The sequence below is a fragment of the Methanothermobacter sp. genome (assembly GCF_049720995.1).
Lineage (GTDB): Archaea > Methanobacteriota > Methanobacteria > Methanobacteriales > Methanothermobacteraceae > Methanothermobacter.
The window spans coordinates 1-55,685 of record NZ_JBNASF010000005.1 but is presented as its reverse complement, the minus strand read 5'-3'; the positions used below and the strand labels follow the sequence as shown (position 1 = coordinate 55,685).

Below are 55,685 nucleotides of genomic sequence, written 5' to 3'. Positions count from 1 at the left end.
GCATTTTTCAGGAAGAAGTCCTCCAGTGATGTGTAGGGTTCCTCCTTTGGCAGGGCCACTATAAGTCTTGTCTGACCGTAATCAAGGTCCCCTATCTTTTTTATGGACTCATCGCCACTGTTTATGGATTCTTCACGCACCCAGTCCTCGCCGATTATTGCAACATCGAGCATTCCACGGTTGAGTTCCACAGGTGCACTCTGGGGCCTTGTGAGATAGGCCTTTATCTCAGGATCGTTGGTGATCTCTATTTCGTTCTCCTCACGTCCGGGTTCATAGCCCTTAACCTCATAACCGGCATCCTTGAAGAGCCTGTAGGTATTTCCGCGGTTAACATTGTTTAAACTACCCTTGGGTAATCCCAGAACTATCTTCATAGTTTCACCTGTCAGTATCTTAACTGCCCCTCTTTAATGTCCAGGGCATCAATTTTTACCATTTCTCAATATGTATCCTTTCAGGGTCAAAAAGATCCCTTGTCCCTGGGTCCTCTGCAGGGTAACCTATGGGTATCACTGAGAAGGGTATAACATGGTCTGGAATCTGGAAAAGCCTCCTTATACCCTCAACACGGTCTTCAAGTGGGTATACACCTGTCCAGACCGCACCAAGACCAAGGGAGTGGGCTGCAAGTAGTATATTCTGTGACGCAATGGAGCAGTCCTGCACCCAGAATCCCGGGAATTTTTCAAGGCGGGTGTCACAGCATACTATGATTGCAACGGGGGCATCCTTTACCATTGCCCCGTAGGGATGCACCTCCGGTATTTTCTCAAGCATATCCCTGTTTTTCACGACTATGAAGTGCCAGGGTCTCTGGTCAACGGCTGATGGTCCGCACATGGCTGCTTCCAGTATCCTGTGGATCAGTTCATCTGGCACATCCCTCTTGGTGTATTTCCTTATGCTTCGTCTTGTTTTAATTGCTTCGAGGACTTCCATTTTCCTCACCTTAAAACATATATGGATGGTGACCTTTATATGTTGGAAGGTTCATAATAGTTCCATAGAATACGAACGAGTGATAAGATGAGGGTTGAGGATTTAAAAAAGCCATGTCCCGAGTGTGGTGAAGTGGATAAGGACGTTTCAACGGTTAAATACCCCCAGAATAAGGAAAAACTGAAAGAGGCAGGCATACCTGAAGACCAGGAGATAGTTGGAGCCATAAAATGCAGTAAATGTGGATATGTATTTGAGTACTGTGAAGGAGGAAAGTGCAGCATAGAGGTTAAGAGGGTTCCGCTTGATTAGGGTTCAATTGTACAGATGTTTAATAACCCTTCAGATTCAGTGCCTTTTTATGAAATCCGAGAATATCCCTGAAACCTGACCCTTCACTCTTCTTTTAACCCTGATATCCTTCACAAAGTCTGCGAGCCAGTCTGCAAGTCTATATTTCGAAAGACCAGCCGGCTCAACCCATGCAAAGCCCTCATGTTCGTGGCTCAGCTTCACATTACCCGAGGCCCTGCACCTGATTATTATATGAACAGCGTTTATTATCGGGAACTTCTGTTCAACAACCCCCATAACATCTCCGGGGGTTATTTCAAGCCCGGTTTCCTCCCTGACCTCCCTTTTAAGTGCTTCCTCAAGGGACTCCCCGGTACCCACCTTTCCACCGGGAAGCTCCCATGTGGAGGGGTTGGTCTTGGAATCAGCTGATCTTTTGATTATCAGAACCCTTCCGTTATCATCCTAATGAATGCCCTCACAGCCAGTATATAAACACTTCCCACCATAAAAATCCCTGTTTATGATTGGGGCTCTAAATATATAAACCGGGTATCGCTTCTTGATTGGTATGGTTACTGACTAATTCCAGTCCCTGAACTCAACCAGGAAGCGGGTCCCGCCATCTGATTCAACTTTGAGTTTACCATTTATCTGGTCAGTAAGGCTTCTTACAAGCTGCATACCCATACCTGACGTGTTTTGGAGGTCAAAGTCCTCTGGAAGACCCACACCATCATCTTCCACCTCAAGAATGTAATTATCATCCATTCTTTTAAATGAAACCCTTATTTTACCTTTCCTTCCCTCAGGAAATGCGTGTTTGATTGCATTTGTGAAGAGCTCATTTACAATGAGTGCCAGGGGGACAACTGTGTTTATATCGAGTTCAGCTTCATCTATATCTGTCTCAAGGGCTATGCGGCCGGGATCTGACAGGAATGTCTGGTAGAGGTCCCTCACAAGTCCCATTAGATATTCACCAAAGTCGACCCTCCTGTGTTTACCTGAGGTGTAAAGCCGCTCATGAAGCATGGCCATCGCCCTGGCCTTTGACTGGGCCTCCCTGAAGAGCATGAGATCGTCCCTATCCTTCACATACCTTGACTGAATATTGAGGATGCTTGAGATTATCATGAGGTTGTTCTTGACCCTATGGTTTATCTCCCGGAGGAGCATCTCCTTCTCCTTGAGGGCTCTCTCCAGTTCCATGTTCTTCTTTAGAAGTTCTCTTCTGGCTGCAGAAAGCTGGTTGTTGAGCCTTGTGAGTTCATCAAAAAGTTCTTCTCCCACATCCCCACCGGCAGATGGACCCGGCACTGGTGTTTCAGGCAGCTCAGTATCAGCAAGGCGGTAGATCTTTATTATATCCTCCCTTCTGGCTGCTCCAACAGCATAGATTCTTTCATCAGCGATGAAACCTGAAAAGTGGTAGGTCTTAAGGTTCTTTAAATTCAGTTCCCAGTTATATGCAGCCCCCTTATCATTTATTTCCTGGATGAAAAGGGAGGCCTTTCCCTGGCTACCCAGGTCCATGAGATCAACGAAGGATTCCATGGTGAGGGGTATGTCAGATCCATGGTCTATTATCTTCTCAATGGATCCATCCTTCCTCAGGATAAGGAAAACACCCTCAGGGCCTTTATTGTCCATATTATAACCTTCAATAGCTCAAAGTATAAAAATGTCTTATTCTGTTTTCAGAAATTCTTCAGCCACCCTCACGGCAGTGGAGGCACTGGCGGCGTGCAGATCGGCTCCGACCTTCCTCCAGAGTTCAGTGTCCACCTTGAATGGGTAGCCACCCACCATTACAGGGGGGGAATCATCCAGTTCCCCAAGGGTTTCTATAAGCCTCCTAACATGTCCAACGTTGAAGGTCATGGTGGCTGATACAGCGACAAGGTCAGGTTTCAGTTCATCCACGATTTTACTGAAATCCTCTGGCGGGGTGCTGGCCCCCAGGTAAACGGAATCCCAGCCATTTATTTCAAAAAAATCGCTGACCATCCTTATTCCTATTTCATGCAGCTCATTGTTAACGCATGCGGCAACAAGCCTGAGGTTTTTTCGCTCTGATGCCCGGTATATGTATGGGTAGAGTTCTGACATTATCATCTGTGTCACTGATGTTGCATAGTGCTCATGGGCAACCGATATCCGATTGGTCTGCCATAGCCTGCCGATTTCATGCTGGACCGGCTCAAAAACATGGAGGTATATATCCTCAACATTCACACCGGACTCCAGGGATGAGATTATGAGGTCCCGGGCCTTCCTGGCCTCTGTATTCAGAACGAGTTCAAGGTACTTCTCTGCAAGGTCCCTCAGGGGCTGATCCCTGATGTAGCTTGGAGGTTCATGTTCCATTTCAAGTTTCCTGAGGGAACCTGAGATGTAACTGGAAGCAAGGGAAGCGGTTTCATCGTCTGGAATTTCCAGCATAACCTTTTCAATACTTTTAAGCGAACCCCTGAGACACTCTTCAGGGAGCCCAAGGTTCCTCAGAAGCACATCTGCCCAGAGGACGTAATCATCAAATAGCTCTGGACTTGAATTACTGATCGCCTCCTCAAGGTAGTCCAGATGGTAATTTATGTCCTGTATGCACAGCTCCCTATCTCCAGGGCTTACAAGCCCCTTACCCTTAAGATCATCATATACCGCTGATACAAGGGAGTCCCTTGAAACGTTGATCCCCAATAAGTCACCCCAACCTATTTAAGTTGGAACCTCAATAAGAAATTTATCATTTTTTGCAGTGTTAAATATGAAGTCAGCTGAAGGTTTCAGAATAATTTCGACCACGGGAGAATGTCCGGAATGCGTCTACAGATGTGAGGTTGTCCTTGAGGATCTTGGAGAGATTAAGCTTTACTGCAGGCACCCCATGGGACCTGGTAGCCCCGCACACTGCATATACTTTAAGAGGGATGGGAAAATCAGCAGATGATCAGCTTTTAAGATTTATTAATTGATACAGCATAAAAAAACATATTAATTAAAAATAATTATAATTATTATTCATAATAGATCATCAGGTGTTAAGATGCTTACCTCTGTTCAGAAGGAAATACTCCAGACACTCATCAACCTCTACAGGAATTCAAACGGCAAATCCATTAAGGGTGAGGAGATAGCAGCCATAATGAACCGCAATCCGGGCACAATAAGAAATCAGATGCAGTCCCTTAGAAGCCTGGGACTTGTAAAGGGTGTCCCTGGACCGCGCGGGGGATACAAGCCAACCATAAAGGCATACCATCAGCTGAACATATCATCAAGCGGGAGGGAAACCGCTGTCCCCATCTACCGGGACGGTGAAAGAATCGATGACCTTTCTGTTGCAAAGATAGAGTTCACAAGCATCCCTGATCCAGGGGAATGTGAGGCCGCAATAAAACTGGTTGGAAGCATAAGGAAACTTGACCTGGGCGATAGGGTTCGCATAGGCCCAACACCGGTCAACAAGCTCATTGTTGATGGGGTTGTTGTGGGAAGGGATGATATGGATAACATAATCCTCCTGGACACAACCGCCATAAGAAGCATACCCAAGAGGACGGTTGGGGAGGTTGCAACCCATGAACTTGTGACACTCCCCCCTGATGTTAGTGTTAAGGATGCCGCGGTTAAACTATCATCACTGGGAATCGAGGGCGCCCCGATAGTGGAGGACGATGAGGTGCGGGGCATAGTGACCCTCAGCGACATAACAGCATCCATAGCAGAGGGTACCGAGAACCTGCCTGTTTCAGAGATCATGTCAAGGAATATAATAACGGTTAAACCTGAAATGATGATCTCTGATGCAATAGAGATCATGAACAAACACAATATAGGGAGACTGATTGTTACAGACTCTGAGGGTAAACTTTCGGGTATAATAACCCGTACAGATATCCTTGACAGTATAGCGGGTCTAGATTGAGACCAGGCACCTGGTTTTTCACTCGGGGAGCATCATATGGGGATCATATAAATAGAAATAGGGATATAGCTAAGCTGCAACCATCTTTATTCCTGAGTGCCTCGGCACAGAATTTATAAATACCCTTTCATTTATCGTGGAGGAAGTGTTACTTTTGAATGTAAATCATATGAATATAAAACCTGGTATGAAGGCAGGGGACCTGGTAGAGGAGATGGGTCGTTCAGGGGTCCTTGGAGCAGGCAGGGTCCACAGGGCAGCGGGACTGCTCCATGAGATGATTAATGACAGTGAAATGGGATTATTCATGAGTGTGGCAGGACCGCTGGTACCCGGAGGGATGAGAAGGATAATAAGGGATCTCATAGATCAGGAAATTGTAGCAGCCCTCATAACAAGCGGCGCCAACCTTACACATGACCTCCTTGAGGCCTTTGGAGGGGCCCATTACAGGGAATATGGCTTCGATGATGAAAGGCTTCATGAGCAGGGGATAGGCCGTATAGGTGACATATATACCAGGTCAGAGGACTTTGAGGTCTTTGAAGCCAGGATGCAGGACATTTTTTCATCCATATTCAGATCAAAACCCCATATTTCAATTCAGGAGCTCATTGACGAGATAGGGGGGCATCTGAAGGATGAAATGTCCATAATAAGAACGGCCCACCTTAGGGGTGTTCCCATCTATGCCCCTGGGATCATTGACAGCATGCTTGGCCTCCAGCTCTGGATGTACACACAGGACAACAGGATATGCCTCGATGCTGTGAGAGATATGAACAGCCTCTCTGACCTTGTATTCAGCCATGAGAGAATAGGGGCTGTTATACTTGGAGGGGGACTTCCGAAGCATTACACACTTGCATCCACCCTCCTAAGGGGGGGTGTGGATGCTGCGATCCAGATAACCATGGATCGGAGCGAAACGGGAAGTCTCAGTGGCGCCCCACTTGAGGAGGCCAAGTCATGGGCCAAGGCACAGGCGGGTTCGAATCTTGTAACGGTGGTTGGTGATGCTACAGCCCTGTTTCCACTTATACTTTCAGCTGCACTCTCTGACAGGGATTGATTGGGTTGAGGTCCTTTCATGATTGAACTTCTTTTTCCTGTTTCAGGTTTCCTAATGAAGGTTGCGGATGAGGCCGAGGATGAGTGGGGAAGACCCCTCACGGGTATGGTTGCAGGTGCCCTCTGTGGGCTTTCATCAGGTGTTCTCTCCACTGCTGATACGGCGGCTGCATGTATATTCCTCGGGATATTCGCAGGTAACCTCATATCATGCAAGATAGACTGCCCCAGCCATGTGCTTGCTGCAGCGGTATTCCTTCTGGTTCTTTTTTTTGGTGGATTGCCCTCACTGAGCATCCCTGCTCTTGTTGCATGTACAGCCGGGGCATATGTTGATGAATATGGTAATGATAACCCCAGGGTATACGAAAAGGGCCGTTTTTTCAGGTTTTTCTTTGATTACAGGTTCTCCTTGAAGGCTGTGATAGTTCTCCTTGCTGTTATCTCACTGGCTGGAGTTTCAGATACAGGTTTTGGCCCAGCAACGGTCCTTTTTTTCATACTCTTTGAGGTCGCCTACGAAATTGCAGGAAGAATCAGGAGTTTAGGGGGTTCGCATGGACCCCTGTGCATGTAACTGTTATGGTGGATGGATAGTTTATTATGGACCCGATGGGACATATAAGTTAATTATCTGCCCCTCATTGAATCCAGAATTTCAGCTGCAGCAACAGCGGGATCCTCTGCAAGGTAGATTGACCTTCCAACGATCACAGCATCTGCAAATTTCAGTGTTTCAGAGGGATCTCCTCCCTGGGCACCCACCCCGGGGGATATGAGGAATGCTTCCGGCCCGATGATCTTCCTGAGTCTTGAAAGTCTCTCTATCCTTGTTGATGGGCCCACATAGTTTTTAACACCGAGTTCAACGCCCATCTCTGCTATTCTATCTGCAGATTCCTGTATAAACATCTCTGCACCTGGATGTGACATCTCGGTCAGCAGGAAGATTTCTCTTTTCATTTCATCTGCAACCTCTAGGCATGCCCTTACACTATCCGCACCTGTGAATCCATGGACTATCACCGCATCAGCCCCCGCCATGAATGTGGCCCTGCATATTTTCTCATTGGTTTCAGGTATATCGGCCACCTTGAAATCGGCTATCACCCTGCACCCAAAGTTCTCCCTGAAATCACCTATAACCTCAATACCGGCTGAGAGTACCAGGGGGTACCCTATTTTAACCGTGTCAATGTATTCAGCGACCTCTCCTGTGACCCTGATGGCTTCACCGGGGTCCATGAGGTCCATTGCAAGGATGAGTCTGTTTTTGATTTTCATGTTAACCACTCTGTTGGAGTTATTTTATCTATTTTTCTGGGACATGATGTGTTTGATGGTGTGGGCGGGGCTGTCAATTCTGGTTATCATACTCTGGGCAAGCATGCCTCTCAAGAAAACTTTAATTTAAATCAGAAATTATAGAAAATATTATATACTAATATCTTAAAGTTTACTTTAGAAAGATTCAAGAAGGTGATAAATTGCATATCATGGAAGGATTCCTGCCACCGGAGTGGTGTCTCTTCTGGTATCTCCTATCGGCACCTGTAATAATTTATGGTTTGATAAGGATAATAAGGATTTCAGATGAGAGGCCCGAGGCAAAACCGCTTCTTGCAGTTAGCGGGGCATTCATGTTTGTTCTATCATCCCTTAAACTTCCATCTGTAACTGGTAGCTGTTCACATCCCACAGGTAATGGGCTCGGGGCGGTGCTCTTCGGCCCTGCGGTCACATCCGTCATGGCACTTATTGTTCTCATATTCCAGGCGCTGCTACTTGCCCATGGTGGCATAACAACCCTGGGGGCAAACGTGTTCTCCATGGGTATCATTGGCCCGGTCTGTGCCTGGGGGATCTACAGGATCACAAGGTCAGCCATACCCTCATCTGCTGCAGTCTTCCTTGCAGCGTTTCTGGGTGACCTGATGACATATGTGACAACATCAGTCCAGCTTGCGGTTGCATACCCTAAACCAGGGTTCATGGAAGCACTCATAAAGTTCATGGTGATATTTGCCTACACCCAGCTCCCACTGGCAGTTGCGGAGGGCCTTCTCACCGTGGTGATATTTGAGAACATCCTCAAGCTCAAGCCAGATATAATGGAAAAACTTCAGGTTATAGGAAAACCTGCTGCGGAGGGTTAAAATGAATAAAAGACACGTCATAATGCTCATTGCAGTTGCGGTGATTGCCATAAGTCCCCTTGTAATCTACAGTGGCCTTGGAGAGGATCAGGGATACTTTGGGGGGGCTGATGACAGTGCAGCCGAGGCAATATCTGAAACAGGGTATAAACCCTGGTTCCAGCCCATATGGGAGCCCCCAAGCGGTGAGATAGAGAGTCTGCTATTCGCGCTCCAGGCCGCCATAGGGGCCCTAATAATAGGATACTTCTTCGGCTACTACAGGGGAAGGGGAGAGTCCCCAGAATAGGATTTTTTCATGGTGAGGGCGATGAACATATCTGTTGACCACTATGCACATACCAATGGCCTCAGAAACACCAGCCCCGGCTTTAAGATTGCCCTGGCCATTATCACAATGCTGATTTCAGTCCTGTCACCAAACCCGGTCATACCCCTCATCATAGCATTTCTAATGACACTCCTGATTCTCTTTGCAGCGGATATACCCGCCTCATACTACCTGCGGTTTGCAGCTATTCCTCTGGGATTCTCTGTTCTGACGCTCTTGCTCATGGCGTTCTTCTTTGGTGTGAAACCACTTGTAACATTCATGGGTCTCATTGTCTACAGTGACGGCTTGCAGACAGGTATTCTGGTCTTCTCAAGGATACTCGGCGGGTTTTCTTGCCTCGCCTTTCTTGCACTCACGACACCCCTCAATGAGGTCTTCCATGAACTTGGAAGGCTGGGTCTTCCAGCGGCTTTCATTGAGATAGCCCTCCTCATGTACAGGTCCATATTTGTTTTCATCGAGGAGGCATCGGTGATGTATAATGCCCAGGATTCAAGGCTCGGCTACAGCGGTATTAAAAATTCCTACAGGTCCCTGGGGCTCCTTGCAGGTAACCTCTTTATAAGGTCCTGGCTGAGGGGTGAGACAGTGTACCGTTCCATGGAGGCGAGGTGCTATCAGGGGACAATGCCATCCATCAGAAGACAGTCCATCGGAACCCGTGAAGCGGTTATGCTGGTATTATTTGATGGTCTTCTTTTAATGGGGCTTCTTTTCACATCAGCCGGCAGGATATTCTGATTTCTCATTCTGCCTCCAGGGGGATCCCGCCGGGGTACAGTTAAATATTGAATAAACACTATTCATCATATGGTCAGTTTCCGTGGTGTGAACATGAAGATTATTGAGGCAGTAAATATCAGGTACACCTACCCGGATGGCACCGAGGCACTGAAGGGTATAGATTTCCATGCAAGAAGGGGTGAGGTGGTGGCTCTTCTTGGCCCCAACGGCGCAGGAAAGTCCACACTTTTTCTTCACTTCAATGGCATACTGCAGCCAACCAGCGGGAAGGTGATGATAGATGGCAAGGAAATCGACTACAGCAAATCAGGGCTCATAGAAGTCAGGCAAAAGGTTGGAATCGTATTCCAGAACCCTGATGACCAGCTGTTCGCACCAAGGGTTGACGAGGACGTTGCATTCGGACCCCTCAACATGGGTCTTTCGGAGGATGAGGTTGAAGAGAGGGTTAAGGACGCCCTGCGGAAGGTGGGGATGTCTGGCTACGAGAACAGGCCCCCACACCATCTGAGTGGAGGTGAAAAGAAGAGGGTTGCAATAGCGGGTATACTCGCCATGAAACCTGATATAATGATACTTGATGAGCCAACATCTGGTCTTGACCCCCGTGGGGCATCGCAGATACTCAGACTCCTCCATGAGCTGAATGAGGAGGGCATGACCATAATCATATCCACCCATGATGTTGACCTGGCACCCCTCTACTCGGACAGGATATACATAATAAGCGGGGGGGAAATAATAAGTGAGGGAACACCTGGAGATGTTTTCTCAGATATAGACACCATAAGGGGCGCCAACCTCCGTCTTCCCAGGATAGCGCACCTTGTGGAGATACTTCAGAAGGAGGATGATCTCCCATTTGGAGAACCATACCCCCTCACAATAGGGGAGGCAAGGAGAAAACTCCGTGACCAGCTGAAATAGGGTGATACCATGATAAAGGTGGGGATCTGTGACACAACCTTTGCTAGGTATGATATGGGTGGCGCAGCCATCGATGAGCTTAAAAAACATGCCACGGGTATAAAGATCATAAGGAGAACTGTCCCGGGGATAAAGGATCTTCCGGTGGCCTGCAAGAAACTGATCGAGGAGGAGGGCTGTGAAATGGTCATGGCCCTTGGAATGCCCGGTCCAGAGGAGAAGGATAAGGTCTGTGCTCATGAGGCATCCACTGGCCTCATACAGGCTCAGCTTATGACAAACACCCATATACTTGAGGTATTTGTCCATGAGGATGAGGAGGATGACCCTGAGGATCTAAAGGTCCTTGCAGATAACAGGGCAAGGGAACATGCCCAGAACCTCATCATGATGCTTTTCAGACCAGAGAGGCTAACACGTGATGCGGGTATGGGCATGCGTGAGGGCAAACCCGATGTGGGGCCCCTCTAGATGGATAGGAGGTGAATCTGATGGTTAAGGTTATTGGAATCTGTGGAAGTCCAAGAAAGAATGGTAACACTGAGATTCTGCTCAGGGAGGCCCTTGAGGCCGCTGCCAGTGAGGGTGCTGAAACCGAGCTTGTGAGGCTCGCAGGTAGGGATATAAACCCCTGCAGGGCCTGTGACTCATGTAAGAGTAAGGGGAAATGCGAGATTGACGATGACCTCAATGAGGTGATTGAGCTTGCAGCAGAAGCTGATGGGATAATAATCGGAAGCCCGGTGTACTTTGGCTCTGTAACAGCCCAGACCAAGATGTTCATGGACAGGACAAGGCCCCTCAGGAGCAATTTCAGATTATCAGATAAGGTTGGGGGGGCCATAACTGTTGGGGGCTCAAGGAACGGTGGCCAGGAGACAGCATGTGGCGATATACACAACTTCTTCCTGATACACGAGGCTGTTGTTGTGGGTGATGCGGCACCAACAGCCCACTATGGAGGTACCGGTGTCGGTGGTGCAAAGGGAGACTCTGCAGAGGATGCTGCAGGTATTGAAACGGCCAGGAACACCGGAAGAAGGGTGGCGTCCCTTGCAATGAAGATTCATGGTTAATCGATATATGAGTGAATGACAATGGAATCGATACCAGGGAATGTCACTGTGGTTGTACCGGCCTACAATGAGGAGAAGACCATAGAGGATGTCCTGAAATCCCTCCTTGAAAGGGGTTACAGGGTTCTGGTGGTTGACGATGGCTCAAGGGACTCAACCCCAGAGATACTCAAAAGGGTGTCCTCAAGGAATTCCAGGGTGTCTGTTTATACCCACGTCATAAACAGGGGTCTCGGGGCTGCCCTCAGGACGGGTCTCAGGGCTGCGCTGAAGGAGGGGGCAGACTACATGGTGACCTTCGATGCCGATGGGCAGCATGACCCCGACGACATTGAAAGGGTCTTGAAACCCCTCCTGGAGGGTTCTGCAGATGTGGTTATTGGAAGGAGAGACTTCGCGGATATGCCCATTTCAAGGAACCTGGGGAACACCATAATGAACCTTCTCACCCTCATTTTCTATGGGTGCAGAGTATCGGATTCCCAGTCTGGTCTCAGGGCATTCACAGCCAGGGCAGCATCACTCATTGATATAAAAAGCAGGGGATACGGTGTTTCATCAGAGATAATTGGGGAGATCCGCAGGAATGACCTCAGAATGCGTGAGGTTACAATAAGGACCATATACACGCCTGAAACAATTGCCAAGGGAACAAGCACGTCGGTGGGTATAAGGATACTCCTGAGGCTTCTGCTCAATATATTCCGGAAGATTTAGTTTTTACCCATGAATACTTAAAAAGGCGGTGGGTTCATGATATACCAGGTTCTGGGAATTTTAATTGGAATTACAGGGATGCTGATATCCATTATGAGGTTCAGGGATTCGAGGACATCCCCAGGCGGCCTCATGCTGTGGCTGATCCTCTGGGTTTCTGTCATATTCTTCTCGCTGAAACCATCATTTTCAACTGAAATCGCAAAAGCCCTTGGAATAGGAAGGGGACTTGATTTTCTCCTCATAATAGGCATCCTAGGGGCTTACTACCTGCTCTTCAGGATATACCTGATTTTGGACAGGCTACAGCAGGAGATAACAGACCTTGTACATGAGATTGCACTTAGAGGGGATGATGAGTAGATCCAACCCCACACTTCAGTGATTGATATGAGAATATGTATCGTGACAGAGTACTTTCCAGCAGGCGAGAAACTTGACATAAGGGGTGGCGCAGAGGCCTGCGCATTCAATGAGGCCATTAAATTATCAGAGAAACATGATGTGACGGTTCTAACATCAAGGACGGCTGAAAATCCTGATGGATACACCAGAGGAAATATGAACGTTATCTGCTGCGGTCCGGGGAGGTCCTATGTTCAGGCAGGCTCCATGGGCAAGAGGCTGTCATTCATGCTTTCGGCCTACAGGGAGGGCCTGAAACTTGAAGCTGACGCTGTTATAGGGTACAACTTCATAACACATCCTGTGGCCTGGATGATAGCAAGAAAAACCAATGCGAAAGCCCTGGCACGTTACCATGATGTCTGGATCGGTGAATGGCTCAGAAACATTGGTTTTTCAGGAATACTCGGCGAGATACTTGAAAGATACACCCTCTCAAGGAGGTTCGACAGAATAATAGCGGTATCAGAGTACACCGCCAGCAAGATACTTGAGAGGTACCCCTGGCAGAGGGTCTCGGTCGTCCACAACATGGTGGACTTCAGGCCGCCCCTGACTGAGAAAACCACCAGCCCATCCATTGCATGCGTTTCAAGGCTCGTTGAATACAAGAGAATAGGGGACCTCATAAGGGCGGTTTCAGTTCTCGCAGACGAGTTTCCTGACCTGAACTGCAGAATAATAGGTACGGGTCCACTTGAGGCGGAGCTCCGGGACCTTGCAGCTGAACTGGGAGTGGAGGATAGGGTTGAATTTCTGGGATTCGTGGAGAAACATGAGGATGTCCTGAGGGTTATAGCAGAGTCCTGGGTCTTCTGCCTTCCAAGTGTGGTTGAGGGTTTTGGTATAGTTGTTGTGGAGGCAATGGGCTGCGGAACACCCTTCGTGGCTTCACGGATACCGCCTGTAATGGAGGCAAGCAGGGAGATGGGAGGACTCTTCTTTGAACCCTGCAACTGGATGGACCTGGCAGATAAGCTCAGAAACCTTTTATATGACAGGGAACTCCATGGAAGACTCACAAAGGAGGCATCAGATGTTTTCAGGGATTACAGTGCAGATGCAATCGGGAAAAAGCTGGAGGAAATCCTGAGAGAGGTTACAGGTTGCATTTGATCCTTTCTTTGAGATGGTAGCACCTCTTCCAGCAACCGGAATAAATTTCACTTTTTCCTTAAAACTCCAACATATCCTTAAAACTCCAACATATCCTTAAAACTCCAACATATCCTTAAAACTCCAACATATTAATAGAGCCGTTGGCATAACTGATACCATGGTTATCTACTTCAGAGGATGTCTTGCAAGGGAAAGACTCACAGCAATAGAGGAGGCCACAGAGAAAATCCTCCAGGCAGCAGGGCTTGAATACAGGGTTATGGATGATGAAACGTGCTGTGGCTCGGTACTCCTTAGAACTGGATTTCTGGAGGACGCTGAAAGGCAGATTCACATGACAGGGAAAATGCTCCAGGGAAATGAAGTTATCGTATCATGCGCTGGATGCTACCGGACACTCAACGATGACTACAGGAGGATGGGCTACAGCATAGAGGCCAAGCACATCTCACAGGTTATCCTTGACCTTGCAGATGCAGGGGACATTGAATTTGATAAAAGCGCACTGAGGGTGACATACCATGATCCATGTCACCTATCAAGGCATACAGACGAGAAGGACGCCACCAGAGAGATTCTAAAGGTGTTTACAGACTTCAGGGAAATGGAACACCATGGGAGGGACTCAAGGTGCTGCGGTGCAGGGGGTGGCCTGAGGTCAGCCCACGGGGACGTATCAGCCAGGGTTGCTTCATCACGCATAGCTGAGGCTGAGAGGACAGGGGCGGATATACTCTGCACATCCTGCCCATTCTGCCGCCTGAACCTTGAATCCACATCCATGATGGTAATGGATATAACAGAGCTTCTATCTGAAATCATCAGGGAGGATAAAGGTTGAACGATGATGAAATCCGCCAGATGAGGATTTCCTTCAGCAAACTTGACGAGAGGCGCACAGGGCTCCTGGAAACCCCTGAAATTGATGAACTGAGAGACAGGGTGGCGGAGATACGTGAACTGGCAGTTGAGAAAATGGATGATCTCATATCCAGGGCATCCAGGCGTTTCATGGAAAACGGCATTGAATTCCATCTTGCTGAGGATGCAGATGAGGCCTGCAAGATAATTCATGAGTCACTTGATGGCGATCCTGTTGCAAAGTCCAAATCCAACACCCTCTCAGAGATAGGCCTTTCTGATTATCTTCGAAGAAAAGGGGTGCGGGTCATTGAAACAGATCTGGGTGACAGGATACTTCAGCTTGCAGGAATTAAGAAACCCGCACATCCCGTTGGACCTGCACTTCACCTTGGAACTTCTGAAATAGCTGATATAGTAAGGGAGAAGCTTGGGGTTGCTATTTCAGATGATCCATATGAGATAATGGCGGCCATCAGGGAGGATATTCTCACTAAAATAGAATCCTGCACCACAGGAGTGACGGGGGCAAATTCTGTGGCAGCAAATGATGGAGCTGCTGTTATAGTCCACAATGAGGGTAATGTGGGAAGGCTATCCCTCATGGACACCCATATACTTGCATTCGGGATAGATAAGTTTGTACCTGAAATAGAGGATGCGGTGTCAGTTGTGAAACTCGAAACTGCCTATGCAACAGGTACAGGGGTCCCCTCATACATCAATGTGATCTCAGGTCCATCAAAGACTGCTGATATAGAGAAGATGCTCCTCAGGGGCATGTACGGGGCATCAAGGGTCATTGCAGTGGCAGTTGATAATGGTAGATCCTCAGCTTACCCTGAGGCTCTCCTCTGCATAGGCTGCGGGAGCTGCATAGTGAGCTGCCCCGTTTACAATGCTGTTGGTAACAGATTCGGGTACAGGGGTTACCTTGGGGGCAGGGGCGTTGTTATGAGTTCCTTCCTTGCTGATGGAAAAACAGCGGTTGAATCAGGACTCTACATGTGCACCCTCTGCGGCCTCTGCACAGAGAAGTGCCCGGTGGGTACTCCAACAGCCTCACTCATGGAGAGGCTGAGGGGTGAGTGCAATGCCGCTGGCCTCTACCACAGGTCACATCTGGGGGTGGCTGAGAGGATAAAAAGAAGGGGTTCACCCCTCTGAAAAGAAAGGTATAAAAGGGTGCTGTTCTAGATAAATTAAAAAAATTATCATGTAATGTTTCTTGGGATATCATTCCATAATTTTTACCAGGAGGTTATTGGTTTGCTTCTATTGATAAGTCCAGTTAACACAGAGGAGGCACTTGAAGCCATAGAAGGCGGTGCAGACATAGTTGACGTTAAGAACCCCAGTGAGGGATCTCTTGGGGCCAACTTCCCGTGGGTTATCCGCAGGGTCAGGGAGATGACACCCGAGGAGATGCTTGTGAGCGCCACACTTGGTGATGTGCCCTACAAGCCAGGGACCGTGGCGCTGGCAGCCATGGGGGCCCTTGTATCAGGGGCAGACTACATAAAGGTGGGTCTCTACGGGACAAAGAACTACGAAGAGGCGGTTGATGTCATGAAGAACGTTGTGAGGGCAGTTAAGGATGAATCTGACGCCATTGTCGTCGCGGCTGGTTACGCCGATGCCCACCGTGTGGGTGCGGTTGACCCGATGGAGATACCCCGTGTTGCCGCAGATTCAGGGGCCGATCTTGCAATGCTTGACACCGCTGTGAAGGATGGCAAGTCACTGTTCGATTTCATGGACATGGAACGGCTGGAATCATTTGTCTCAGAAACCAGGGACCATGGACTGAAATCTGCCCTTGCAGGGTCCGTTGGAAGGGAGCACCTCAAACCATTGCATGATATTGGATGTGATGTGGTCGGCATAAGGGGCGCTGCATGTGTGGGCGGAGACCGCAACACTGGCAGAATTCACAGGACAGCTGTTAGGGAACTCAAAGAACTGATAGAGAGCTTCTAAAATAATCCTGGCGGCCTCTCAGGTGGTTAATAATGTACATGAAAAAATTGAAGGAAGCAGAAACCGGTTACACATTTGATGATTTTCTCCTTCTTCCCCAGGCATCATATGTGGAACCGAAGGATGTGGAGACATCTGGAAGGGTATCAAGGAATATCAGGCTCAAGATACCCATAATAAGCTCTGCGATGGACACCGTTACAGAGTATGAGATGGCCATCGCAATGGCCCAGGAGGGTGGAATGGGTGTTATCCACCGGAACATGAGTATCAGGGACCAGGTGGAGCAGGTTAAGAAGGTTAAGAGGTCCGGGGATCTTACAATAAGGGATGTTATAACGATCTCACCGGATTCCACCCTCAGAGAGGCCCATGAGATAATGGATCAGGAGGAGATCAGCGGACTGCCCGTGGTTGAGGATGGAATACTCATAGGTATAATAAGCCGGAGGGACATTGAGCCCATATTCAATTCCGAGGCCGACAGAAAGGTTGATCAGGTTATGACAAGGGATGTTGTCACAGTGGATGAATCGGTAACCCCATCAGAGGCCCTTGACATAGCCTACGAGAACAAGGTTGAAAGGCTCCCTGTTGTGAAGGACGGAAAGATCGTTGGTATACTCACCATGAAGGACATACTTGAGAGGAAGAGGTACCCCAATGCATCAAGGGACAGTGACGGTTACCTCATGGTTGCAGCAGCTACAGGACCATTTGACCTTGAAAGGGCCCATGCCCTTGATGAGGCAGGGGCAGATATACTGGCAATCGACAGCGCCCATGGACACAACATGAACCTTGTTAAGAGCGCCGGGAAAATGAAGAGGGAGATAGACGCGGACCTCATAGTGGGTAACATCGCAACGAGGGAGGCCGCAGAGGACCTCATTGCACAGGACGTTGATGGTCTGAAGGTGGGTATAGGGCCCGGGTCAATGTGCACCACAAGGATAATTGCAGGTGTGGGTGTGCCGCAGCTCACTGCCATAGCAGAGGTGGCTGATGTGGCAGCAGAGTATGATGTGCCCGTGATCGCCGATGGCGGTATAAGGTACTCAGGGGATATTGCAAAGGCATTGGCAGTTGGGGCGGACTGTGTGATGCTCGGGAACCTCCTTGCAGGTACCTATGAGGCTCCAGGGGACGTTGTTGTTATGAATGGCCGTAAGTACAAGCAGTACCGTGGTATGGGGTCCCTGGGTGCAATGACCGGTGGTATAGGTGCGGGGACAGACAGGTACTTCCAGGAGCCCAAGGGGCACATGAAACACACCAAGGTCGTCCCTGAAGGTGTTGAGGGTGTTGTCCCATATAGGGGAACGGTGAGTGAGGTCCTCTTCCAGCTAATCGGAGGTCTAAGGGCATCCATGGGATACTGCGGCGCCGCAGACCTTGGTGAGATGAAGAAGAGGGCGAAGCTTGTGAGGATAACCTCAAGCGGTATCAAGGAGAGCCATCCACATGACCTCCTCATAACCAATGAAAGCCCCAACTACCCCACACTCAAATAAATCATTTTTTCTATAATTCTTCAGCGATCCAATGAAAAACCGTGAACTGAACTCTGCTGTGGTCCTCTGCGGGGGAATGGGCAGGAGGATGGGATCAGATAAGGGCCTTCTTGTGATGGAGGGAAGGTCATTCATTGAGATCATAACAGATAAACTCCTGGGATATTTCAGTGAGGTTGCCGTGGTCTTCCGTGACAGTGGGCAGGCTGCTAATTACACGGGTCTTCTTGATTCCAGTATCAGAATCCTCACAGATGAGGTGCCGGGTGTCGGCCCGCTGGGGGGCATATTCACTGCTCTTGGGAGAATTTCAGGTTCCGCGGCCCTCTTTCTCCCCTGTGACTCCCCCCTTGTTACCGGGGAATTCCTACTGAATATGAAGGATGCCTTCAGGGTGATGGGGGCTGGGTGTGATGCCATTGTACCCTGCAGGGATGACCTGCCCGAGCCACTCCACGCAGTCTACTCGGTAAAAATAAGGGACCATATAGATGGTCTGCTCGCCAAAAATGAAAGGAGAGTTAGGGTTCTCCTTGACTCCATTGAATCCTGCCGCATAGACGCTATCAGTCTGGATCCAAGCCTTCGGAGTTTCAGGAACTTCAACCGCCCGGAGGACCTCAGGATCTGATATCAACCGTGCGCGGATTCCTTCCCATCTCAAGCACGAACTTGTTTACCCTCTCTATCATGTCGATGTAGTGTTCTTTATGGATTTTCTTCCCATTGACGAGGGCATATTCCGGTAAAGACCCGTATAGATTCTTGAATTCAATTATCTCATTAACCATTTCCCTATACTGCTCAAGGGTCAAACGTTCCATGGATACCAACCATTGGAGTTTTTTTATAATCTCTCTGTAATAATATATAAGTTATACGATTTTATTTTCAAAACAGATCATTATTAAAAATTTAAATTGAAATATGAATGAATATCCTTGTGTCCCTCTTCATGTGGGCTACGCCCAGCTAATCCCTGAGTGAACTGAAATCATCACTCAAGAATTTCAACCCTAGCATCCCTGTTGAAGGGGTTCTTCCTCACGGCAAGTGAGAAGAGGTAGGGATAGTTTTCGCTGAGGTGTTCCATGTATCCCAGCCACTCGGACACAACGGCAGAATAGGCCCTTTCGAGGTCACCGGCCAGGTGCTCATAGTCTGTGGGAGGTAGAGATGAGAGGTCCCCTCTTGCCTCAAGTTCCTCCATCAGATGAAAGACCGCCCAGAGCATGTCTGTGAAGCTTTCATGCTCGAGTAAATTGGGGTTTTCGAGAAGCCCCAGGAGAAACTTCCGACGGGACGTTAAGAAAACTCTGAGGTATTCAATGAGTTCAATGCTTTCAGGGGAACCCAGCTCAAAATAAAATTCGCATCCCCCTATCTCCCTGAACATTTCCTTAAAATCCTCCGGACTCCATGACGCATCTATCTTAAGTTTTGATGCAATTCTATCTGTATTTGACTCGAATGGGGATACCCTCTTAAGGAATTCGGTGCCAACCTCACTGAAAAACGCCCCCACGACCATGTTTAGTTTCTCGAGTCTCTCAACAAGTTCCCGCCGGGATATGGCAGCCTCCACGATTATAACAACTATCAGAATTTCCAGGGGCACAAACGCAAGGTCTATACCTATATAGAATAGTTCGGTCTCTGGCTTATGGAATATGAAGTAGAGGGTGAGGTAGATGGAGGATGATACAAGTACAAGCAGAATTCCCAGCCTGAATTTCCAGTTTAGTCTCGGGTTCATAGCATCACCTGAAAATCTTGATTAATCTGAATTTTCTGTGTAAACAACTGCAATGGGGTTCTTTGAAACCATCATGGTTCCCCTTTCAAGTACACGGCCCCTTGTGATGCTCAGCTCGGTTATGTTCACGTCGAATCCAAGCTCCCGCAGGCACTTCACGGCTTCGCACCTTGTCTCAAGGAGTATTGCGGTTATAAGGATCCTTCCACCATCTGTAATTTTATCTGTAACCACTTCAAGTATTTCCCCCAGTCTACCGCCGCTTCCCCCGATTACAGCAATGTCCAGCGCATCAATTTCGGAAAGAGCTTTCACCGCATCACCACATATCAGGCTGACGTTATCCCCCAGCCCATGCTTTTTAAGGTTCATCTCGGTTGTTGAAATTGCATCGGGGCTTTTATCGATTGCATAGACCCTTCCAGCCCTCCTTGAAAGTTCAAGGGTCACCCCACCGGTTCCACACCCCACATCAACTGCAGTGTCCCCTTTCTGGGGATCTGCAAGGCACATAAGGAGGCACCTCACCTCCATGGCTGTTGGGCCCGGTACAGAGGGGTTCTTTATAAATTCATGGTCAGGTATCAACTCACATCACCTTTGAACTCACTTTAGGGCCTTTTCATGTCCTCACCGCTCCACCTTCTGAAGAGTTCATTGTCTATCCCCAGGACGTCGAGCACCTTACCCGCTATGAAGTCGGCGATCTCATCTATGGATGATGGTCTGTGATAGAAGCCGGGCATGGCAGGGAGTATTATCCCTCCCTCCCTTGAAACCCTCAGCATGTTCTCAAGGTGCACGCTTCTAAGAGGGGTCTCCCTTGGCACAAGGACTAGTTTACGCCTCTCCTTAAGGCACACGTCAGCGGCCCTTGTGAGTGCATTACCCGCATATCCGTTGGCTATTGCTGATAGGGTCTTCATTGTGCACGGCGCTATGACCATGGCACTGAAGCTGGATGAGCCACTGTTAACTGCTGATGTGAAGTCATCAGAATCAAAGCACTCATCAGCCACCCCTTCCAGGGTTTCAGGATCTTTTCCAAGCTCGTATCTGATTATATCACGCGCAGTATCGGTTATCATGAGTGCAACATTTACTCCGGCATCCTTCAGGGCCCTGAGTATTCTATCCCCATAGATAACGCCACTTGCACCTGTCATTGCCAGTATTATCATCTGAATCACTTCTGAGTGTTTTATGGATGCTCATTTCCTTTTATGATGAGAATTTATCTGAATTTAAGTCACATGGGTGGGTTTTATTTTTGTTATATGAATGGTGGGTTTGTTTATCTGAATTTAAGTCACATGGGTGGGTTTTATTTTTGTTATATGTAATATGGGGTGTTATCTATCTGAATTTAAGGTAATCAGGTACCGTGAGTCGAAGCTGCCGGGGGTGTGACGGTCTTCTCTCAGGGAGATCCATGTAGTCATGGAGGCTGAATTCCCTGAATGCAGCGGCTGATTCACGGGGCACATAAACACATATATCTGCATGGTTGAACCTCGCCTCCTTCAGCGCCCCCACGAGACTTGATATATGGCTCAGGTTCACGATGGAGTCCCCCACAGAAACCTGGGTCCTCATCTCATCAAATGCAGGGTACTCTGGAAGGTTAACCACAACATAATCAGGGTCCAGGTCCATGTCCTCTGCAATTTCCACCTCGGCCTTTTTTATCTCAGCATCTGTGATCCTGAATACCCTCTGGGGGTCCTCGAGCTCATTGAGTTTCACAGATTCCACGGTCTTGAGGAGGTCACGGTTATCCAGTCTCCGTATCATATCGCCTGCAAGGCCCCCCTGATTCCTGCACATGACGATGAGGTCCATGTCGTCATAGAGGTATATCCTGGACTCATCAAGCACCCCCTCAGATATGAGGCTCCTGAGGCACCTCCTGAACATGGAGTTCACGATCCTGGTGGTGTGGTGCTGGTAGACGCTGGGATACATGAAGTACCTTGCAAGCAGGGCAGACTCTGCGGCCTGAACACCCTTCCTGTCAAGGACAAGGTCGTTCTCCATCTTCATATTGTATATCAGCCTTTCAACGTCTATTATACCGTAGGCCACCCCTGTGTAGTGGGAGTCCCGCAGGAGGTAATCCATCCTGTCAACATCAAGCTCCCCGTTGATTGCCTGTCCAAGGACACCCTCACCCCTCAGTATCCTCATAACCTGTTCAAGGTCGAACTCCTCTGATATCATCTCACCGAGCACAGATTCCCTTATGAGTTTCCTTGTGAGGCTCTCATGGGACCTTTCAAGGACCCCCTCTGATACATGGGAGAATGGGCCGTGCCCCACGTCATGGAGGAGTGCGCAGAGTCTCAGTATCCTCTTCTTTTCAGTTCCAAGGTTGAGGTGCTCTGCCAGCCTCGATGCCAGGTACATGGCCCCTATGGAGTGTTCGAACCGCGAATGATTTGCTCCCGGGTATATCAGATTTGTGAATCCCAGCTGCTTTATCCTCCTGAGCCTCTGAACAGGTGGTGTGTCAATAACCCTCACCTCAAATTCGGTGAGCTTCAGGTTACCGTGGACGCTGTCCCTTATGAATTTCATTTTAAGACTCCTAGCCGCCTGACATGATAACGTTCCTGCCGCTGCTGGTGTACTCCTCCTTCATGAAGTCTATTTCATACTTCGTCCTCTCGATTATCTCTTTGAGGGCCTCAAGGGTTTCCCCACGGTGAGGTCCTGCAACAGCCACCATGAAGAGGGTCTCTGATACATAGAACTCCCCCACGTAGTGCACAACGGCCACGTCCTTCACAGGGTACTTCTCCATAACATCATCCACTATCCCCTCAAGTTCCTTCCGGGCCTTTTCAATGTCTGGTGTTGTTAGTATGAGTTTCTCTGTCCTCTCATCATCAACACCACGGACGATTCCCTCAAAGGTGAATACTGCGCCGCATTCATCAAGGTAGGGACTCTTCTTCACATGTTCCAGGAGGTCATCCATTCTGAAGGCCTCCTTTTCATCTGTCACCATGACCATCATCTCTGACACCTACACCAGTTCACTAACTTCCTTTTTTGCAAGGTGTTTTATTCTTTCAACCCCATTTATTTCCTCTATAACCTCAACAACAGATTCTGGAAGGAGTGAGCGCCAGTCACCATCGTCAAGCATCCTCCGCCTCACCTCTGTCCCTGAGTACCTGTCCCTGTAGAACAGTGGGGGTGCAGTCACCTCATAGCCGTCCTCGCTGAAGAGCCGCTGGACAAGGGGGTTCCCACTGTATACCCTGTCAAATGGGGGTGTTAGCATCTTTATATGTGCAACCCAGAGGGCGTTGCACTCTATGTCCTGGACGGGTATGATGTAGTAGCTTGATGCGGGGATACCGTTCTCACTGAGTGCCTTGGTCAGCATCATCACCCTCTCACCGGCGGTGAAGGGGTCCCTGAGGCTGTGGCTCAGCTGGGCGCTTCCGATACATATTATGAGTTCATCAACCTCCCCGAGCACCCTCTTTATAACCTGGAGGTGTCCCCGGTGGAATGGCTGCATCCTTCCAACCAGCAATCCCCTCATTCATATCACCGCATAAAGGTTATTATGTCAGTAAAACTATTAGAACTATAGTGGTTCTAGTATATATTCATGGCAGCACGTTGCTGTAATGATTGATGAAATTTTAACCGGCAGTTTTTCAGGCACTGCCATGAGATCTGGTATCTATTGAACCTTGAAGGAATGGTTGCGGTGATGCAATGATAAGGGTGGAGAACCTGACAAAGACCTATAAACTTGAGAATGGAGATGAATTCAGGGCACTTTCCGATGTTAACCTTGAGGTTTCTGAGGGCGAAATCCTGGGAATACTTGGAATGAGCGGTTCAGGTAAGACAACACTTCTGAGGATTCTGAGGGGTGTTGAACCCTTTGATTCAGGGAGGATAACCCTGGATGATGTGACCGTTGAGGCTGATTCAGGACAGTACTACTTCTCAAAGCTCAAAAAGAGGACTGCAATTCACCTTCAGAGGTCCTTTGGCCTCTGGTCGGAGACAGCCCTTCAGAATGTCATAAGGAAGCTGTATGCTGCAAAATATGGTGACGAGTCAATGACAGACTTTGACTTCGCCTATGATGAATTCGGTGAGGAGGCAATGGAACTACTAAGGGTGGTTGGACTTGACCACAAGGCCGAACACTTTGCACCTGTTCTCAGTGGGGGCGAGAAGCAGAGGCTCATAATGGCCAGGCAACTTGCAAAAAAACCCAGGGTACTCCTTCTTGATGAACCCGCAACCATGTCATGCCCTGGAACGAAGCAGGAGATACTGGATGCCATAGGGAATATCAACAGAAAACTGGGTGTCACGGTGGTGCTCGTCTCACACCTACCCGAGGTCCACGAGTACCTTGCAGACCGGCTGGTTTTGATGGAGGACGGGCGCATCGTTGATGAGGGGGAACCCGGGAGGATTATAGAGGGCTTCATGAGGGGCATTGAGCCCCCGGTTGACTACACACCCCGCAGCTCAGGGAGGGAGATCCTCAGGGTCAGGGATCTGGCCAAGAGGTTTGTACTCCTCAGGGGCGGGGCAGTCCTTGAGATGAGGGACGTTAACCTTGATATCAGGGAGGGTGAGATAGTATCCATAATAGGGCCAAGCGGGGCCGGCAAGACGGTGCTTCTACGGATGATAGGTGGCCTGGACCTTCCTGATGAGGGTACAGTTGAGTTCAGGCTTGACAGTGAATGGGTTAACATGCATGAACCTGGCGTTAAGAGGATGGGTGTAAGGAGGAAGATGGGTTTCATGCATCAGGAGTTTGCACTTGTACATCATGCCACCATAAGGAGTCAGATAGCCTCAAGGCTTGGTGTTAAGGGTGAACATGTTGTTGCAGAGGCAAGGAAGAGGGCCGGGGAGCTTGGGATAAGTGACATGGTCCTTGATGTGCTCTACCAGCTCACAGATCTTCCTGAAACAGAGGCCCGCTACAGGCTTGAGAAACTTGGCCTCTCACCTGAGATACTTGAGGAGCTCTTCCCGAGTTTTCCTGACAGCGAGGTTAAGAAGTATGCTGAGCCCATATTCAGGGCCCTGGACCTCCCCATGGACATACTTGACAGGAAATCCTATGAGCTCTCAGGGGGTGAGCGGGTGAGGGCGACCCTTGCCCTTGTCCTTGCATCAAGGCCCGATGTACTTGTCCTTGATGAGCCGTTCGGGGACCTCGACCCAATAACGCTCAGGATGGTTTCAAATTCCCTCAAGAGGATTAACATGGAGTTCGGGACAACCATAATCATGGTGAGCCACCATGTGGATTTCATAAGGGAGCTCAGCACAAGGGCTGTGATGGTTGAGGATGGACGTCTTGTAATGGACGGCGAACCAGATGGCCTCTGCGACGAGTTTGTTGAAAGAAGCCAAGCAAAATACCTTCAGAGGGTTAAGGGGTGATATAAATGGAATTTGAGAATTTTCCTGTTGAGAATGCGCACAGAATACTTACTCCAAGGCCAACCGTCATTGTAACCACGGTGGATGAGGATGGGAATATAAATGCGGCCCCATTTTCCTTCACCATGCCGGTGTCAATCGACCCCCCGATTGTGGCCTTTGCATCTGCACCGGCCCACCACACCGCAGTGAATGTTGAGGACACCCATGAGTTTGTACTTAATATAACGCCGGTGGACATAATTGATAAAATGTGGATAACCGCCAGGGATCTCCCGGCGGGTGAGAATGAACTTGAGGCCGCAGGTCTTAACTGGATTCCATCAGAGAGGGTTAAGCCACCGAGGATAGCTGAGGCAGCAGCACACCTTGAATGTGAACTCCTCAGGATGTGTGAGGTTGGCGACCACAGCCTCATAGTGGGCTCGGTTGTGAATGCCTCGGTCTGCTCTGGATGCATAAGGGATGGGCTCCTTGATGTTGAATCGGTGAAGCCAGTCCTCCATGTGGGTGGAACAGAGTTTGTCGTGGGGGATCATGTGAGGCGTATTGAATAGGTGGTTTATGATGTTTGAGAGGATCATGGTTCCAACCGATGGTTCGGAGTATGCAGCAAAGGCCGAGGACCTTGCCATTGAACTTGCAGGGCGTCTGGGCTCCGTGGTGGTTGCTGTGCATGTTATTGATGAGAAGCTGATCTACCCCTTTGATGTCCTTGAGGATGAGGGAAAGGAGATCCTGGCGGGTGTGCAGAGGAAGGGCAGGGAGGCCGGTGTCCAGGTGGATGAGGTCCTGGTATTTGGAAGCCCGGCGCATGATATGAAGAAGATCTCTGAGAAGACAGGGGCGGATCTTGTGGTTATCGCGTCACATGGGCGTTCAGGTCTTGAGAAGCTTTTGATGGGCAGTGTGGCCGAGACCACCCTCAAGACGGTTGAGGTACCGGTACTACTTGTTAAGTAAACATCCCTTCTTCTCACCGAAATGTATATATAAAGGATATATCATTATTTGATATATCAAAATTTGATATATAGGATTTTGATGTATGAGGTGTTATGTTGAGAAGATTGTTTAGAGGAATCAGGGATTACCTTACAGACTGGAAGAACCTGTTAACCCACACCCTCGTGGGAGTGATTATACTCGCAGTTGCAGTCTATGCTCCTGTAAGCCCATACTTGAGAATGGGTTTTGTTGGCTGTGTAGTGGGCTTCAATGTGGTCAGGATGAAGTATTTTGACTGAAAAATTAGCATTCCATTTTCCTACTATTTTTTATAAAAAATAGAAAATGAGTTGATATTCACCAGTTTGGAGGTCTCATGCAGGTTCCGTGGAACCCGGGGTTTTTGCTGTAGACTATAGGGGTCTTGTGAATGCATGTTCCCATACCCTTTCCGTGGGCCCGTTTATAGTGTTTATGAAGTTTCTCATGTTGATTGCTGTTACTTTGTGAGCTGATTTTGAGAGTTTGATTGCTCCGGGTGTTCCTGTTGAGCCACTGGATGCAGGTGATTGTCTGGTTTCTTATGGATCTCTGGTTTACTGAGGATTGCTGTTTAATTGCCAGAGGTTCTCCTGTGTTTGTGGTGTTGGCTTTAACCGTGATTGCCAGTTTCTTGTCATGTCACATCCCGCTATCCAGGCCGTTTTATTGCCTTCTGCACAGATCATGCTATTATCTGCAGCCGATCCCTTGAATTCTTTATACCCGCCTTTGCAGTTGCCCATGAGAGTCCATCGCTGCTGTCATCCCCCGGTGGAATTGACATGATATCCACTTCACTGGCTGAGCCTTAAATAAGACCCGGTAAAATTAAAGGAAGATATCCTTTCATTAAATCAACTCCAGGTCCCGCCTCTACCCTGGTACAGTGTATAATGCTCTTGCAACTATTAAAGTTTTAAATACCTTTGAATTTTAGCCAAAATAATATTGGATTTTTCGCTGAATTCATTCGGCACCATTTTACGTGTTCATGGATTTATTTGTTTTCTCTGGCCTCCCAATGGATCTTCCTGAAGGAGGCGATTCGATTATTTAAAGGTTCTCATTGAAACTTCATAGATAATTTTAAATTTTTAAAGAATAATAATTAATATACGTCCTAAAATTAAAGAGAAAGGTGCTAAACTTGAAAAGATACAAATGCAGGGTTTGTGGATACATCTACGACCCTGAAAAGGGCGAACCAAGGACGGACACACCACCAGGAACACCGTTTGAGGACCTTCCTGAAACATGGAGGTGCCCGTCATGCGGTGCAAGGAAGAAGATGTTCAAACCACTTAACTGAGAGGTGAATAAATGGACAAATACGTCTGCCAGATGTGTGGATACATCTACGACCCTGAAGAGGGAGACCCCACATCAGGGATAGAAGCAGGAACACCGTTTGAGGACCTCCCCGACGACTGGGTGTGCCCTGTATGTGGAGTTGGAAAGGACCAGTTCAAGAAGATGGATTAAATGAAAGCCAGAAAAATTGCAGATGGGGTTTACTACACAGGTATAATCGACTGGGACCGGAGGACCTTTGATGAGCTTGTAGCCCTCCCAAGGGGCACAAGCTACAACTCATACATCGTCTCTGGAACCAGTGCCACGGCACTCATTGATTCTGCAGAGCCCTCGAAGAGCAGCGAATTTCTCGGGACCATCAGGGAGATGGAAACTGACATCGACTACATAATCTCCCAGCACGCAGAACAGGACCACTCAGGCACAATTCCGGAACTACTTGACATGTACCCTGATGCGGAGGTCCTGGGGACATCTGCCTGCATTGAACTCCTCAAGGAACTTCTAAGGATCGATGGAAATTTCAGGGCAATTGAGGATGGTGAGACACTCTCCCTTGGTGATAAGACACTGAGGTTCATTGTAACACCCTGGGTGCACTGGCCTGACACCATGGTAACCTACCTTGAGGAGGATGGGATACTATTCACGTGTGACTTTTTTGGATCACACCTTGCAACATCAGACATCATGGAGGTTCCTGAGGGTTTCCTGAGGGAGGCCAAGAGGTACTACGCACATATCATGATGCCCTTCAGCCAGATGGTCACATCCAACATCAAAAAGATCTCGGACCTTGACATATCACTCATAGCACCATCCCATGGCCCACTGGTATCCATACCTGACCTCATAATCGATGCATACCGGAGATGGACCGCCGGGGGAAGTAAAGCGGTGATCGCATATACCACCATGCACGGAAGCACGGGGATCATGGTTGAAAGACTCACAGAGAAGCTGATGGAACTTGATGTGAGTGTAAGACCCATCAATGTTGCAGAGTCAGATACCGGGGAATTCCTCACAGAACTCGTCGATGCCTCGGTCCTGGCTGTAGCATCACCCACGGTGCTCACAAGGCCCCACCCTGCAGTTGCATCGGCACTCTACCTTGTGAATGCACTGAGACCCCCGGTGAAACATGTTGCACTTATGGGATCCTATGGGTGGGGGACACTCATTGAATCCGAGGTCAAGGGTCTGCTATCCAACCTGAACGTGGAATACCTTGAACCAGTCCTTTTGAAGGGCCTTCCACGTGAAGAGGATCTTCAGAGGATAGATGAACTTGCCATTCAGATAAAGGAAATAGGGGGTGAATTAAATGGTGAGTGAAAGGATGCAGGAGGCCCTAAACAGGCAGCTCAACGCTGAACTCTATTCAGCATACCTCTATCTTTCAATGGCTGCCTACTATGAGGCCTCTGACCTCCCGGGATTTGCAAACTGGATGCGTGTCCAGGCCCAGGAGGAACTTGCACACGCAATGAAGTTCTACGACTACCTTGTTCAGAGGGGTGCAAGGGTCGTTCTTGATGAGATAGAGAAACCACCATTTGAGTGGGAGTCCCCGCTGGAGGTATCCAAACATGTCCTGGAACATGAGAGGAAGGTCACAGGGCTCATAAATGACCTTGTTGACCTTGCAATCTCAGAGAGGGACCACGCAACCAGCAATTTCCTCCAGTGGTTCGTGGCAGAACAGGTTGAGGAGGAGGAATCAGCCGGCTCGGTGCTCCGGAAGGTGCGACTTGCATCGGATTCACCAAGCGGCCTCCTCATGCTCGATGCAGAACTCGGAAAGAGGGTTTACAACCCACCATCAAACGAAAAGGGGGGATAATTTATGGGGGAGAAGGTATACGAACTCAGAAAGGTGAAGAAAAAGGGGCGGGGAATGCCCCTCATAGGGGATAAGTTCCCTGAAATGGAGGTCCAGACAACCCACGGGCTGATGAGACTCCCGGATCAATTCAGCGGGAAATGGTTCATACTCTTCAGCCACCCTGCAGACTTCACACCCGTCTGCACAACAGAGTTCGTGGCATTCCAGGAGGTCTACCCTGAACTGAGGGAACTCGACTGTGAACTTGTGGGCCTCAGCGTCGACCAGGTATTCTCACACATAAAGTGGATTGAATGGATAGAGGAGAACCTTGATACAGAGATCGAGTTTCCTGTGATAGCGGACACCGGGAGAGTCGCGGATACCCTTGGCCTCATACACCCGGCGAGGCCCACAAACACGGTGAGGGCGGTATTCGTGGTTGACCCCGAGGGGATAATCAGGGCTATACTCTACTATCCACAGGAACTTGGAAGGAACATCCCTGAGATCGTGAGGATGATACGCGCCTTCAGGGTCATAGATGCTGAGGGTGTCGCTGCACCTGCAAACTGGCCCGATAACCAGCTCATCGGGGACCATGTGATAGTCCCGCCGGCATCTGATATTGAAACCGCCAGGAAAAGGAAAGAGGAATATGAATGCTATGACTGGTGGCTCTGCCACCGCAGTACAGGTGGTGATTAGATGGAGAAAAAATTCTATGAACTCCCTGAACTCCCATACCCCTACAATGCCCTTGAACCATACATATCAGAGGAGCAGCTGAGGATACACCATGAGAAGCACCATCAGGCCTACGTGGATGGTGCCAATGCAATCCTCAGAAAACTCGACGATGCCAGGAAGAATGATGGGGAAGTTGACATCAAGGCGGCCCTCAAGGAACTCTCATTCCATGTGGGGGGTTACGTCCTGCACCTCTTCTTCTGGGGTAACATGGGACCCGCAGATGAGTGCGGCGGAGAACCAGATGGGAGGCTTGCAGAGTACATAGAGAAGGACTTCGGAAGCTTTGAAAGATTTAAAAAGGAGTTTTCTCAGGCTGCTGTGAGTGCCGAGGGCTCAGGGTGGGCTGTACTCACCTACTGCCAGAGGACCGACCGGCTCTTCATAATGCAGGTTGAGAAACACAACGTCAACGTGATACCCCACTTCAGGATCCTCATGGTCCTGGATGTATGGGAACACGCCTACTACCTTGACTACAGGAACGTGAGACCCGACTACGTTGAAGCATTCTGGAACATCGTAAACTGGAAAGAGGTTGAAAAACGCTTCGAAGACCTCTTCTAACATTATTTTTTTGGAATCATTTTATATTTTCTTAACTTCAGTGCACACGATTCATTCTGATCAGGGAATTGTAGATGAGAGGACCCGGTATAAAGGGATGCACCTAATAAAAAAACCATGGATGAGAGGACCCGGTATAGAGGGATGCACCTAATAAAAAACCAGATGATGCTGGAGTGCCATGGAATGATACCTCCTAAGGAAGCATGCCTTAGGAATTGAGGGTTTTTCATATAAATAATGGTAGAATCAGTGTTATGAATGTTAAGAACCATTCAGCATGGCCACTCACCATCAGCCACATCAGCTCTGCCTATGTAGCGGGATGAGGAGGATACCCCCTTCCAGAACAGAAACAGCAGGCACTCTCTTCAGACCCCTTAATTCTAATTCAAATTCGCATTCGCAGCCTCCAGGGTTTTCATCACCCTTTAGAGTGCTTTCCTGGCCAGATTCATTACATTTAACCTTCAGTTCAACACCCCCGCCGTATTTATTATTGAAATCGGAGAAAAGCCCTTTGCTGGCATGAAATGATGTATTATTATTGGGAGTACAAGTATGTCAATAGGGATTAAGGGCTGACAAAAAGACCAACATTTATTTTTAGAGCACCATAAACATCTAAGAGTTACACTGATTCGGGAATGATTCAGATGATCTGGAACAGGGAAATGGAATGCATAACCAGGGATGAACTTGAGGAAATTCAGCTTAAAAGGCTTCAGGACACAGTAAGGAGGGCATATGAAAACGTACCCTACTACCATGAGGCATTTGAAAGGAAGGGTGTGTACCCTGAGGACATAGAGTCACTGGATGACATCACAAGGTTACCCTACACCACCAAGGATGACCTCCGGAAGGTCTACCCCTTCGGGATGTTCGCAGTCCCGAGGAAGGAGATAGTTGAGGTCCACACATCATCAGGGACCACAGGAAAACCCGTGGTCTCAGGCTACACCAGGGAGGACATAGAGATATGGAGTGAGGTCATGGCCAGGGGCCTCACAATGATGGGTCTCACAGAGGATGATGTCATCCAGAACACCCATGGCTACGGGCTCTTCACAGGCGGATTCGGGGTCCACTACGGCGCCCAGAAGATAGGGGCAACCGTTATTCCCATCTCAACCGGACAGACAAGAAGGCAGATAGAGATAATGAAGGACTTCGGGACAACAGTGATGATATTCACCCCATCCTATGGCCTCTACCTCTCTGAGGTTGCAGCTGAGGAGGGCTTTGATCCGGCTGAATCTAGCTTAAAGGCAGTAGGATTCGGGGCTGAAATGTGGACAGAGGAGATGAGGGCTGAGATAGAGAGGAGATTCAATGCACCGGCCTTCAACATATATGGACTCACCGAAATCATGGGGCCGGGGGTTGCGATGGAATGCAGTGAGAAGAATGGCCTCCACGTTGCAGAGGACCACTTCTACCCTGAGATCATAGATGGGAATGGTGAAAGGGTCGGAGCCGGTGAACGGGGAGAACTGGTACTCACAACCCTCACACGGGTGGGCATGCCGGTTATAAGGTTCAGGACAAAGGATATAACCTCAATAGATTATGAGCCCTGTGCCTGTGGCAGGACCCTTGCAAGGATCTCAAGGATCACCGGCAGGGTCGATGACATGCTAAAGGTTCGGGGCGTTTCAGTGTTCCCATCCCAGATAGAGAAGGCGCTCCTACGTATAGATGGTATTGAGCCACACTACCAGATAATAGTGACAAGGCCCCACCTCATGGATGAACTTGAGGTGAGGGTGGAGACCTCCCCTGAACTCTTCTCAGATGACATCCGGCAGATGGTGGAGACCAGGGACCGGCTCGAGGAGTTCATAGAGAACGAGATAGGCCTCAGGGTTAAGGTGACCCTGGTTGAACCAGGCACAATACCCAGGAGTGAGGGGAAGGCAGTAAGGGTGATAGATAAGAGGAACCTTTAAATTTATGGTGATACCATGAGGGTTAAGCAGATATCAATATTTCTTGAAAACAAGAAGGGAAGGCTCTGGAAGGCACTGAGTACACTTGCAGAGGCAGGTATAAACCTGAGGGCCCTATCACTTGCAGATACATCAGAATTCGGGATACTCAGGCTCATAGTCCCTGAACCTGAACGCGCGGCAGATGTTCTTGAGAATGGCGGCTTCGTTGTTAAGCTTAAGGACGTCGTCGCAGTTGAGATGGATGACAGGCCAGGGGGCCTTGCATCAATCCTCGGGGTCCTCAAGGATTATGACCTGAACCTTGACTACATATACGCATTTGTCCATGAAAAGAAGGATAAGGCGATACTATTTATGAGTACAGAGGATCTGGATGCCCTTGAAGGGGCCCTGAGGGATGCCGGGATCCGGATGGTCCCACCGGGGGAGGTCTACTCCCTCTGAAGCAGCGGATGATTCAGACACCATATCACGCCGGGGGTCTACTTCCTCCGGTTCACCCTGACATCCTCAATCGAGTACTCTATACCCTCTTCTTCCAGTTTTTTTGTTATGCTTCTGCTCATCTTACCAACTGCAAGTACAAGGACATTCAGACCCCTCTTTGCGGCTGCAAGGGCAGCATAGGGGGTTGCAAATTCAAAATCAACATTTAAGTTTAACCTTGTAGCGGCGGCCCTTGAAACGGTCCCCATTATTCCTATCCTATCCTGTCCATGCGTCAGTTCCATTATCCTTTCAAGGTCCGCTGCCCCTGAACCGCCCTCCGATATCCCTGGGAGAACCGCGATGGTCACCTTTCCCCTCTGGAGGGGTATGGTGCCGCCAAGTTCGGTGAGGGCAACATCCTCACCCTCTGAGGCACTTTTCATTACTATGGCATGGGCATCTCCATTGGTCCTCCTCCTGGCGTAGAGGACGCCGTCGTCCATGAATAGTTCCACCTCATCACCGGCGCTGAGGTCCTCCCATGCGATGGCGGGCCAGATGGACTTGTAGGAACTCATGTAATCCAGGACCTCATCGGCATATTGCCTCAGGCTCACTGCGGCCCTCTTGAGCTTCTCACCACCCCTCCGGGTTATCTTGTAGTGGGATCTCCCGCTTCCTGCCTCCACAAGGCCCTCTGCTATGAGGCTCTTTATGTTCTCAGACACTGCCTGGACCGTTATTCCCAGTTCATCTGCTATATCCCGTTGCCTCACATAGGGCTGACGCCTTGCTATCTCACTAAGCACCTGGAAACGTGTAAGTTCACCCTTCTTTCTGAAAGCCTTCATTCATTCACCTTCACCTTTTCTATGGCCCTGTTAAGGAGTTTGAGGAATTCCTCCTCATTCTCAAAGGGTATGTATGCTCCGCAGGCGGTCGCATGACCACCGCCGCTACCCCCGACCTTCTCTGCCACCCTCTGCATGATTGAACCGAAGTGTATACCGTCAAATGCCAGGAGGCGAGAGCACCTCAGTGAAACCTTGAGCCCATCATCGGTTTCAGCAAGCCCTATCATGGGCCTCCTCCAGTCACCGTAGCCCAGGAGCATACCGGCAACCGTACCCACCACCGAGGTCTTCACTTCCGGTGCATGGAAGTACTGGAGGTTATCCATATCCCTTATGAGTTCCTCGTCCATTATCCGGTCGAGGGTGACCGCCAGGTAGGCCCTGTGTTCCCTGAGGATGTCCTCAAGTTCATCCAGCCTTCCATGGCGGTTCCCCCCGATGATATCCATTGCAAGCTTCCACCTTGAGTTGCGGTTACATGCGTTAACTGCGGTTGAGAACTCTGAGAGGTCCCTGAATACTGTGTACCTCTCCTCTGATCTTAACTCGTAGACCTCACCGAGTATGAGCATGGGGAGGTATTTATGGTACCTCCGGGGGACCTCATTGACCATCATACGGTATATCTCGTTGAAGAGTTTTCTTTTCTCGTCATCTGTAAGGTCACAGAGCCTCCTCTGGGTTTCGCCGTTTTTCAGGGGTATGCCCAGGTTCTTAAGCCTTGCTATGCACTCGTTGGTATTGTTTGTTGTGGGCAGGGTAACATCCCCGAAGTATGAGAGGGCACTTACGATGGATCTGGTGTGTCTACCGTAGATCGTAAGGTCACTGCGGCAGTCAACCACACCCTCCCTTATACTGTCCTCAAGGATCAGCCGGTTGGCCCCAACCATCTTACCTTTCTTGATGTTCTGCATGTCACCCACTGCTGCAAGCAGACCCATCCAGCTGAGCTCAGTGTATCCGAACTGCCTTGCAAGTAGATATGATAGGCCACCACCTGAGATGCTGGTTGAACCATCCATTTCATAGAAGATGGGATTTATTTCAAGGAGCTCACCCCTTGGAGGTTCAAAGTTTCTATTTCGCACTGGGGGGTGGTGGTCGAGTATGAGAACACGGGAACTCCTTTTCATGTTTTCATGGATCCTCTGTCCGGATCCAAGGTCACTGAACACTGTTAGATCCGGGCCGGGTTCAACCTCGGTGACCTCATTGATGTTTATTATTCTGATCTCATGGTCCTTCCCGAGACCCTCAAGGACTTTGCTGAGGATTGTTGCCGCTGTTATACCATCACAGTCTGTGTGGCTGTAGACTGTAACCGTCTCAGCCTCCTCAACCAGCTTACGGGCCCTTCTGAGCGCGCCTTCAATTTCGTCCATGTTCATTATTACATACCCTCAACTCTTCTTTGAGGACCTCACAAGCCTTGCAAGTTTTATGAGCAGTTCCCTCTTACTCCCCTCATATTCAACAAGAACCCTCCCTGATGATTCCCACCAGGAGGGAGGGTATGACTTATCAGATTCCATACGGGCTTCAAGCTGGAGTTTTTTTGCAGCCCTGAGTATTTCACTGGCGGTGGGGGATTCAACCGCGTATTCAAGGGGCACCCTTCGCCCCTGGCTCCGTGATTTCCGTGAATCCAGATAGGCTGGCCATATTATCACATTTACTCCTCCATCATCCTTTCTGAAAGTTCGGCTAGCATGTCCCTGACCGTGTACCTCTGCGGGATGACTGCACCAAGACCATACTCCTCAAGTTTCCTGAGGGTTATGGGGCCTATTGCAGCCACATGTATCCCCCTGAGGGCATCGATAAGATCACTCTCTCTGTCACCTGCAATTTTAAAGAGGTTTTCCACTGTAAGGGGACTTGTGAATGTAACCGCATCCACCTCCCCTTTGATTATGCCCTCTATCATTTCCTCTGCTGGTGCTGTATCTTCTGGTATCCCGGATTGGTAGGCCTCTGCAACAAGGACCTCTGCGCCCATCTCCTCGAGCCCCCTGGGGAGGACCCTCCTTGCAGAGAGCGTCCTTGGAAGGGCCACCCTCATCCCCTCAAGGTTGTATTCCCTGAGGACCTCCAGGAGACCCTCCGCGGTGTAATCTTCCGGCACAAGATCCACCCTGAGACCCATCTCAGACGCTGCACGGGCAGTCTTGGGCCCTATAACCGCAACAATACAGTCATCCCTGAGTTTCTCATGGAAGTCCCTGCAGGTGCTGAACAGGGATTCAACAGCCGATGGGGAGGTGAATATAACCAGGTCCCATTCAGGGGCCCTCCTGCACACCTCCCTGAGGGAATCTGTTTTCAGGATCTTCAGCTCGAGGGTTGGGGCGACAAGGGCTTTTCCACCGGCACCCTCTATCATTTTAACAGCGGCAGATACCCTCTCAGCGGGTCTTGTGAGGGCGATGGTCTTACCCCTGAGACCCTCTAATTTCCCGGTAGACATTAACAACCTCACCAACCACTATGATTCCAGGCGGCCTCAGATCCCTTTCTGCTATATCCTCAAGTGTGCCCAGGATGACCCTCTCATTCTCAGTTGTCCCCTTTTCAATCACACATACAGGGGTTTCAGGGGGCCGGTGCTTCATTATCTCCCGCATGTTCTCCTCCACGTTACCGACACCCATAAGTATTATGAGGGTATCTGCCCTGTAATCCCAGTGCACCTGTTTTTCAGGTTTTGTGGGGTCCTCGTGTCCTGTGACAACAGTGAAAGATGTTGCAACGCCCCTGTGGGTTACAGGAAGCCCTGCAGATGTGGGAACGCCCACAGCGGAGGTCACACCGGGAATGACCCTGGCCTCAACTCCGGCCTCCCTGAGCGCAAGGAGTTCCTCGCCTCCCCTTCCGAAAACGAATGGGTCACCGCCCTTGAGCCTGACCACTGTTTCATGCTTCTTTCCTTCCTCAACCAGGATCCTGTTTATCTCATCCTGTGTTTTGTGGTGTTCACCGGCCTTCTTACCGACGTATATCAGTTTTGCGTCTTCAGGGGCGTATCCAAGTATCTCCTCACCTGCCAGTCTGTCATACACAACGACATCAGCCCTCTCGAGAACCCCTATGGCCTTAAGTGTTATGAGTTCAGGGTCCCCTGGACCCGCCCCAACAAGATAAACCACCATGAGCATCACCTCTTTTTCACTGGCGGGAATCAGATCTTCATTATGCCACTGAAAAATTTGAAACCGTCATCTGATCCGAGTATCATCTCTGAGGCCCTTTCCGGGTGGGGCATCACAGCACATACCAGTCCTGATTCATCGCAGACCCCTGTTATTCCATCAAGGGAGCCGTTGGGGTCTTCACCGTGGAACTGCAGCACGACCTGGTCGTTATCCCAGACCTCGCTGACGTTTTCGTGGTAGTATCTCCCCTCTGCATGTGCAACAGGCATCCTTATAACCTCATCCCTTCTGAAGAGCCCTGTGAAGGGGGTTCTCGTGGTCTTAACCTGCAGGCTGGTCCACTGACAGTTGAATTTCGGGTGCTCATTCACGGTGAAGACCCCTGGAACGAGGCCGACCTCTGCCAGGATCTGTGCACCGTTACATATTCCGAGAACAGGTTTTTCCTCCTTAACCAGCTCCTTAACAGCATCCATAACGGGGGTTATGGCTGCGATTGCACCGGCACGCAGGTAATCCCCGTAGGAGAAGCCTCCAGGAATTATAACCGCGTCCAGGTGTCCCAGGTCCCGCTGATTCCACCATACATACTCGGGTTCTGCCCCGGCAAGTTCCAGGACATGGTAAACGTCACGGTCACAGTTGGATCCAGGAAACCTTATAACTCCCACCCTCATGTTTCAGCCTTCCATTTCCTTTATACTGAACTCGTAGTCGTGGATAACCGGGTTGCATAGGAGGCGCTGACACATATCCTCCACCTCCCGCCTGACATCCTCAGAACTCTCCTCATCCATGGTGAATGTTATGATGTCACTTGTATCGGTATTTTCAACCTCATACCCCAGGAGTGCAAGGGCCCTCTCAATCGTGGACGCCTCCGGGTTGAGCATACCCTTCTTGAGCCTTATTCTGACCTCAACCATAAATTTCATCTCATCACCTCAGATTTTAACGTTCCATCTTTCAATGTCTTCCATCTCAAGTATCATTTCAGCAACCCTTCTGTAGGCGCTCACAACCCCCTCCTCTCCCCGGCGGAATATGTCCTTGTCCAGGGGTTTCCCGGTCTCCATGTCCCAGAGACGGCAGGTGTCAGGGCTCACCTCATCCCCCAGGCGTATCCTTCCAGAGGAATCTCTTCCAAATTCCAGTTTGAAGTCAGGTAGAATTATGCCCTTTTCTCTGAAAAACTCCACAAGGACATCGTTTATCTTCAGTGTCATCCTCCTTATCTCTGAGATCTCGTCCCTGGTTGCTATCCCGAGGGCCAGGATTATGTCCTCATTGAGCATGGGGTCGCCGTGTTCATCGCTCTTGTAGTCCATCTGTATGATTGGGGGCCTGAATTCCTGTCCCTCAGTGAAGGGGAACCTTCTAACAATACTTCCCGCTGCAATGTTCCTCAGTATAACCTCTATGGGTATCATGTCAAGTTTCCTTGCAAGCATGCAGCCGGGTTCTGGGAGTTCCAGGTACTGGGTTGGCACACCGGCCCCCTCAAGAACCTCAAATATTTTGGCTGAAATAACAGAGTTATAGTAGCCCTTCATTTCAAGGGTGTCCTTCTTTTCACCGTCACCTGCGGTTATATCGTCCCTGAACCTCACGGCAACGATTTCAGGGTCATCTGTCATGAGAACATCCTTCGCCTTACCACTGTAGAGTGGGCCGTTTATTTTCACGTTCATGCTATCACTTTTAAAGCCTTGAGATTAAATCTCTCCTCTAAGACTTATATATGTGTAAATCTTATTAGAGTTATATTACGATTCAGTTATATAATCTTGTGAACCTTATCATGCTTCTAAGGGTGATTAAATGTGTGGCATTGTGGCTTGTATACTCAAAGATAACAGGGCGGCGCCGGTACTCCTTGAATGCGTCAGGAGACTTGAGTACAGGGGCTATGACTCTGTAGGTATTGCAACGGCAGATCCTATGATAAATATCAAGAAGGACAGGGGTAAAATCGACGAGGTGGACTCAGAGCTGGATCTTGCTGATCTACCAGGTAGCATGGGCATAGCCCATGTCAGGTGGGCCACACATGGTCTTCCAACCGCTGAGAACGCCCACCCACACACAGACTGCACCGGGGAGATAGCCGTTGTTCACAATGGGATAATAGAGAACTACCTGGAGGTCAGGGAGGAACTTGAATCAGAGGGCCATATCTTCAGGTCAGAGACAGATACAGAGGTGATACCCCACCTCATAGAGAAGTACATGGATGAGGGGATGGACCTTGAAGCCGCAACAGCCACAGCACTCAGTAAACTTAAGGGAGCATATGCCATTGCAGCCATATCCTCAAGGGAACCCGGCAGGGTGGTTGGTGCAAGGAGGGAGAGCCCCCTCATAGTGGGTGCTGGTGATGGCGAGTTCTTCCTGGCATCTGATGTCCCGGCCATCCTGAACCACACAAAGAACATCATATACCTGGATGACGGTGAGATGGTCATAATTGACGGTGATGTGAGGATAAGGGACCTTGAGGGTAACACGGTGGAGAAGGAAGTCCATGTAATTGACTGGACAGCGGACATGGCCGAAAAGGCAGGATACGATCACTTCATGATCAAGGAGATACATGAGGAGCCAGGGGCCGTCAGGGATACCCTCACAGAGATGGATGAGGTTATGCGGGTGGTGAAGGAGATAGGTGAGGTTGAAAGGGTATGCTTTGTTGCCTGCGGGACCTCCTACCATGCATCACTGGTCGGCAAGTACCTGTTTGAAAGCATCCTGGGAATACCCACCGATGTCATCCTTGCAAGTGAGTTCAGGTACTCTGCACGTGCCCTCACAGACAGGACCCTTGCAGTATTCATAAGCCAGTCCGGTGAAACAGCCGACACCCTGAACGCACTGAGATCTGCAAATTCAAGGGCCAAGACCCTGGCGATAGTCAATGTCCTTGGAAGTTCAGCAACAAGGGAGGCACAGCATGTCCTCTACACGAGGGCAGGTCCTGAGATAGGTGTTGCAGCCACAAAGACGTATGTGAGTCAGCTTACCATCATATACATGCTGGTGGCTGCCATGGGCGCCCCTGAGCTAATTGAAAAACTTGAGAGGGTCCCAGCTATAATGGAGGATGCCATTGGGGATGAGGATAAGATAAGGGCACTGGCATCCCGCTACAGCAACGTGAGCGACTTCTTCTTCATAGGGCGCGGATTCTCCTATCCAACGGCCCTTGAGGGAGCCCTTAAACTCAAGGAGATAACATACATACATGGGGAAGGTTATGCTGCAGGGGAACTCAAACACGGGCCCCTGGCACTCATAGATAATGGGGTGCCTGTTGTTGCCATCTCACCCCCCGGGCCATGCCATGACAAGACCCTGAGCAACGTTGAGGAGGTCAGGGCGAGGGGTGCCAGGGTTATAGGTGTCGGGAGCACCCTTGATGAGGCCCTCATGAAGGAGGCCGATGACTTCATAGGTCTAAGCCCAGAGGTGGACGAGGTACTCTCACCCCTCGTGTACATCGTTCCCCTGCAGCTCCTCTCATACTATGTGAGTGTTGAGCGGGGACTTGACCCTGATAAGCCAAAGAACCTTGCAAAGTGTGTAACCGTTGAATGATGGAGATGACAGAAAGAATAAAGAAGTACTATGGGGCCCTGACGCTTTTATGCGTCCTTACAGGTTTATTATTCCCCCAGTTTTCAGTTTTATCAGGCTACACGCCTCTGCTTCTCGCATTTTTGGTGTTCTCCCTTGTCATTGAACACAGTCTCGAGGACTTTGGGAGGATCATCCACCACCCCCAGTTTCTTGGTCTGGTCTCTGTGTCCAATTTTCTGCTATATCCAGTTCTGGGGTTCATTTTTATTAAAACATTCAATTTCAGCGGTGATATTGTCTCGGGGATCATACTACTCTCATTTGCTCCATCACCTGTTGTTGCGGCCCTCTGGACGGAGCTATCCGGTGGTGACGGCACCCCCGCCCTTTCAGCTGCCCTTACATCGATGCTGCTATCTGTTGCAGTTTACCCTGCTGTCCTCTACCTCATGGGTGTGGCCTCACTTTCAGTGGCTTTCAGGGTATTTGAACTGCTTGTATTCACAGTATTCATGCCTGCAGTCGCTGCACTCATCCTGAGGCTTGAGGAGGAGAGGTTTATACCTGCAAGGAAGACCCTTAACTTCCTGTCGGCGATACTTGGACTTGTGATAATAGTTGTCGCGGTTGCCCACATGTCAGGTTCGGTGAGAAGTGGGGGTGTAATGGAGATTGTCCTTATGGTATCTGTGATGCTACTTGCAGGTTTCACCTATGGCTTTATTCTTGGAAGGCTAATGGGACATGATGGGGCAGCATATGTTTACACGGCGGGTATGCGTGATGGTGTGATCCCTGTTGGCGTGGCCCTCACCTACTTTTCACCTGCAGCTGCGCTTCCTGCCACGATTTTACTTGTGGTGATGCCAGTATTCACGGGAATTGTTTACTACCTCCTTAGAGGTGGAGAATAAAAAGGGGATGAATTGAAAGCAGAGGAATCTGCAACTGCTTGGGTTAACAGTTTATCCGTCAATTTTGGGGACCTTGACATTCCACTTCATTGTAAGATACTCTTCAAGATCACTCTCGGGAACCATTTTCACCTTTTTTCTTTTACGTATTATCTGACCGAGGTTTCTGTATGCATCATACTTTGCCCGGATGATGATGAACTTTCTTCTCTTCAGATTCAGTAAAACCTGCAGTATCTCTGTGAAAAGGAAAAGGGGAAAATACTTCAGTAGAAGTTTTGTGGGCATATTTTTGATGAAGGTCCATGTGTAATTTCTCCAGCTGTGATAAACTGTGAAATCACTTATAAAGGGGCTGGTACCCCCCTTGTGGTGGTACACTATGGCATCTGGTGTGTACCAGGACTCCCACCCGGCATTCCTGAGTCTGAGTGCAAGGTCAATGTCCTCATAATAGGCAAAGAAGTCCTCATCAAAATACTCGCCATCCGTTTCGATGTCCTGAAGGGCCTCGCTCCGGTATAAACAGGCACCGGCACAGCATCCGAGGATTCTGGCACGTTCATCAAAATTTTCCACGGGTTCATAGGCGCCCCTGTTGAACCCGAGACCGTTCTTTGAGTATTCAAGGCCTGCTGAATCCATCAGATCATTCTTCTGACCCCATATCATCTTTGCCTGGACGCTACCTGTATTTTTATTTTTTTCGGCTTCTTTGATGAGATTTTCTATGAAATCCGGTAGAACAACAGTGTCATTGTTGAGGCAGATTATATATCTGCACTCAGGGTCAGCCATCGCAGTCCTTATCCCCTGATTGTTTGAGGCTGCAAAGCCAAGGTTTTCATCGTTTTCAATCAAGAGGATCTTCAGATTGATTAGATCTCCAAAATTCTTTTTTATAAAATCAACGGACCCATCGGATGATCCATTGTCAATGAAGACTATTCTGAAGTCAGTGTATGTCTGTTCAATGATCGATCTGAAATATGCGTCAAGAAATCTGAGCCCATTGAGGTTGGGTGTTATGATGTACGTTTCTGGCATAGAATCACTCTGTATGTGTTTTTAAGTGTATTGACAATTTTATCCCACACAAACTTCTCTTCGACAATTTTCCGCCCTTTATATCCCATATTATATCTTAATTTGCTGTTTGAGAGGATTAGATTTATTTTTTCCTTGAGCGAATCTCTATCACAGGGTTCCACAAGAAATCCATTTTCACCATCATTTATAACCTCAACAACGCCCCCTGACCTGTATGCCACAACCGGCACAGAACAGGCGTTTGCCTCTGCAAGGACCATCCCGAAGCCCTCCCTTGTTGAGGGAAGGACAAGCACCTTCGCCCCTTTAATAAGGGATATGACCTCCCTGTAGCTCAGGCTGTGATGAAATGACACCCTTGCGCCTATTCCATATTCATCAACCATCCCTTTCAGCCGGGTTCTCTCGACTCCATCTCCAATTATTTCAAGTTTCAGACCTGGAAAATCACTGCTAAGGGATCTGAAGACTTCAATAAGGTGATCGACATGTTTGTGTGGGGCGAGTCTACCCACAAATATTATGTAGTCTCCGGTGGCTGGGAGCGTGGAGTCTATCAGTTCAAGGTCCACCCCATTGGGAATGATATGTATGCCCTCAGGGGACCTGCCATACACTTCGATCAGTGCAGATGCAGTGCTCCTGCTCACCGTGACAACACCATCATATGGCAGCCTCATGAGAACCCTCTCGAGGACCGATGCCAGCCCTGATGACTGTAACCACTGGTCTCCATGGGAGGAGCTCACATCATGGATGGTTGCAACCATGGGGATTCCACGAAGTCTTGCCGCAAGCAGGGATGGTATAAGCGGTGAATATGTCTGGGCGTCTATTATATCGTAATCATTCCTGCATATCCATAGGAATACAGCCATCATGAACCTCATAAAGTCAAGAGGGGTCCTGACTGGAGGGCTCCTTATTTCAGGACCCACATGATACACATGAATACCCTCAATCTCCTCATGATGGGGGACACCTTGAATCTTCATGGAAAGCACGTCAACCTCATGTCCCCTGCTTACGAGTCTCCTTGCAATTTCAAAGTATCTCCTTTCTCCTCCTCCATTGTAATGGGGTACAAAGAAATCTGACACTATTAGAACCCTCATAAAACCCACGTCTCACTTCCTCTAGATTAATTCTATTAGCTGCAGCTATTCCTTAACTATATATCTATGATGGATAAATAGTAACAATAATACCCGGGTGGTCACATGAATACACTGGCCCTTATTTCAATCGCTGCTTTTGTGTCTGCCATAATCTCTGGAATATACATCTTTGTGAAGAACCCAAAGAGCCGTTTCAACAGAGCACTCCTTGCTTTTTCGGTGCTCGTCGCATACCTTTCACTCGCAGATTTCGGCCTTTACATCTCAGAGTCCTATGGGATGGCAGCCCTTTGGGTCAGGATGGGGTTCCTCTGGCCATTCGTGGTTCCGGTGATCCTTCACATGGTGATGATATTCACAGGGAGAATTAGAAGATGGTACACTCTTGCAGCAATCTACGTACCCGCCTTTATATTCTCAGTCCTTGAGCTTACAACAAGCCTCATAACTGCAGGCCCGCTGCTTACACCATGGGGATGGACCTTCGCCGCATCCAGATCAGCAGCATATGATCTTTCAACCATATGGGGATTTGCAGTGGGGTTAATTGCACTTGCACTTGTTGTGATTCACCTCAGGTCCTCCTCCAGTGAGGGAAGGGCTGAGGGAATCTACCTTTTCACGGGCCTCATACTTCCCATTATAACTGGGTTCCTGACTGACCTGGTGCTGCCATTAATGGGCCTTGAGGTCCCATCACTCACAAACCCTGCGGCTGCAGCAGGGGTATCAATAATAGCCTACGGTGTGCTCAGATTTCACATACCGGTACTCAGTCCAATGAACGCAGCAATGGACATAGTGAGGAACATGAACAGTTTCCTCATCATAACAGATCTTGAATTCAGAATATCCTATGTTAACCCTGCAGCCGAGAGGTTAACGGGTTTCAGTGCAGCGGAACTTCTGGGGAGGAGGATAGATGAGGCAATGGAATTTGAGGGTAAACTATCTGAAATGATGGGATCCATGGTGGAGTCAGCCCTGAAATCGAGGGATGGACTGGTACCTGTTGTTGTATCCGCTGGCCATATCCATGGAAGTGGAGGGGAGCACGTCGGCCTCCTCTTCACGGGCTCAGATATAAGTCCGATAAGGGATATGGAGAAAAAACTTCAAAGGAGGGAGGAACGCCTTGTGCTGCTCACAGAGCACATGGCCGATGGCCTCGGGGAATTTGATAGGGACTTCAAATTCAGATACCTCAGCCCATCAGTGAAGAATATAACAGGGTACAGTCATGAACACCTCATAAACAGGTCCGTCACCGATTTTCTGGATTACCTGCACCCAGATGACCGTGAAAATGTCAGAAAACTCATCATGTGTGATGATGAAATGCACAGGGCAACATTCCGGATAAAGAGGCCAGATGGAAGTTATCGATGGGTGGAGTATGTTGACAGACCCATCTACAGGGATGGTGGTGTCCTGGGCTACGTATTTGGCCTGAGGGATATACATGAACATAAACTCTCAGAGGAGGCCCTCAGGGTGAGCCGGGAGAATTTCAGGGAGCTTTTCAGGAACATGAATGCTGGGGTAATCGTCTTAAGTCCTGCTAAAGGAGGATTCAGAGTTTTATCCATGAATCCCGCTGCCGAGGAGATGGAAGGTGTAGTCTGCGGGGACGTGAAGGGAATGGAACTTGAGAGGGCACTTCCAGGAATCGCAGAATCCAGCATCAGAGGGGCCCTTGAGAAGGTGACCGGGGGGGATGAACCACTGCACCTCCCTGAGGTTAAACATGGTGAGAAATGGCTTGAGGTGTACATATACAGGCTATCAACAGGTGAGGTTGTCATAATATGCGGGGATATAACCCTCAGAAAGGAATATGAGGACCGGCTGAGATCCTCCCTGAGGGAGAAGGAGGCGCTGCTGAGGGAGGTGCACCACAGGGTCAAGAACAACTTCCAGATAATATCCAGCCTCATAAACCTCCAGTTAAATGAAATCAAGGATCAGGCACCCCTCCTGGACCTTGAGAGCAGGGTTAAATCCCTGGCACTCGTACATGAGCTCCTCTATGAATCGGAGGATATAACCAGCATCGACATGAGGCGCTACATTGAGAGGCTCACATCATCCATCCTGGACAGCTACCATGCAGCGGGAATAGAACTCAGGGTTTCTGTGAAGGACGTGACCCTCCCAATCGAGACAGCCGTGCCCCTGGGGCTCATAATAAATGAGCTCATCACAAATTCAGTGAAACATGCATTCAGTGAGGGGGGAGAGATCAGAGTGAAACTGGAATCAGAGGGTGATGATTTCACACTCACCATCTCAGATAATGGTGTGGGCCTTTCACCGGATTTTATACTTGAGGAATCTGATTCTCTGGGCCTTAAACTTGTAAATGGCCTTGTGGGTCAGCTGGACGGGGATCTTGAAGTGGATATGGAGGATGGAACTGAATTCAGGATCAGATTCTCTGTTGTACCCTACAGACCCAGAATTTAGTAATGGCAAAGTTTAAGTTAAAATCCACTGGATCATTTAACATGGTACTCACACCGAGGAATGATGTTCTGAGGGCTGTTAGAAACTACTTCGAAGGTGAACGCCGGGATGGGAGAAACAGGCGCACCGAAGCATGGCGTTCACTTTCAGAGAGTTTCATAAGGACAGCTGATGGCTCATACACCCTGGAATCAGATTCCGGCGAGGAGGCCATGCACACCAGGAGCGGCGCCATAACAGAGTCCTTTGAAAAATTTGTAGGGCCCTCAATATCACCTGATGCAGAGGAAATCCGGGTTCTTGACCTCTGTTCCGGCCTTGGGTATAACACAGCAGCTCTCCTTGAATTCACATCTGCAAGTGAGATTACAGTGGACATGGTGGAGGTCTCCCCAGAGACACTGGCGGCGGCCCTCATTGTTCCATCACCTGTAAAATCCCATGAACTTGTTAAGGCCGCCTATGAGGAACGCCTGATGGATATGGGAGTCGTCAGCATAGGGGCATCTCCCCTACCACCCCCGGAGGTCACCATTCGGGTTCACTGTGACGATGCAAGGGAGACGCTCCGGAAACTTGAGGCTGAATACTATGATGCCATTTTCCTCGATGCATTCAGTCCCGGGGTTTCACCTGAACTCTACACTGTGGAGTTTCTCTCACAAGTAGCCAGGGTTATAAAGCCAGATGGAGTTCTTGCAACCTACACATCAGCGGCTCCCGTGAGATCCGCCCTTATAGAGGTGGGATTCCATGTTGGTGCAGGTCCGGTGTTTGGAAGAAGGTCGGCAGGCACACTTGCCTCGGGGGATCCCTCAAAGGTTAGAGAGCCACTGGAATGGAGGGATGAGAGGATGGTGGCCCTCAGTGATGCAGGGGTGCCCTACAGGGATCCCACACTTTCGTCAGATGGTAAAACCATAAGTGAGAGGCGTAGAGTTGAGCGCAGGATCGTTCGTGGCGTTACAAGAATTTCATCCGCTGTTAAGACCCCGATCTACCTTGGTGCCCCCGCTGAGGAGGATAGGATCGGGCGCAGAGTCCGGCGGAACCTTGAGATGATGGGCATATCTGACCCGACGGGACAGGAAGCACTCTACATAATATGTCCCCAGATGGATGAATGTGTATGTGGCTGTGGCGAGGAAAGGGTGGTAACCTCCAGGGAGAGGGTGCTCTCAATGAGGAGGAGACTGCTGGAAGTGGCCAGTTTAAGAGGGATCATAGAGTAGAATTCAATCCGCTAGTTTCAGAGTTGGTGTTGCTATTCAGATTTACTGTAATTATATTTGTTAGGGGATTCAATGGGTTAATGTGGGTTGGGTTAATGGTTTCATATTTGTTAGGGGATTCAATGGGTTAATGTGGGTTGGGTTAATGGTTTCATATTTTATTCACAGCGGATTCAATAAGTTTAGTTTAATATAATCGGGAGGATTTCATGTTTGAGATAAGATCAAAGGACAACCTGGGAAGAACGGGTGTCCTCAGGACGGAACATGGAGAGGTTAAGACACCTGCACTGATGCCGGTTATACATCCGGGTAAGCAGACAATTGACGTTAAGAGGTTCGGCGCTGAAATTGTGATAACCAATGCATACATAATCTACAGGAACCCTGAACTCAGGGATGAGGCACTGAGAAAGGGGGTGCATGGACTCATAAACTTCGATGGTCCTGTAATGACGGATTCAGGTTCATTCCAGCTCTCAGAGTACGGTGACGTTGAGGTTGAAAACCATGAAATAATCCGCTTTCAGGATGAGATAGGCACAGACATAGGGACGTCCCTGGATATACCAACGCCGCCTGGTGTGAGCCACAGGAGGGCCCTTGAGGAGGTTGAAATTACACTTCAAAGGGCGAGGGAGTCCCTTGATTACAGGGAGAGGATGATGCTCAATGCCGTTGTCCAGGGATCAACCCACCCTGAGCTCAGGAGGTACTGCGCCTCACAGCTTGCAGAGCTCCCGGTGGAACTCCACCCAATAGGTGCCGTTGTACCTCTCATGGAGTCCTACAGGTACAGGGAGCTGGTTGACGCTGTACTATCCTCTGTTTCAGAACTTCCCCCCTCAAGGCCAAGGCACCTCATGGGGGCGGGTCATCCGATGATATTCGCCCTCGCCGCTTCCATGGGGTGTGACCTCTTTGATTCAGCCGCCTACATACTCTATGCAGAGGATGGTCGTCTTCTGAGCACAGAGGGGACATATAAACTTGAGAACCTTCAGGAAATGCCGTGCTCATGCAGGGTATGCACGGATCACACCCCATCGGAGCTCCGGAGGATGGAGGCTGAGGAGAGAAGGAACCTGATAGCTGAACACAACCTCCATGTGAGCTTTGCAGAGATAAGGAAGGTACGCCAGGCAATTTATGAGGGGAGCCTCATGGAGCTTGTTGAGGAGAGATGCAGGGCACATCCCAGACTTCTTGAGGGGTACAGGAGGATGTCGGCTTACGTTGAACTCTCTGAGAGATTCGAGCCAAGGTCCAAACGCTCAGCATTTTTCTACACAGGTCCGGAGTCACTGGGGCGTGTTGAGGTTCACAGGTATCTTCAGTGGGTGAAGAAAAACGTGAAGGGAAGGATGGCCATCATCGGCCCATCAAGGAAACCCTACTCATCCAGTTTACCCTCCAGAATCAGCGGTTTCCGCTCCAAGAAGCCCCAGCCGGATGGGGAATGGAGGGTGGTGGTTGCAGATGTACCCTTTGGCCTCATACCCCTTGAGCTTGACCAGGTCTATCCTCTTGCCCAGAGTGATGCGCCGGGTATCATGGACCTGGAGGCCAGGCACTTCCTGAGGGAACTGATCCTGGGCCTTGAGGAGGATGTGATCATCAGTGAGGAACTCTGCAGTGAACTTGGACTTCAGCTTCCACACCACTATTCCGGGGAGGTGGAGACATGTGTTGATGACATTGACCGCATAAGGATGATTGCAGAGTACCAGTTCGGTGAGGGGGCGGGTGATGCGCTTTTTTCTGATGATGTGAGGATTGAGAGGAGCCGTAACACAGGGAAGATAAGGCACATCTACTCAGGGGAGAGGCTTATATGCACCATGAGGGCCTCTGACGGCCTTTTTGTGCTCTCAGCTGAGGGTGCCAGGAGGCTTCATGAGGGCACAGACTATCCCCGCTGCAGGGTGGCTGTGAATGAGGAGTCTGAACCCTTTGCAAGGGAGGGCAGGAGTGTATTTGCAAAGTTTATAATTGACTGCGACAATAATATAAGGGCCGGCGATGAAGTTTTAATTGTTAATGCTCATGATGAACTTCTGGCCACAGGCAGGGCACTTCTCTGTGCCGAGGAGATGATGGACCTCAACCATGGCCAGGCAGTGAAAACCAGGAAAGGAGGATTTTAAATGATACCGGGCATGGGAATGAACCCAAAGCAGCTGAAACAGATGCAGAGGGCCATGAAGCAGATGGGAATGGATATGAAGGACCTCCGTGGCGTTGAGGAGGTTGTGATCAAACTCAAGAAGAAGGAGATCATAATAAAAAATCCCCGCGTGAATGTCATGGACTTCATGGGTCAGAAAACCTATCAGGTGACAGGCAAGGCCCGTGAAAGGTCCATGGAGGCTGAGGTTAAGATACCCGAGGATGACATTGAACTTGTCATGAACCAGACCGGTGCAAGCCGGGAGGAAGCCACCAGGGCCCTTCAGGAAACCGGGGGTGACCTGGCAGAGGCCATTATGAGGTTGAGCTGATGGTCTTAATAGCCCATATCTCGGATCTCCATGTGGGCGCACCCAACTTCAAGGAGGACATACTCCTTGAGGCCATAAGACAGATAAATGAACTTAAACCTGACGCAACCGTTATAACCGGTGACCTTACAGATAACGGCTACTACCTTGAGTTCCTGCAGGCTGCCGAGTACCTCAGTGACCTCAGGGGTCCCCACATATTTGTTCCAGGTAACCATGATGCAAGGCATGTGGGAAACGAGACCTTTGAGGATGTCTTCAGGTACAGGAAGGGGACCTTTGTTATGGATAACCTCACAGTAATAGGACTTGACAGCAGTGAACCTGATCTCGACTACGGCAAGATAGGAAGGTCCCAGCAGATCTGGATGGAGGAGGAACTTGAGAGGGCCTCAGAGAGGGGGCATTTCAGGGTTATAGCCCTCCATCACCACATAATACCTGTCCCGAAAACAGGCCGTGAAAGGAACGTACTTGCAGATGCAGGGGACATACTCTATTCGATAATCAGGAGGGGTGCTGACCTTGTGATATCAGGTCACAAGCATGTCCCTCATGTCTGGAGGGTTGAGGAGACGTTCTTTGTAACCGCCGGGACGGTTTCATCCCTTAAACTGAGGGGTAAAGATATTAATTCATATAATACATATTACATTACTGAGGATTCTATAAGAATAGTTCTCAACCAGGTTCAGGGGAAAAGGATTGAACTGGCATCCCACAGCCTGCTGGAATAATCTCATTCAGGTGGTTACTTGAGGGTAATTATAGATGCATCGAACGTCGCCCATTCAAGGAAAAACGACGATGATAGGCCATGCATAGAGAATATACTGTCAGCCGCAGAGGAGCTTGAAAAACTCGGCTATGAACCTGTTATAATTGCCGATGCATCCCTGCGACATGAGATAGATGATAAGGAGAAGTTCAAGAAACTCCTTGAGGAGGGAAAATTTCAGCAGGTGCCCTCAGGTACCAGTGCGGATCACTTCATACTCAAGATGGCCGAGGAGGAGGATGCCAAGATACTCTCAAATGATGTATTCAGGGAGTATAATGACGAGTTTCAGGACATAAACAGCAGGAGGATACCCTACACATTCAGGGATGACAGGATCCTCATTGGCACCTCTGGAAAGCCAAAGAAGGTTAAGAACATCCTCCAGAAAATCTGTAACGAAACCCTCAAGGAATTCGAGAAGAAGAGGATAGACTCATATAAGGCCAAAAGGGGCAAGAAACTCAGCGGGATAGCCATAGCCAAGGAGGCCATTGACAGGATAAGCAGGAGTCAGGAGGAGGGCCTTGAACCCAAACTTGAGGGCATATTCATGAAGCTCCCCCTGTTTGAGAAGTTCATGAGCATGGTGGAGGAGGTGGAGCGGACCAGCAACTACATAATATTCGTGCTGGTGCACCCCAGGGACTACAGGGAGGCGGTGAAGTACGCGGGTAACATTGCTGTAACGGTTGGTGACAGGCTCAAACTGGAGCACGCCCCCCTGGTGGCTGTAAGGAACGACCTCTTTCTGAAACCCGGCACATTTGAGCTGAACATAATGTACTCTGAGGACGTCATGGAGGAGGCCCCCTACAACGTTAACATAACCATAAATGATCACGATTACAGTTTTGTTAAGAAAAACTCAAGGAACATAGCAAGTACAATCGCAGCCAGGATAGGATCATGGAGATTCCCCATAGTATCTGTTAAACCGAGCATGCTGCTTGAGAAGCCAGGGGAATTCGACGTGGTTCTTGAGAAGGGAGGCAATGATTAATGGTCATGGATTATCTGCTCAGGAAGATACTAGGCTTCTTCATTGGACACAGGGTTCTGAGTATCGGGACCAAGTACATGCCCACCAACAGTACAGAGAGGGAATACGTGGACATGCTCAACTACACAAAGACGATGCTCATAGAGATTGAAAGGGCCCATATCAACACCAGCAACATCTTCGATAACCTCACAAGGGAACTTGGTACCGATAATATCCCCAAGAACAGAAAGTTCATCGAACTCAAACCTGCAGAGAACAGGGTTGACGAGTATGCGCTCCTCAGCAACATAATAATGGGAAGCGACCGCTACCTATACATTGAGGTCTTCAATGGCGGACGCATAATGGATGAATTCGTGTCCATAATAGAGAAGGAGAAGGGGAGGATCATCGAGAAGAGTTCAAGTGAGATACTCGCAAGGTTCCTCTCCAAGAACGACGCCATAAGGGTCGCCATAAAACTGATAGGCGCAGGGAGCAGAAGGGGGATAAATGTAAGGGCCGCTGCCGGGATGACGGGGGCCGCGGCAATTGAGAGGGCCATAAACCTAAACAGGGAGATCGGTGAGGTCCCGGGTGTCGGTTTCACAAAGCTCGGAGGGGAATTTGCGATAATATTCACCAGTGAATTTGAACCACTCTCAGGCAGCCCATCATACCGTGACAACTACCTCTTCATTGACATGATCGACTCAACAGGCTTCATAGAGAGGTTTGGACGTGACAGCCTTGTTGAGATAATGAACGATATAAAGACCTACATGGAGAATGACTGCAGGGGAAAGATCGAGGGTTACCGTGAGGGTGGGGACGACCTCATAGCAAACTTTCCCACAAAGGACATGGCCCTGAGGGCGGGGATAGATTCCGCATGGCATGCAATGGACAACGGTGCCAACATAAGGGTGGGTATCGGTAAGACCCGGCGGGAGGCCGGTGAGAGGGCCCAGATTGCAGACAGCATAAAGCTATGGAACCCCACATCAATCATGATATTTGATGTTGCAGATGGAATATACGGTTACTTCATCCCTTCACCCTTCACAAGGTCTGTTATTGACTTTCTGATGCATAAAAAGTCTGTGGCGCTCCTGGCATTTGTCTTCGTGTTCATAGCCACCTTCCTTGGCTGGAATATGGGGCACTGGGAGTTTGGTATTATCGCAATCCTCCTTGCCATTATCTATGCTGCCACGGCATGAAAAGAAAGTTATTTAAGGGTACTTCAAGATAATAATAAGGGGAATTGAAATGAGACCTGAAACCGAGGCTAAAATCATTGTTAGCTTCCTGATTTCCCTCATAGCATTCGGCTGCGGGTCAGGCCTGGGCATTGTCATAGGTCTTTCCAATGATAATATTACTGCCATGAATATTAACGATACTTCATCCAGTGATGTCCAGCTCTCCCCCAGCAGCACCAACCACCTGCCCCTCAACGGGATAAAGGAGCGCGGCAGGGAGGAAGCCCAGAACAGTTACGGGGAAGTCAACGTTGTTAACAGCAACCAGGGGCCCTCCAACAATACAACATTCTGAGGGACCTCAATGAACTTTTTTTGCAGGAGTGGAGACTATGAAAATCAGGTTTATTGAAGGTGGCGTCTGCGCTGTTGATGGAGTGCTTGCCGCGGGTTGTCGAGAGGGCAAATATGGCGTTGGGCTTATTGTAAGCAGAAATTCAACTGCAGCGGGTGTTCTAACATCCAACAGGGTCCGGGCAGAACCTGTTAAACTGACAGAGAAGGTTCTTGAGGGTGGCAGGATTTCAGCGATAGTTGCAAACAGTGGAAACGCCAACTGTTTCACAGGAAGAGAGGGGATGAGTGATGCACTTAGAATGGCCAGAAAAACAGCTGAGTCCATCCAGGCGGATACAGGTGAGGTTGCGGTTGCATCAACTGGCGTTATAGGAAGGAGGATGCCCCTCAGGAAGATCGAAGCCCTCATAAGAATGGCTGCAGATCAACTTGAAAACTCCCCGGAGGCCTCAGGGAATCTTGCATCTGCAATAATGACCACAGACACATTCCCCAAGGAGGTTGCGGTGGAGTTCCAGCTTGAATGCGGCGAGACCGCCCGTATAGGGGCTGTTGCCAAGGGTTCAGGTATGATAGCCCCGAACATGGCCACAATGCTCTCCTTCATAACAACTGATGTTGATGCATCACCTTCGGAGCTCAGGGAGGCCCTCAGGAGGGCTGTTGATGACAGCTTCAACATGCTCATAGTGGATGGTGATGAGAGCACCAATGACATGGTTATAATAGCATCAACCTGTAGATCAGGGAGGATCGATGAAAACTTCACTGAGGCCCTTGGGATCGTCTGCAGGGAACTTGCCCGTATGATGGCCCGTGACGGTGAAGGGGCCACCAAGTCATTCCAGGTTGATGTGGTGAATGCCAGGACACGGGAGGATGCAAGAAGGGCCGCCAGGGCCATTGCAGGTTCATCCCTTGTTAAGACGGCAATATTTGGGGCCGACCCAAACTGGGGGCGTATAGTTGCGGCTGCAGGATATTCAGGTGCAGAGTTTGACCCTGACAGGATAAGCGTGATCCTTGAATCTGAGAGCGGATCTGTGGGGATAGTAGAGGAGGGAGAGGTCCTTGCATTTGAGGGCACACCCCAGCTTGAACTTGCAGAGAGGATAATGGGTGATGATGAGATAAGGATAACGGTTGACCTCAACGCAGGCCGTGAATCGGCAACCGCATATGGCTGTGATCTCACCTATGACTATGTAAGGATAAATGCAGAGTATACGACTTAGTATAAGGGTGCAGGATAAATGCCGGCACATGACTTTAGGGCTTTCAGGATAAATGCAGAGCATAAAACTTAGGATCGGGTGTTTGAATGAAGACCGTTAACATTCTGGTGGAGGCACTCCCATACATCAAGAAATTTCACAGAAAAAAGATAATGATAAAGTACGGCGGCCATGCAATGATAGATGAGGCTGCAATGGACTCAACCGCACGGGATACTGTGCTGTTGAAGTATGTGGGCATGGAACCAGTGGTTGTCCATGGAGGCGGCCCTGAGATTTCAAGGGCCATGAACAAGATGGGGAAGGAGCCAAGGTTCATAGAGGGTCTCAGGGTTACAGATGAGGAGACCATGGAGATAGTCAAGATGGTCCTTGTCGGTAAGATAAACACTAGCATCGTCTCAAAGATATGCTACCATGGTGGAAGGGCCATAGGACTTTCGGGTAAGGACAGCAACCTTCTACTTGCAAAAAAGAGGGCGCCACATGTTGTTAGGGATGCTGAGACAGGTGAGAGAAGGGAGATAGACCTTGGACTTGTGGGGGAAATTGAATCAGTGGACCCCAGCATAATCAACATGCTCACAGATAACAATTACATCCCTGTGATATCACCCATAGGGGTTGACAGGAACGCCAACACACTCAACCTCAATGCAGATACGGTTGCAGGTGAGGTTGCAGCAGGTATAGGTGCAGAGAAGCTTATAGTCCTAACAGATGTGCCGGGAATACTCGAGGACCCCTCAGATCCTGACACCCTTATAAGGAAGGTGAGTGTTGATGAACTCAGTGACCTTGTAAAGAGCGGTATAGTTGAGGGGGGGATGCTCCCCAAGACACTCACATGCATACAGGCCATAAATGATGGTGTATCATCTGCCCATATAATAGACGGAAGGGTTGAGCACTCACTTCTGCTTGAAATATTCACCAAGAAGGGAATCGGAACCATGATAACCAAGTGATTGCTTCATTAACCCCTTCCATATGTTTTATTCAACTAATTCCTCTTTTATGGCACGGGCCATCTCCATGGTACCGGCACTTCCCCCAAGGTCAGGTGTCATTATACCCTTAAGCAGGGTTTTTTCCAGTGCTTTCTGTATTTTTTGTGCTTCCTGGTTTTTGTTGAGGTGTTTTAGCATGAGTGTTGT

General features: G+C 49.2%; 67 protein-coding genes (1 of these 67 running past the window's edge). 43 read left to right on the top strand and 24 right to left on the bottom strand.

Annotation, left to right across the window (positions count from 1 at the left end; translation table 11 throughout):
• Together hisG and ACPLJI_RS02860 are read right to left on the bottom strand one after the other, a co-directional pair.
• Positions 1–377: the 5' portion of an ATP phosphoribosyltransferase gene (gene hisG, locus ACPLJI_RS02865; protein WP_424731384.1), read on the bottom strand. It extends 610 nt beyond the left edge of the window; 377 of the gene's 987 nt are visible here — the first part of the coding sequence; the start codon lies at positions 375–377; the stop codon falls past the left edge of the window.
• Between the two features lie 55 nt (positions 378–432).
• Positions 433–942 (bottom strand): nitroreductase family protein, encoded by a 510-nt coding sequence (locus ACPLJI_RS02860; protein ID WP_424731385.1) that lies wholly within the window; start codon positions 940–942, stop codon positions 433–435.
• An 87-nt stretch (positions 943–1,029) separates the two neighbouring features.
• On the opposite strand from ACPLJI_RS02860, the gene ACPLJI_RS02855 reads away from it, so the two are divergent.
• Positions 1,030–1,254, top strand: a complete 225-nt coding sequence (locus ACPLJI_RS02855) for a TIGR04165 family Cys-rich peptide (RefSeq protein ID WP_424731386.1) — start codon at positions 1,030–1,032, stop codon at positions 1,252–1,254.
• 36 nt (positions 1,255–1,290) lie between these two features.
• On the opposite strand, the gene ACPLJI_RS02850 is transcribed toward ACPLJI_RS02855, so the two are convergent.
• The 3 genes from ACPLJI_RS02850 to ACPLJI_RS02840 all read right to left on the bottom strand — a co-directional run bounded on the left by ACPLJI_RS02850 (position 1,291) and on the right by ACPLJI_RS02840 (position 3,939).
• Positions 1,291–1,677 carry an NUDIX hydrolase gene (locus ACPLJI_RS02850; protein ID WP_424741124.1) on the bottom strand — a complete coding sequence of 129 codons (387 nt, stop codon included), beginning with the start codon at positions 1,675–1,677 and terminating at the stop codon, positions 1,291–1,293.
• 141 nt (positions 1,678–1,818) lie between these two features.
• Positions 1,819–2,889: a sensor histidine kinase gene (locus ACPLJI_RS02845; protein WP_424731387.1), complete on the bottom strand. Its 1,071-nt coding sequence runs from the start codon at positions 2,887–2,889 to the stop codon at positions 1,819–1,821.
• 36 nt (positions 2,890–2,925) lie between these two features.
• Positions 2,926–3,939, bottom strand: a complete 1,014-nt coding sequence (locus ACPLJI_RS02840; RefSeq protein WP_424731388.1) for a cobalamin B12-binding domain-containing protein — start codon at positions 3,937–3,939, stop codon at positions 2,926–2,928.
• Positions 3,940–4,006: 67 nt separating this feature from the next.
• Between ACPLJI_RS02840 and ACPLJI_RS02835 the strand changes: the two genes are divergently transcribed.
• From ACPLJI_RS02835 to ACPLJI_RS02820, 4 genes are all read left to right on the top strand, one after another.
• Positions 4,007–4,189: a hypothetical protein gene (locus ACPLJI_RS02835; protein WP_424731389.1), complete on the top strand. Its 183-nt coding sequence runs from the start codon at positions 4,007–4,009 to the stop codon at positions 4,187–4,189.
• 96 nt (positions 4,190–4,285) lie between these two features.
• Positions 4,286–5,167 carry a CBS domain-containing protein gene (locus ACPLJI_RS02830; protein WP_424731390.1) on the top strand — a complete coding sequence of 294 codons (882 nt, stop codon included), beginning with the start codon at positions 4,286–4,288 and terminating at the stop codon, positions 5,165–5,167.
• 154 nt (positions 5,168–5,321) lie between these two features.
• On the top strand, positions 5,322–6,239 hold the full coding sequence (locus tag ACPLJI_RS02825; RefSeq protein ID WP_424731391.1) for a deoxyhypusine synthase: 918 nt from the start codon (positions 5,322–5,324) through the stop codon (positions 6,237–6,239).
• An 18-nt stretch (positions 6,240–6,257) separates the two neighbouring features.
• On the top strand, positions 6,258–6,815 hold the full coding sequence (locus tag ACPLJI_RS02820) for a hypothetical protein (RefSeq protein WP_424731392.1): 558 nt from the start codon (positions 6,258–6,260) through the stop codon (positions 6,813–6,815).
• 53 nt (positions 6,816–6,868) lie between these two features.
• Here the strand turns inward: ACPLJI_RS02820 and pyrF are convergent, their stop codons facing one another.
• A complete protein-coding gene (pyrF, locus tag ACPLJI_RS02815; protein ID WP_424731393.1) occupies positions 6,869–7,522 on the bottom strand; it encodes an orotidine-5'-phosphate decarboxylase in 654 nt (217 codons plus the stop codon).
• 203 nt (positions 7,523–7,725) lie between these two features.
• Between pyrF and cbiM the strand changes: the two genes are divergently transcribed.
• From cbiM to ACPLJI_RS02745, 14 genes are all read left to right on the top strand, one after another.
• Entirely contained in the window at positions 7,726–8,394 is a 669-nt protein-coding gene (gene cbiM / locus ACPLJI_RS02810) for a cobalt ECF transporter S component CbiM (RefSeq protein WP_424731394.1), read from the top strand.
• Position 8,395: 1 nt separating this feature from the next.
• Positions 8,396–8,683: an energy-coupling factor ABC transporter substrate-binding protein gene (locus tag ACPLJI_RS02805; protein ID WP_424731396.1), complete on the top strand. Its 288-nt coding sequence runs from the start codon at positions 8,396–8,398 to the stop codon at positions 8,681–8,683.
• 21 nt (positions 8,684–8,704) lie between these two features.
• The gene (gene cbiQ, locus ACPLJI_RS02800; protein WP_424731397.1) at positions 8,705–9,469 is read left to right on the top strand and encodes a cobalt ECF transporter T component CbiQ; all 765 of its coding nucleotides are present in this window, start codon (positions 8,705–8,707) and stop codon (positions 9,467–9,469) included.
• A gap of 93 nt (positions 9,470–9,562) precedes the next feature.
• On the top strand, positions 9,563–10,399 hold the full coding sequence (locus ACPLJI_RS02795) for an ATP-binding cassette domain-containing protein (protein ID WP_424731398.1): 837 nt from the start codon (positions 9,563–9,565) through the stop codon (positions 10,397–10,399).
• A gap of 12 nt (positions 10,400–10,411) precedes the next feature.
• On the top strand, positions 10,412–10,870 hold the full coding sequence (gene ribC / locus ACPLJI_RS02790) for a riboflavin synthase (protein ID WP_237780323.1): 459 nt from the start codon (positions 10,412–10,414) through the stop codon (positions 10,868–10,870).
• Between the two features lie 20 nt (positions 10,871–10,890).
• On the top strand, positions 10,891–11,475 hold the full coding sequence (locus tag ACPLJI_RS02785; RefSeq protein ID WP_424731399.1) for a flavodoxin family protein: 585 nt from the start codon (positions 10,891–10,893) through the stop codon (positions 11,473–11,475).
• Between the two features lie 21 nt (positions 11,476–11,496).
• Positions 11,497–12,192: a glycosyltransferase family 2 protein gene (locus tag ACPLJI_RS02780; RefSeq protein ID WP_424731400.1), complete on the top strand. Its 696-nt coding sequence runs from the start codon at positions 11,497–11,499 to the stop codon at positions 12,190–12,192.
• A gap of 36 nt (positions 12,193–12,228) precedes the next feature.
• Positions 12,229–12,555, top strand: coding sequence for a DUF2304 domain-containing protein (locus tag ACPLJI_RS02775; RefSeq protein ID WP_424731401.1), 327 nt, complete (start codon positions 12,229–12,231; stop codon positions 12,553–12,555).
• Between the two features lie 27 nt (positions 12,556–12,582).
• On the top strand, positions 12,583–13,713 hold the full coding sequence (locus ACPLJI_RS02770) for a glycosyltransferase family 4 protein (protein ID WP_424731402.1): 1,131 nt from the start codon (positions 12,583–12,585) through the stop codon (positions 13,711–13,713).
• A gap of 160 nt (positions 13,714–13,873) precedes the next feature.
• Positions 13,874–14,557: a (Fe-S)-binding protein gene (locus tag ACPLJI_RS02765; protein WP_424731604.1), complete on the top strand. Its 684-nt coding sequence runs from the start codon at positions 13,874–13,876 to the stop codon at positions 14,555–14,557.
• Positions 14,554–15,744 carry an LUD domain-containing protein gene (locus ACPLJI_RS02760; RefSeq protein ID WP_424731603.1) on the top strand — a complete coding sequence of 397 codons (1,191 nt, stop codon included), beginning with the start codon at positions 14,554–14,556 and terminating at the stop codon, positions 15,742–15,744. Before ACPLJI_RS02765 ends, ACPLJI_RS02760 begins: the two co-directional genes overlap by 4 nt.
• A 102-nt stretch (positions 15,745–15,846) precedes the next feature.
• Positions 15,847–16,557: a (5-formylfuran-3-yl)methyl phosphate synthase gene (locus ACPLJI_RS02755; RefSeq protein ID WP_424731602.1), complete on the top strand. Its 711-nt coding sequence runs from the start codon at positions 15,847–15,849 to the stop codon at positions 16,555–16,557.
• 32 nt (positions 16,558–16,589) lie between these two features.
• Complete coding sequence (gene guaB / locus ACPLJI_RS02750; protein WP_424731601.1) at positions 16,590–18,071, top strand: IMP dehydrogenase; 1,482 nt, start codon at positions 16,590–16,592, stop codon at positions 18,069–18,071.
• A gap of 31 nt (positions 18,072–18,102) precedes the next feature.
• Positions 18,103–18,702, top strand: a complete 600-nt coding sequence (locus ACPLJI_RS02745) for a molybdenum cofactor guanylyltransferase (RefSeq protein WP_424731600.1) — start codon at positions 18,103–18,105, stop codon at positions 18,700–18,702.
• Here the strand turns inward: ACPLJI_RS02745 and ACPLJI_RS02740 are convergent.
• From ACPLJI_RS02740 to ACPLJI_RS02710, 7 genes are all read right to left on the bottom strand, one after another.
• On the bottom strand, positions 18,692–18,895 hold the full coding sequence (locus ACPLJI_RS02740) for a pseudomurein-binding repeat-containing protein (protein WP_424731599.1): 204 nt from the start codon (positions 18,893–18,895) through the stop codon (positions 18,692–18,694). The two genes, ACPLJI_RS02745 and ACPLJI_RS02740, sit on opposite strands and share 11 nt — an antisense overlap.
• Positions 18,896–19,068: 173 nt before the next feature.
• Complete coding sequence (locus ACPLJI_RS02735) at positions 19,069–19,827, bottom strand: hypothetical protein (RefSeq protein ID WP_424731598.1); 759 nt, start codon at positions 19,825–19,827, stop codon at positions 19,069–19,071.
• Positions 19,828–19,848: 21 nt separating this feature from the next.
• Positions 19,849–20,415 carry a precorrin-6Y C5,15-methyltransferase (decarboxylating) subunit CbiT gene (gene cbiT, locus ACPLJI_RS02730; RefSeq protein WP_424731597.1) on the bottom strand — a complete coding sequence of 189 codons (567 nt, stop codon included), beginning with the start codon at positions 20,413–20,415 and terminating at the stop codon, positions 19,849–19,851.
• Between the two features lie 23 nt (positions 20,416–20,438).
• Positions 20,439–21,008 carry a UbiX family flavin prenyltransferase gene (locus tag ACPLJI_RS02725; protein WP_424731596.1) on the bottom strand — a complete coding sequence of 190 codons (570 nt, stop codon included), beginning with the start codon at positions 21,006–21,008 and terminating at the stop codon, positions 20,439–20,441.
• Between the two features lie 175 nt (positions 21,009–21,183).
• On the bottom strand, positions 21,184–22,404 hold the full coding sequence (locus ACPLJI_RS02720; protein WP_424731595.1) for an HD domain-containing protein: 1,221 nt from the start codon (positions 22,402–22,404) through the stop codon (positions 21,184–21,186).
• Between the two features lie 10 nt (positions 22,405–22,414).
• The gene (locus tag ACPLJI_RS02715) at positions 22,415–22,846 is read right to left on the bottom strand and encodes a molybdenum cofactor biosynthesis protein MoaE (RefSeq protein WP_424731594.1); all 432 of its coding nucleotides are present in this window, start codon (positions 22,844–22,846) and stop codon (positions 22,415–22,417) included.
• Positions 22,847–22,855: 9 nt separating this feature from the next.
• Complete coding sequence (locus ACPLJI_RS02710; RefSeq protein ID WP_424731593.1) at positions 22,856–23,383, bottom strand: nicotinamide-nucleotide adenylyltransferase; 528 nt, start codon at positions 23,381–23,383, stop codon at positions 22,856–22,858.
• Between the two features lie 179 nt (positions 23,384–23,562).
• On the opposite strand from ACPLJI_RS02710, the gene ACPLJI_RS02705 reads away from it, so the two are divergent.
• From ACPLJI_RS02705 to ACPLJI_RS02650, 12 genes are all read left to right on the top strand, one after another.
• Positions 23,563–25,269: an ATP-binding cassette domain-containing protein gene (locus ACPLJI_RS02705; protein ID WP_424731592.1), complete on the top strand. Its 1,707-nt coding sequence runs from the start codon at positions 23,563–23,565 to the stop codon at positions 25,267–25,269.
• 5 nt (positions 25,270–25,274) lie between these two features.
• A complete protein-coding gene (locus tag ACPLJI_RS02700; protein WP_424731591.1) occupies positions 25,275–25,826 on the top strand; it encodes a flavin reductase family protein in 552 nt (183 codons plus the stop codon).
• A gap of 10 nt (positions 25,827–25,836) precedes the next feature.
• Positions 25,837–26,232: a universal stress protein gene (locus ACPLJI_RS02695; RefSeq protein ID WP_424731590.1), complete on the top strand. Its 396-nt coding sequence runs from the start codon at positions 25,837–25,839 to the stop codon at positions 26,230–26,232.
• A gap of 98 nt (positions 26,233–26,330) precedes the next feature.
• Positions 26,331–26,516: a hypothetical protein gene (locus ACPLJI_RS02690; RefSeq protein ID WP_424731589.1), complete on the top strand. Its 186-nt coding sequence runs from the start codon at positions 26,331–26,333 to the stop codon at positions 26,514–26,516.
• A gap of 890 nt (positions 26,517–27,406) precedes the next feature.
• Positions 27,407–27,568, top strand: a complete 162-nt coding sequence (locus tag ACPLJI_RS02685) for a rubredoxin (RefSeq protein WP_424731588.1) — start codon at positions 27,407–27,409, stop codon at positions 27,566–27,568.
• A gap of 11 nt (positions 27,569–27,579) precedes the next feature.
• Entirely contained in the window at positions 27,580–27,741 is a 162-nt protein-coding gene (gene rd, locus ACPLJI_RS02680) for a rubredoxin (protein ID WP_424731587.1), read from the top strand.
• Positions 27,742–28,911, top strand: coding sequence for an FprA family A-type flavoprotein (locus ACPLJI_RS02675; protein WP_424731586.1), 1,170 nt, complete (start codon positions 27,742–27,744; stop codon positions 28,909–28,911).
• Positions 28,901–29,419: a ferritin gene (locus ACPLJI_RS02670; RefSeq protein WP_424731585.1), complete on the top strand. Its 519-nt coding sequence runs from the start codon at positions 28,901–28,903 to the stop codon at positions 29,417–29,419. Before ACPLJI_RS02675 ends, ACPLJI_RS02670 begins: the two co-directional genes overlap by 11 nt.
• 3 nt (positions 29,420–29,422) lie before the next feature.
• Positions 29,423–30,109: a peroxiredoxin gene (locus ACPLJI_RS02665; protein ID WP_424731584.1), complete on the top strand. Its 687-nt coding sequence runs from the start codon at positions 29,423–29,425 to the stop codon at positions 30,107–30,109.
• The gene (locus ACPLJI_RS02660) at positions 30,110–30,718 is read left to right on the top strand and encodes a superoxide dismutase (protein WP_424731583.1); all 609 of its coding nucleotides are present in this window, start codon (positions 30,110–30,112) and stop codon (positions 30,716–30,718) included.
• A 656-nt stretch (positions 30,719–31,374) separates the two neighbouring features.
• Entirely contained in the window at positions 31,375–32,670 is a 1,296-nt protein-coding gene (locus ACPLJI_RS02655) for a phenylacetate--CoA ligase family protein (protein WP_424731605.1), read from the top strand.
• A 15-nt stretch (positions 32,671–32,685) separates the two neighbouring features.
• A complete protein-coding gene (locus ACPLJI_RS02650) occupies positions 32,686–33,117 on the top strand; it encodes an ACT domain-containing protein (protein ID WP_424731582.1) in 432 nt (143 codons plus the stop codon).
• A 38-nt stretch (positions 33,118–33,155) separates the two neighbouring features.
• Here ACPLJI_RS02650 and ACPLJI_RS02645 read toward each other — a convergent pair whose 3' ends face one another.
• Genes ACPLJI_RS02645 through purC form a run of 8 tightly spaced genes read right to left on the bottom strand, consistent with a single transcriptional unit; the run spans position 33,156 to position 38,802 of the window.
• A complete protein-coding gene (locus ACPLJI_RS02645) occupies positions 33,156–33,953 on the bottom strand; it encodes a MarR family transcriptional regulator (RefSeq protein WP_424731581.1) in 798 nt (265 codons plus the stop codon).
• Complete coding sequence (gene recJ / locus ACPLJI_RS02640) at positions 33,950–35,341, bottom strand: single-stranded-DNA-specific exonuclease RecJ (protein ID WP_424741120.1); 1,392 nt, start codon at positions 35,339–35,341, stop codon at positions 33,950–33,952. Before recJ ends, ACPLJI_RS02645 begins: the two co-directional genes overlap by 4 nt.
• 18 nt (positions 35,342–35,359) lie before the next feature.
• Positions 35,360–35,629 carry a signal recognition particle subunit SRP19/SEC65 family protein gene (locus tag ACPLJI_RS02635; RefSeq protein WP_191216418.1) on the bottom strand — a complete coding sequence of 90 codons (270 nt, stop codon included), beginning with the start codon at positions 35,627–35,629 and terminating at the stop codon, positions 35,360–35,362.
• 2 nt (positions 35,630–35,631) lie between these two features.
• Positions 35,632–36,426, bottom strand: a complete 795-nt coding sequence (locus tag ACPLJI_RS02630; RefSeq protein WP_424731117.1) for a uroporphyrinogen-III synthase — start codon at positions 36,424–36,426, stop codon at positions 35,632–35,634.
• A complete protein-coding gene (cobA, locus tag ACPLJI_RS02625; protein ID WP_424731116.1) occupies positions 36,392–37,108 on the bottom strand; it encodes a uroporphyrinogen-III C-methyltransferase in 717 nt (238 codons plus the stop codon). The genes ACPLJI_RS02630 and cobA overlap by 35 nt, the downstream gene beginning before the upstream one ends.
• Before the next feature lie 29 nt (positions 37,109–37,137).
• Entirely contained in the window at positions 37,138–37,788 is a 651-nt protein-coding gene (gene purQ / locus ACPLJI_RS02620; protein ID WP_424731115.1) for a phosphoribosylformylglycinamidine synthase subunit PurQ, read from the bottom strand.
• 3 nt (positions 37,789–37,791) lie between these two features.
• Positions 37,792–38,046, bottom strand: coding sequence for a phosphoribosylformylglycinamidine synthase subunit PurS (gene purS, locus ACPLJI_RS02615; protein WP_191216422.1), 255 nt, complete (start codon positions 38,044–38,046; stop codon positions 37,792–37,794).
• A gap of 9 nt (positions 38,047–38,055) precedes the next feature.
• Positions 38,056–38,802, bottom strand: coding sequence for a phosphoribosylaminoimidazolesuccinocarboxamide synthase (gene purC / locus ACPLJI_RS02610; RefSeq protein WP_424731114.1), 747 nt, complete (start codon positions 38,800–38,802; stop codon positions 38,056–38,058).
• A gap of 130 nt (positions 38,803–38,932) precedes the next feature.
• Between purC and glmS the strand changes: the two genes are divergently transcribed.
• Both glmS and ACPLJI_RS02600 read left to right on the top strand, forming a co-directional pair.
• Positions 38,933–40,705 (top strand): glutamine--fructose-6-phosphate transaminase (isomerizing), encoded by a 1,773-nt coding sequence (glmS, locus tag ACPLJI_RS02605; protein ID WP_424731113.1) that lies wholly within the window; start codon positions 38,933–38,935, stop codon positions 40,703–40,705.
• A 5-nt stretch (positions 40,706–40,710) separates the two neighbouring features.
• Positions 40,711–41,601: a bile acid:sodium symporter family protein gene (locus tag ACPLJI_RS02600; protein WP_424741119.1), complete on the top strand. Its 891-nt coding sequence runs from the start codon at positions 40,711–40,713 to the stop codon at positions 41,599–41,601.
• Positions 41,602–41,652: 51 nt separating this feature from the next.
• Here ACPLJI_RS02600 and ACPLJI_RS02595 read toward each other — a convergent pair whose 3' ends face one another.
• Complete coding sequence (locus ACPLJI_RS02595; RefSeq protein ID WP_424730375.1) at positions 41,653–42,648, bottom strand: glycosyltransferase family 2 protein; 996 nt, start codon at positions 42,646–42,648, stop codon at positions 41,653–41,655.
• Positions 42,627–43,766 carry a glycosyltransferase family 4 protein gene (locus ACPLJI_RS02590; protein ID WP_424730374.1) on the bottom strand — a complete coding sequence of 380 codons (1,140 nt, stop codon included), beginning with the start codon at positions 43,764–43,766 and terminating at the stop codon, positions 42,627–42,629. The genes ACPLJI_RS02595 and ACPLJI_RS02590 overlap by 22 nt, the downstream gene beginning before the upstream one ends.
• Positions 43,767–43,871: 105 nt before the next feature.
• On the opposite strand from ACPLJI_RS02590, the gene ACPLJI_RS02585 reads away from it, so the two are divergent.
• From ACPLJI_RS02585 to argB, 10 genes are all read left to right on the top strand, one after another.
• The gene (locus ACPLJI_RS02585; RefSeq protein ID WP_424741118.1) at positions 43,872–46,235 is read left to right on the top strand and encodes a PAS domain S-box protein; all 2,364 of its coding nucleotides are present in this window, start codon (positions 43,872–43,874) and stop codon (positions 46,233–46,235) included.
• Between the two features lie 41 nt (positions 46,236–46,276).
• The gene (locus ACPLJI_RS02580; RefSeq protein WP_424731154.1) at positions 46,277–47,467 is read left to right on the top strand and encodes a tRNA (5-methylaminomethyl-2-thiouridine)(34)-methyltransferase MnmD; all 1,191 of its coding nucleotides are present in this window, start codon (positions 46,277–46,279) and stop codon (positions 47,465–47,467) included.
• A gap of 209 nt (positions 47,468–47,676) precedes the next feature.
• The gene (gene tgtA, locus ACPLJI_RS02575) at positions 47,677–49,614 is read left to right on the top strand and encodes a tRNA guanosine(15) transglycosylase TgtA (protein WP_424731153.1); all 1,938 of its coding nucleotides are present in this window, start codon (positions 47,677–47,679) and stop codon (positions 49,612–49,614) included.
• On the top strand, positions 49,615–49,968 hold the full coding sequence (locus ACPLJI_RS02570; protein ID WP_424731152.1) for a nascent polypeptide-associated complex protein: 354 nt from the start codon (positions 49,615–49,617) through the stop codon (positions 49,966–49,968). It abuts the gene before it with no gap.
• Positions 49,968–50,705 carry a metallophosphoesterase family protein gene (locus ACPLJI_RS02565; RefSeq protein WP_424731151.1) on the top strand — a complete coding sequence of 246 codons (738 nt, stop codon included), beginning with the start codon at positions 49,968–49,970 and terminating at the stop codon, positions 50,703–50,705. Before ACPLJI_RS02570 ends, ACPLJI_RS02565 begins: the two co-directional genes overlap by 1 nt.
• Positions 50,706–50,723: 18 nt before the next feature.
• Positions 50,724–51,749, top strand: a complete 1,026-nt coding sequence (locus ACPLJI_RS02560; protein WP_424731150.1) for an NYN domain-containing protein — start codon at positions 50,724–50,726, stop codon at positions 51,747–51,749.
• Positions 51,749–52,954: a hypothetical protein gene (locus tag ACPLJI_RS02555; protein ID WP_424731149.1), complete on the top strand. Its 1,206-nt coding sequence runs from the start codon at positions 51,749–51,751 to the stop codon at positions 52,952–52,954. The genes ACPLJI_RS02560 and ACPLJI_RS02555 overlap by 1 nt, the downstream gene beginning before the upstream one ends.
• 49 nt (positions 52,955–53,003) lie before the next feature.
• Positions 53,004–53,291 carry a hypothetical protein gene (locus ACPLJI_RS02550; protein WP_424731148.1) on the top strand — a complete coding sequence of 96 codons (288 nt, stop codon included), beginning with the start codon at positions 53,004–53,006 and terminating at the stop codon, positions 53,289–53,291.
• 37 nt (positions 53,292–53,328) lie between these two features.
• Positions 53,329–54,528 (top strand): bifunctional ornithine acetyltransferase/N-acetylglutamate synthase, encoded by a 1,200-nt coding sequence (gene argJ, locus ACPLJI_RS02545; protein WP_424731147.1) that lies wholly within the window; start codon positions 53,329–53,331, stop codon positions 54,526–54,528.
• A gap of 86 nt (positions 54,529–54,614) precedes the next feature.
• Positions 54,615–55,496 (top strand): acetylglutamate kinase, encoded by an 882-nt coding sequence (gene argB / locus ACPLJI_RS02540; RefSeq protein ID WP_424731146.1) that lies wholly within the window; start codon positions 54,615–54,617, stop codon positions 55,494–55,496.
• A 27-nt stretch (positions 55,497–55,523) separates the two neighbouring features.
• On the opposite strand, the gene ACPLJI_RS02535 is transcribed toward argB, so the two are convergent.
• Positions 55,524–55,676, bottom strand: a complete 153-nt coding sequence (locus ACPLJI_RS02535) for an isocitrate/isopropylmalate family dehydrogenase (protein ID WP_424731156.1) — start codon at positions 55,674–55,676, stop codon at positions 55,524–55,526.
• Positions 55,677–55,685: the final 9 nt, after the last annotated feature.

What these genes read in the sequence shown, in the direction of transcription:
- ACPLJI_RS02860 (WP_424731385.1), bottom strand. Translation starts at nt 942, where the DNA reads ATGGAAGTCCTCGAAGCAATTAAAACAAGACGAAGCATAAGGAAATAC.
- ACPLJI_RS02855 (WP_424731386.1), top strand. Translation starts at nt 1,030, where the DNA reads ATGAGGGTTGAGGATTTAAAAAAGCCATGTCCCGAGTGTGGTGAAGTG.
- ACPLJI_RS02845 (WP_424731387.1), bottom strand. Translation starts at nt 2,889, where the DNA reads ATGGACAATAAAGGCCCTGAGGGTGTTTTCCTTATCCTGAGGAAGGAT.
- ACPLJI_RS02835 (WP_424731389.1), top strand. Translation starts at nt 4,007, where the DNA reads ATGAAGTCAGCTGAAGGTTTCAGAATAATTTCGACCACGGGAGAATGT.
- ACPLJI_RS02830 (WP_424731390.1), top strand. Translation starts at nt 4,286, where the DNA reads ATGCTTACCTCTGTTCAGAAGGAAATACTCCAGACACTCATCAACCTC.
- ACPLJI_RS02820 (WP_424731392.1), top strand. Translation starts at nt 6,258, where the DNA reads ATGATTGAACTTCTTTTTCCTGTTTCAGGTTTCCTAATGAAGGTTGCG.
- pyrF (WP_424731393.1), bottom strand. Translation starts at nt 7,522, where the DNA reads ATGAAAATCAAAAACAGACTCATCCTTGCAATGGACCTCATGGACCCC.
- ACPLJI_RS02805 (WP_424731396.1), top strand. Translation starts at nt 8,396, where the DNA reads ATGAATAAAAGACACGTCATAATGCTCATTGCAGTTGCGGTGATTGCC.
- cbiQ (WP_424731397.1), top strand. Translation starts at nt 8,705, where the DNA reads ATGAACATATCTGTTGACCACTATGCACATACCAATGGCCTCAGAAAC.
- ACPLJI_RS02795 (WP_424731398.1), top strand. Translation starts at nt 9,563, where the DNA reads ATGAAGATTATTGAGGCAGTAAATATCAGGTACACCTACCCGGATGGC.
- ACPLJI_RS02785 (WP_424731399.1), top strand. Translation starts at nt 10,891, where the DNA reads ATGGTTAAGGTTATTGGAATCTGTGGAAGTCCAAGAAAGAATGGTAAC.
- ACPLJI_RS02780 (WP_424731400.1), top strand. Translation starts at nt 11,497, where the DNA reads ATGGAATCGATACCAGGGAATGTCACTGTGGTTGTACCGGCCTACAAT.
- ACPLJI_RS02775 (WP_424731401.1), top strand. Translation starts at nt 12,229, where the DNA reads ATGATATACCAGGTTCTGGGAATTTTAATTGGAATTACAGGGATGCTG.
- ACPLJI_RS02770 (WP_424731402.1), top strand. Translation starts at nt 12,583, where the DNA reads ATGAGAATATGTATCGTGACAGAGTACTTTCCAGCAGGCGAGAAACTT.
- ACPLJI_RS02765 (WP_424731604.1), top strand. Translation starts at nt 13,874, where the DNA reads ATGGTTATCTACTTCAGAGGATGTCTTGCAAGGGAAAGACTCACAGCA.
- guaB (WP_424731601.1), top strand. Translation starts at nt 16,590, where the DNA reads ATGTACATGAAAAAATTGAAGGAAGCAGAAACCGGTTACACATTTGAT.
- ACPLJI_RS02745 (WP_424731600.1), top strand. Translation starts at nt 18,103, where the DNA reads ATGAAAAACCGTGAACTGAACTCTGCTGTGGTCCTCTGCGGGGGAATG.
- ACPLJI_RS02740 (WP_424731599.1), bottom strand. Translation starts at nt 18,895, where the DNA reads ATGGAACGTTTGACCCTTGAGCAGTATAGGGAAATGGTTAATGAGATA.
- ACPLJI_RS02735 (WP_424731598.1), bottom strand. Translation starts at nt 19,827, where the DNA reads ATGAACCCGAGACTAAACTGGAAATTCAGGCTGGGAATTCTGCTTGTA.
- ACPLJI_RS02725 (WP_424731596.1), bottom strand. Translation starts at nt 21,008, where the DNA reads ATGATAATACTGGCAATGACAGGTGCAAGTGGCGTTATCTATGGGGAT.
- ACPLJI_RS02720 (WP_424731595.1), bottom strand. Translation starts at nt 22,404, where the DNA reads ATGAAATTCATAAGGGACAGCGTCCACGGTAACCTGAAGCTCACCGAA.
- ACPLJI_RS02715 (WP_424731594.1), bottom strand. Translation starts at nt 22,846, where the DNA reads ATGATGGTCATGGTGACAGATGAAAAGGAGGCCTTCAGAATGGATGAC.
- ACPLJI_RS02710 (WP_424731593.1), bottom strand. Translation starts at nt 23,383, where the DNA reads ATGAGGGGATTGCTGGTTGGAAGGATGCAGCCATTCCACCGGGGACAC.
- ACPLJI_RS02705 (WP_424731592.1), top strand. Translation starts at nt 23,563, where the DNA reads ATGATAAGGGTGGAGAACCTGACAAAGACCTATAAACTTGAGAATGGA.
- ACPLJI_RS02700 (WP_424731591.1), top strand. Translation starts at nt 25,275, where the DNA reads ATGGAATTTGAGAATTTTCCTGTTGAGAATGCGCACAGAATACTTACT.
- ACPLJI_RS02695 (WP_424731590.1), top strand. Translation starts at nt 25,837, where the DNA reads ATGTTTGAGAGGATCATGGTTCCAACCGATGGTTCGGAGTATGCAGCA.
- rd (WP_424731587.1), top strand. Translation starts at nt 27,580, where the DNA reads ATGGACAAATACGTCTGCCAGATGTGTGGATACATCTACGACCCTGAA.
- ACPLJI_RS02675 (WP_424731586.1), top strand. Translation starts at nt 27,742, where the DNA reads ATGAAAGCCAGAAAAATTGCAGATGGGGTTTACTACACAGGTATAATC.
- ACPLJI_RS02670 (WP_424731585.1), top strand. Translation starts at nt 28,901, where the DNA reads ATGGTGAGTGAAAGGATGCAGGAGGCCCTAAACAGGCAGCTCAACGCT.
- ACPLJI_RS02665 (WP_424731584.1), top strand. Translation starts at nt 29,423, where the DNA reads ATGGGGGAGAAGGTATACGAACTCAGAAAGGTGAAGAAAAAGGGGCGG.
- ACPLJI_RS02660 (WP_424731583.1), top strand. Translation starts at nt 30,110, where the DNA reads ATGGAGAAAAAATTCTATGAACTCCCTGAACTCCCATACCCCTACAAT.
- ACPLJI_RS02655 (WP_424731605.1), top strand. Translation starts at nt 31,375, where the DNA reads ATGATCTGGAACAGGGAAATGGAATGCATAACCAGGGATGAACTTGAG.
- ACPLJI_RS02650 (WP_424731582.1), top strand. Translation starts at nt 32,686, where the DNA reads ATGAGGGTTAAGCAGATATCAATATTTCTTGAAAACAAGAAGGGAAGG.
- ACPLJI_RS02645 (WP_424731581.1), bottom strand. Translation starts at nt 33,953, where the DNA reads ATGAAGGCTTTCAGAAAGAAGGGTGAACTTACACGTTTCCAGGTGCTT.
- recJ (WP_424741120.1), bottom strand. Translation starts at nt 35,341, where the DNA reads ATGGACGAAATTGAAGGCGCGCTCAGAAGGGCCCGTAAGCTGGTTGAG.
- ACPLJI_RS02630 (WP_424731117.1), bottom strand. Translation starts at nt 36,426, where the DNA reads ATGTCTACCGGGAAATTAGAGGGTCTCAGGGGTAAGACCATCGCCCTC.
- cobA (WP_424731116.1), bottom strand. Translation starts at nt 37,108, where the DNA reads ATGGTGGTTTATCTTGTTGGGGCGGGTCCAGGGGACCCTGAACTCATA.
- purQ (WP_424731115.1), bottom strand. Translation starts at nt 37,788, where the DNA reads ATGAGGGTGGGAGTTATAAGGTTTCCTGGATCCAACTGTGACCGTGAC.
- purS (WP_191216422.1), bottom strand. Translation starts at nt 38,046, where the DNA reads ATGAAATTTATGGTTGAGGTCAGAATAAGGCTCAAGAAGGGTATGCTC.
- purC (WP_424731114.1), bottom strand. Translation starts at nt 38,802, where the DNA reads ATGAACGTGAAAATAAACGGCCCACTCTACAGTGGTAAGGCGAAGGAT.
- glmS (WP_424731113.1), top strand. Translation starts at nt 38,933, where the DNA reads ATGTGTGGCATTGTGGCTTGTATACTCAAAGATAACAGGGCGGCGCCG.
- ACPLJI_RS02600 (WP_424741119.1), top strand. Translation starts at nt 40,711, where the DNA reads ATGACAGAAAGAATAAAGAAGTACTATGGGGCCCTGACGCTTTTATGC.
- ACPLJI_RS02595 (WP_424730375.1), bottom strand. Translation starts at nt 42,648, where the DNA reads ATGCCAGAAACGTACATCATAACACCCAACCTCAATGGGCTCAGATTT.
- ACPLJI_RS02590 (WP_424730374.1), bottom strand. Translation starts at nt 43,766, where the DNA reads ATGAGGGTTCTAATAGTGTCAGATTTCTTTGTACCCCATTACAATGGA.
- ACPLJI_RS02585 (WP_424741118.1), top strand. Translation starts at nt 43,872, where the DNA reads ATGAATACACTGGCCCTTATTTCAATCGCTGCTTTTGTGTCTGCCATA.
- ACPLJI_RS02580 (WP_424731154.1), top strand. Translation starts at nt 46,277, where the DNA reads ATGGTACTCACACCGAGGAATGATGTTCTGAGGGCTGTTAGAAACTAC.
- tgtA (WP_424731153.1), top strand. Translation starts at nt 47,677, where the DNA reads ATGTTTGAGATAAGATCAAAGGACAACCTGGGAAGAACGGGTGTCCTC.
- ACPLJI_RS02570 (WP_424731152.1), top strand. Translation starts at nt 49,615, where the DNA reads ATGATACCGGGCATGGGAATGAACCCAAAGCAGCTGAAACAGATGCAG.
- ACPLJI_RS02565 (WP_424731151.1), top strand. Translation starts at nt 49,968, where the DNA reads ATGGTCTTAATAGCCCATATCTCGGATCTCCATGTGGGCGCACCCAAC.
- ACPLJI_RS02555 (WP_424731149.1), top strand. Translation starts at nt 51,749, where the DNA reads ATGGTCATGGATTATCTGCTCAGGAAGATACTAGGCTTCTTCATTGGA.
- ACPLJI_RS02550 (WP_424731148.1), top strand. Translation starts at nt 53,004, where the DNA reads ATGAGACCTGAAACCGAGGCTAAAATCATTGTTAGCTTCCTGATTTCC.
- argJ (WP_424731147.1), top strand. Translation starts at nt 53,329, where the DNA reads ATGAAAATCAGGTTTATTGAAGGTGGCGTCTGCGCTGTTGATGGAGTG.
- argB (WP_424731146.1), top strand. Translation starts at nt 54,615, where the DNA reads ATGAAGACCGTTAACATTCTGGTGGAGGCACTCCCATACATCAAGAAA.
- ACPLJI_RS02535 (WP_424731156.1), bottom strand. Translation starts at nt 55,676, where the DNA reads ATGCTAAAACACCTCAACAAAAACCAGGAAGCACAAAAAATACAGAAA.